The sequence below is a fragment of the Candidatus Nanosynbacter sp. HMT-352 genome (assembly GCF_021222645.1).
Lineage (GTDB): Bacteria > Patescibacteriota > Saccharimonadia > Saccharimonadales > Saccharimonadaceae > Nanosynbacter.
The window spans coordinates 518273-574302 of record NZ_CP089520.1 but is presented as its reverse complement, the minus strand read 5'-3'; the positions used below and the strand labels follow the sequence as shown (position 1 = coordinate 574302).

Here is a 56030-nt window from a genome sequence, read left to right as displayed (position 1 = left end):
TATGCGATTGCTATTAAGAAGGACAATAAAGACCTCCTAGAAAAGGTCAATAAAGAAATTGCCAAGATGAAAAAAGATGGTCGCTATGAAAAATTAATCCGCAAATATTTTGGCGAGGAGGCTAAATTGTGAATTTTTGGGAAGTGATTTTTGGCGGCGGTCGATGGCTATTTTTATGGCATGGATTAGAGGTGACGCTGGTTTTGACTGTGTTGTCGCTGATTTTAGGATCAGCAATTGGTGTACTTGTCGCCCTGATGCGCACGTCGAATTTACGACCATTTGGCAGGATGAAAACAAGCAGACTCGCGAACTTTAATCCGCTAGCTAGTTTGGGAAAAATTTATGTCGATATTATTCGCGGTACGCCACTTTTGGTTCAGCTATTGATTATGTATTACGTCGTTTTTGGATCGTACCAATTTATGCCGAAGATTTTTGTGGCGGCGGTAGCGTTTGGGATAAATAGCGGCGCGTACATCGCTGAGATTATTCGTGGCGGAATTCAGAGTATTGACAAGGGTCAAATGGAAGCAGCCAGGTCTTTGGGATTGAGTAATTGGCAGGCAATGCGGCTGGTTATTTTGCCGCAAGCAATGAGAAATTCGTTGCCGGCGTTGATTAGTGAATTTATCGCGCTATTAAAGGAAACCTCGGTTGTTGGTTGGATTGGCCTGAATGATATTATGCGAGGCGCGGACAATATTCGTTTTCAAACGGCGACAGCTTTTCAATCGCTATTTGCCGCTGCAGCGATGTACTTAATTTTGACGGCGATTTTTACGCGAGTAATGGCGCGAGTAGAAAGGAAATTGAAGCATGACGATGATCAGCGTTAAAAACTTGAAAAAAACGTTTGGCACAAATCGAGTTCTTCGCGATATTGACGTAGAAATTGAAGAGGGTGAGATTGTTGTTGTGGTTGGTTCTAGTGGTTCTGGCAAGTCGACATTCTTGCGTTGTCTGAACTTGCTGGAGGAGCCGACTTCAGGCGAGATTATTGTCGATGGAGTGAAAATTACTGATCCACACGTAAACTTGAACGCGTTGCGTCAGAATATTGGCATGGTTTTTCAGCAATTTAATCTGTTTCCAAATTTGAGCGTGATTGAAAATATTAAATTAGCTCCGAAAAAACTGCGTAAATTTTCAGATCAAAAAGCGACAAAATTGGCGCGAAGTTTATTGGACGATGTTGGGCTATTAGACAAAGCGGACGCTTCGCCGAATAGTTTGTCTGGCGGTCAAAAACAGCGAGTAGCAATTGCGCGGGCGCTAGCGATGGAGCCGAAAATCATGCTTTTTGACGAGCCTACTTCAGCGCTAGACCCAGAGATGATTGGCGAAGTTTTGGACGTGATTAGGAAAGTTGCCAAAAAGGGAATGACGATGGTAATCGTTACGCACGAGATGAAATTCGCCCGTGAAGTCGGGACTAGGATGATTTTCTTAGACAAGGGCGAAATAATCGAAAATGGGACGCCTGAACAAGTTATGGATCACCCGAAAACTGAACGCGCTAAAAAATTCTTCGCCAAATAGCCCGAGTGACCTCGCTATAATTCGCTTAGAACTGGGACTTCTGTCAATTTGTTAACCAGCTGGTCCAGGTCAACCTCTGTCAGATAACTCGGTAAAATTCGCGTCGTTTTCGGATCGATAAAGCCGCATTCCGCTACTTCCTCGACGCCGTGCGACGTTTGCCCCAGGTTGATGTGCTGGTAATCTTGCCAGTTGGTGATGAGGAAGAAAAACTCCAATTGTTCATTTGGGCCGTGCACTGATTGTTCGTCTGATTCGGCGAATTGCTGAATAAATAACAGCTTACCAATTTCTGGTTTGACGCCAGTTTCCTCAATCATTTCTCGACGCAAGCCGTCCAGCAAGCTTTCGCCCATTTCCAAACCGCCGCCCGGTGTACACCAAAAATCACGACCTTTGCCGGTGTTTGCGGTTAATTTTTGACAAAAAAGTTCGTCCTTGTTGTTGATGATAATTCCGCGTACGTTTACTCTTCGTCGCATAAAACCTCCTTTAATTGCTAATAGCCAGAGGTCCAATTAAATTGAACGTACGCTCAATAATTTTATGGTCGGGGTGACTGGATTTGAACCAGCGACCTCACCGTCCCGAACGGTGCGCGCTACCGAGCTGCGCCACACCCCGACGCTAAAAAACAGTATAAAACTAACAGATATTTTTGTCTAATTGTAATTGTTAAAGTGTAATCGACTAACTCCCAATGATATAATATAAGGTGGACTTAGAGCGTAAAGGACTATAAATGAAACATATTTTACGAATTTTTAGCGGCTACTGGCTAATGTTTATCATCTTGATTGGATTCACGTATGGCGTTGTGATGGCGAATTTGTGGCTGCCGGATAAAATGTCGGAAATTGTCAATAACGGCATTATTAAACAAGACATGTCGGCGATTTGGAATAATGGCTTGATGATGATTTTAGTGACGGCGGCTGGTGGGTTTTGTTCAATTGTCGTGGGTTTTTTGGCGGCGCGAATTGCTACGGGAATGGCGCAAAAATTGCGATTGAAATTGTTTGAACGAATAGAAAGTTTTTCTTTGGCGGACTTTAATAAGTTTTCTACGGCGTCGCTGATTACGCGCTCAACGAATGATATTCAGCAGATTCAAACAACGTCAATAATGCTACTGAGGTTGGCATTAATGGCACCGATTATGGCAATTGGTGGTCTGCAAAAAGCCATGAATAATGCGCCAGACCTGAGCTGGATTATCGCTTTGGCGGTGTTCGTTTTGTTTGTGGTGATCGCTACACTATTTACGATTGCCGTACCTAGGTTTAAGAAATTGCAGACTCTGGTGGATAAACTTAATTTGGTAGCGCGGGAAAATTTGGTTGGACTGAAAGTTATTCGTGCGTTCCATAACGAGAAGATTGAGCAGAAAAAATTCCAAGAAGCTAACGTGGAATTGAACAAGATGAACTTATTTGTGAATCGTTTGATGATGTTGCTTGATCCGATTATGACTTTAGTGATGAACTTTTCGAGTGTGGCAATTGTGTGGTTTGGCGCGCATTTGATAAGTAGTGGCAATTTGCAAATTGGTAATATGATGGCATTTTTGGAATACGCGATGCAGGTGATAATCTCGTTCTTGTTGCTGTCAATGGTGTTTATTATGGTGCCGCGAGCCGCCGTATCGGTGCGCCGAGTCGGAGAAGTTTTGGATACAATGCCGTCAATTATTGACCCGAAGTCGCCGAAAAAATTACCAAAAGATGCCAAGGGAAAAATTGAATTTAAGGACGTTACATTTACTTATCCTGACGCGGATTTGCCAGTACTTTCGGATATTAATTTTGTAGCTGAACCTGGTCAGACAACGGCGTTTATTGGCAGTACTGGTTCGGGAAAGTCGACGTTGATTAATTTGATTCCTCGTTTCTATGATGTTTCGGCGGGGCAGATTTTGCTTGATGACGTTGATATTAGAAGTCTGAAATTGGAAGATTTGTCTGGTCAAATTGGTTACGTGCCGCAAAAAGGTGTGCTGTTTAGTGGAACGGTTGCTAGCAATATCAAATATGGCAATGCTGAGGCTAGTGATAAGTTGGTTGAAAAAGCGGCCAAAATTGCCCAAGCGGAAGAATTTATTAGCGAGTTAAAAAATGGCTATAAAAGTGAAATCGCTCAGGGCGGTAGCAATGTTTCTGGCGGTCAGCGTCAGCGTTTGTCGATTGCGAGGGCTATTGCGGTTGAACCGAATGTTTATATTTTTGACGATTCGTTTTCAGCGTTGGATTTTAAAACTGACGCGAAGTTGCGGGCTGTGCTTGCAAAGGAAACTAAGAATAAAACCGTGTTAATTGTTGGTCAGCGAATAAATACAATTATGAATGCCGATAAAATAATCGTGATGGATGAGGGTAAGATTGTCGGTCAAGGAACTCATCAGGAATTGATGAGAAATTGTGAGGTCTATCAAGAAATTGCCGCTTCGCAACTCTCGGAAGATGATTTACAGAAAATGTCTATTGCTGCGAAAGGAGTGCTTTAATGTCTAGGCAAACCACGAAAAAACGTCAGCAAGTACGAATGGGCGGCCCGATGGGCGGAATGGGCACTGGCGAAAAGGCTAAAGATTTCAAGGGAACAGTCAAGAAGCTGATTAAATATTTGTCGGATTTTCGATGGCAAATGTTGATGGTGTTAGTTTTTGCAATTGGGAGTACGATTTTTGCGATTGCCAGCCCGAAGATTTTAGGCGGCGCGACGAATCAAATTGTTGATGATTATGTCAATATGAAAGCCTACGAGGCGATTACTAGCAAATTGCCAAAAGGTGTTTCTTTGCCAGCGGGAACTACTGGCGCGGACGTTTTGAACCGATTGCCGAATAAGTCGGAGATTGAAAAACAGATTCCGTCAAGTCAGCTTGAGGTGATTAAAAAGTTAGATGTCAGTCGACGTCCAGAATTTCATTTTGACGCTATTTGGCGAATTGTTATTTTGTTGATTGGGCTGTACGTACTGAGCGCGATTTTTCGTTATATTCAAACTTGGATAATGACTCAGGTAACGCAAACTGTGACTTTCAGAATGCGACAACAATTGTCTGAAAAAATAAATCGATTGCCGCTGAGTTATTTCGATAAGCAAACTTACGGTGAAGTTCTTAGTCGCATAACTAATGACGTCGATACGATTAGTCAAACGCTAAATCAGAGTTTGTCGCAAATTGTAACTTCAACGGTTACGGTACTGGGGATTTTGGTGATGATGTTTTCGATTAGTTGGCAAATGTCGCTAGTTGCGCTGCTGGTGCTTCCGCTGGCGGGCGGTGTGATTACGTTAATTGCTAAAAACTCACAAAAACAATTTTTACATCAGCAGACTCAGCTGGGCGAACTTAATGGCCACATTGAAGAAATGTATGGGGGTCATCAAGTAATGCGCGTTTTCAATGGTCGGAAGAAATCGATTGCTAAATTCTCTAAGATTAATAATCAGCTTCAGGAAAGCGCCTGGAAGGCTCAATTCTTTTCCGGATTGATTTATCCGATTATGAACTTTATTGGCAATATTGGCTATGTGGTGATGGCAATTCTGGGCGGATGGTTGGCAATTAACGGTCGGTTAAAAATCGGCGATATTCAGGCGTTTATTCAGTATGTCGATCAGTTCAATCAGCCGCTGGTTCAGGTTGCTAATATTGCTAATATTTTGCAATCGACAGCTGCTGCCGCCGAGCGAGTGTTTGAGTTTTTGGATGAGCCAGAAGAAGCGGTTGAATCGAATAACTTGGTAAAATTGTCTAACGTAAAAGGCGAAGTTGAATTCGACAACGTCGTCTTTGGTTATAAGCCAGACCAGACTATCATCAAAGGTTTGTCGGCGCACATTAAGCCAGGTCAGCGTGTGGCGATTGTCGGTCCAACTGGTGCTGGCAAAACGACGCTAGTTAACTTGCTGATGCGATTTTATGAGATTAATAGTGGTTCGATTAAAATTGACGGCGTGGATATTCGTAGAATGAAACGCAGCGATGTGCGTCAAATGTTTGGCATGGTGCTACAAGATACGTGGCTGTTTAATGGCACGATTCGTCAGAATTTGATGTATGGCAATCCAAAAGCTACCGAGGAAGAGATGATAAAAACCGCCAAAGAAGCGCATGTTGATCATTTTGTGCGGTCGCTGTCGGGTGGATATGATATGGTCTTGGGTGAGGAGGCTGCTAACATTTCCCAGGGAGAAAAGCAGCTGCTGACAATTGCTAGGGCGATGCTAGAAAAAGCGCCAATGCTGATTCTGGATGAAGCGACAAGCTCGGTTGATACACGCACCGAGGTCCTTATCCAAAAAGCCATGGATAAGTTGATGCAGGGAAAAACTAGTTTTGTTATCGCGCACCGTTTGAGTACCATTCGCGACGCCGATTTGATTTTGGTGGTTAAGGACGGAAATATTATTGAGCAGGGAAATCACGAAACTCTGCTGAAGCAAAATGGATTTTACGCCGATCTGTATAATAGCCAGTTTGCTGAGTAGTTGACTACTACTTTTTATATAGTGATATTTTTGTAGCTTTTGGCGTGTGCAAATCGAAATCAATATCAGTTTTCTGGACAATTTCATAATAAGGTGGAATTGATGGGTTTTTCGGAAGTTCAATTATTTTTCCGTCGTTAAATAATTGTCCTTGTCGGTAGACATTGTGAATAAACGGCACATTTGGCTTTATTTTCCTTAAGCGATATAGCGCTGATTTATGTTGCGTTTCGCCATTTTTAACGACTTCAGGTTGCGTGTGCCATTGCCCCATAATACATAATGTTAATAGGGAATCGTCAATTTTAAGGATATTTTTAGCTAGTTGTTCTTCTCGTTTCTGCGGGCTTGGTGATATGACGGCGTTCTCATCTAAATTGTCAAAAAATGTATCAATAAAAACGAGCTCTTTAAGTTGGTTTTGCTGTAGAAGAATTGCTATCGTTTTTATCATCTCAAGAGATAGAACGCTTAAGTCAAAAAGGTCTTCATCAACTAAGGAAAAATCGTAAGAGCCGGTCTTTACCGAATTGATGAAGTTGGATACGGCGGGGCTGGCCTCAATAGCTAATCGTTTTACGCCAAGTTTCTTAACTAGAGTATAGACGACGTTGGCATTTTCTTTTATACCGTGAATTTCGCCGTATACAATTATGTTTGATTTTCGCAATGTGGATTGAAACAGATTTAACCGTCTTATGTCTAGTTGTTTTGGTAAAAATGTTTTGATAATATCGTGGTTATTCATAGGTGCTAATTGATAGTTTACTTCATAAAACTGTAAATATATAGAGCCGCGTCGTTGATAATTTGTCGATATTTGGCGAACTATTTATAATTAAGTCATGAATATCGCAGACCAACTCCTCACTAAATACCCGATCATTTCCGACCAAGTCGATATAAAAGAGCTTGGTGCGCTTTTAAGAGAGTTGGAGAAAACTTTACGCCGTGGCGCCACTGGAAATATTGTGGAGTTTGGTTGTTATGTTGGCACGACTAGTTTGTTTATTCGCCGACTATTGGACGCTTATGATTTTACGGGCGAGTTTCATGTTTACGATTCATTTGCGGGATTGCCGGAAAAAACCCAGAAGGATAATAGCGCTGCGGGTGATCAATTTAAGGCTGGCGAGTTATTAGCGCCGCGTAAGACATTTGTCCAGAATTTTAAGAAAGCGGGGCTGAAGTCGCCGATTATTCACAAAGGCTGGTTTTCTGATTTTACTTCTGATGACGCGCCGGAAAATATTATGTTTGCGTTTTTTGATGGTGATTTTTATGAGTCAATTGTCGATTCTTTTCGGGTTTGTGAAAGTAAGTTTAACGAAGACGCGATAATTATTGTCGATGATTACGCAAATGAAGCTCTGCCGGGCGCTGCAAAAGCTACTGATGAATGGCTGAAAGTTAATCGACAATTCGCGGTCAGAACTGAAGCTAGTCTGGCAATCATCTCCTCTTGCCCAAAAACATAAACGTGTTACAATTAAAACATCACTAATATAAACAGGGGAGGGTTGTGATGGACGAACCAATTCACATCACGTCTGAAATAGGAAAACTTAAGACCGTTCTATTGCATCGGCCAGGTGAAGAGCTGGAAAATTTGACGCCAGATTATCTAACTGATCTTTTGTTTGACGATATTCCATATCTGAAGGTAGCGCAGGCTGAACACGATGCTTTTGCGGAAGTATTGAGAAGTCGTGGAATCGAAGTTCTGTATCTGGATCAATTGGTTGCCGAGGCAATTAACACAGATCAATTGCGCGAACAATTTGTCGATGAAATGTTGGCTGCTTCTAAGCAGGATTCACGCCGTGTTACTCAAACATTGCGTCAATTTTTGTTAGACTTGCCAACTCACGCTATGATCCGCAAGATTATGGCTGGTGTTCGTAAAGACGAAATTACTTTGCCTCCAGATCAGCATCAACAGCTTCACAATATGATCGAGAAGAACCATTATCCATTCTATCTTGATCCAATGCCAAATCTATACTTTACACGCGACCCAGCTGCCGCAATCGGTAACGGCTTGACAATTAACAAGATGCACTGGACGGCTCGTCGTCGTGAATCGCTATTTATGCGCTACATCATCGACCATCATCCACGCTTTGCTAACCGTGCGCCAGTTTGGTACAACCGCACAGAGAAATTCTCAATGGAAGGTGGTGACGAATTAATATTAAGCGATAAGGTTATGGCAATTGGTGTTTCAGAGCGAACAACTGCTGAGGCAATTGAAAAGATGGCAACCAAGCTGTTTGCTGGTTCAAAGTTTGAGAAGGTCATCGCTATGGAAATTCCAAAATCTCATGCCTTTATGCACCTTGATACAGTGTTTACGATGATTGATCGTGATAAGTTTACGATCCATCCAGAAATTCGTGATCATGGTGGTAAAATGAATTGTTTTATCTTGGAGAAGGTTGAAGGTCAGCCATTCCCACGAATTACACACGAAACAGATTTGGAGCACGTTCTAAGAGTCGCGTTAGGTTTGCCGACTGTTACATTGATTGAGTGTGGTGGTGGCGATCCAATCGCTGCCGCTCGCGAGCAGTGGAACGATGGCTCAAACACTTTGGCAATTGCGCCAGGTGTTGTAGTGACTTATGATCGCAACTACGTAACTAACCAGAAATTGCGCGAAAACGGTATCGAAGTTATTGAAATTAGTGGCGCTGAGCTTGGACGCGGTCGTGGTGGTCCACGCTGCATGAGTATGCCGCTAGTACGAGAGGATGTATTCTAATGGCTCAGAGTTTGAAAGGACGATCACTACTGACTTTAGGTGACTATACCGCTGAAGAGATTCGCTTGCTATTGGACACGGCTCGTGAATATCGTCGATTGAAATATGCCGGCATTCCGCACCGAATTCATGAGGGTAAAAATGTGGCTTTGTTGTTCGAAAAGACTTCAACGCGAACGCGCTGCGCATTTACGGTAGCTGCTAATGACCTTGGAATTGCACCGGAATACCTCGGTAAAGATGATATTCAATTGGGTAAGAAAGAGACGGTTGAAGATACTGCCAAGGTTTTGGGCCGAATGTTTGACGGGATTGAGTTTCGTGGTTTTGATCACGCAACCGTTGAGGAATTGTCACGTCACGCTGGCGTTCCAGTATGGAATGGGTTGACCGATAAGTTCCACCCAACACAGATTTTGGCTGACTTCATGACAATTGAAGAGCATGTTGGAAAATTGAAGGGAACTAAGCTGGTATTTGTTGGCGATGGTCGCAACAATATGGCAAACTCGCTGATGATCGGTTCAGCTATTATGGGACTTGATTTTCGTATTTTGGCACCTCGTGAATTGCATCCAGAACAAGCTTTGGTTGATAAGGCAAATCACTTTGCGAGGTCAAGCCATGCACGCATTACTATTACCGACAATTTTGAAGAAGCTTTGCGCGGTGCCGATGTAATTTACACGGACGTTTGGGTTTCAATGGGCGAAGAAGACAAGTTTGCTGAGCGCATTAACCAATTGCGACATTTCCAAGTTAATCGCCAGATGATTAACTTAACAGGAAATCCTGAGGTTAAGTTTATGCATTGCTTGCCGGCGTTTCATGATGCATTAACCATCACCGGTAAGAAAGTTCAAGAAGATTTTGGTTTAGACTCAATGGAAGTTACGGATGAAGTGTTCCGCTCGCCACATTCGATAGTTTTTGATCAAGCGGAAAATCGTATGCATACAATCAAAGCTGTGATGGCTTTGACATTGTAGTTGTTGTCGTAATAAGGAGGTTAAGGAGGCTCCGAGGCAATGGTAGAAAAAATTAAAAAAACAAAGCAGAAGCTTCGATCACCATCGGCGTTTACTATTTTGTTTGTCGTGATTATTATCATGGCGGCATTAACGTGGATAGTTCCTTCGGGTTTATATAAGACAAACGAGGACGGCGATCGTATAGCTAATTCGTATCACGTAGTCGACAAAGATCGAACCGTCACGGAAGAAAAAGACGGTAAAAAGGAAGAGGTCAAAAAACACGACCAGCAAGGTTTGTGGGACGTCTTCACTGCACCTATTAAAGGTATGTCAGACAAGCTTGATGTCATCGTCTTCGTGATGGTGCTTGGTGGATTCTTAGGCGTCACTATGAAAACTGGTGCGCTTGACGCTTCTCTTGGCGCACTGCTCCGAAAGATGAAGGGCAAGGAAAAGTGGCTCATCCCGATTCTGATGATTTTATTCGCTATCGGTGGTACTACTTACGGTATGCAAGAAGAAACTGTGGCGTTCTACGCGCTCGTCATACCGATGATGATTGCTGCTGGCTATAATGCCATGACTGGTGTGATGGTGATTGTACTGGGTGCTGGTACTGGTGTGCTCGGTTCAACGATCAACCCATTCTCTACTGGCGTTGCCGCAAAGACTGCAGGCGTAAAATTGGGTAGTGTTATTCCAATCATGTCGATCATCTTGGTTCTTTGTCTAATTGCCGCAATCATCTTTACTATGCGTTATGCCGCAAAAGTTAAGGCAGGAAAGTACAAAGAAGATGTTCGCTATAAGCCAGCTACGGCCGCTCTGGACATGACTAATGTACCAAAATTGACTGGTCCACGAAAAGTTGTTATGGCTGTGTTTGCTATTACATTTGTGCTAATGATTCTTTCCTTGATTCCATGGGGAAGTTGGAATATTACATTCTTCGCAGATATGTTTGACTGGGCTGTAGGTCTTCCAGTTATTGGTGCGGTACTTGGTGTAGTTCACAGTGCACCATTTGGCGACTGGTACTTCAATGAAATTACTGCACTATTCTTAATCTCAACAATCGCTATAACCGCGATTTACTACAAAGAGTTTAAGAAGGAGGGCGTCTTCCCGGTTGATACCTTCATTGACGGCGTGAAAGATATTTTGCCAGTTGCTTTGATTATCGCAGTAGCAACGGGTGTTTCTGTGGTAATGACTAACGGTGAGATTCAGGATACAGTTATTAGCTGGGGTGAATCTCTCCTGAAAGATGCTGGTGGCGGTGTTGTCGGTGTGTTGGCATATCTATTCTACTTGCCAATGTCATTCATCGTGCCATCATCATCAGGTTTGGCGGCAGCAACTATGCCAGTTATTGCGCCAATTGCCGACCTGGTTGGCTCAAGCAAAGAAGTTATGGTTGCCGCATTTGCGACAGCGTCTGGCTTGATCAACATGATGGCTCCAACTATCGCGTCATTGATGGGTGGATTGGCTTTGGCTGGCGTTTCATATCGCGACTGGCTAAAACGCTCAGCTCCAATTATGGCGATATTTGCTATTATCAGCATTACAGTTATTGCAATTTTCGGAGCACTGTAGCCTATGGATAAGAAGCGTACTATTGTAGTAGCGCTCGGTGGTAACGCCCTGCAACGGCAGGGCGAAGCCGCGTCTGAGCAGCAGCAACGAGTGGCTGATGAAACTGTTCGGCAACTTTTGCCGTTAATCCAAGCCGGTCACAACGTAGCAATCGTTCATGGTAATGGTCCTCAGGTTGGCAACATTGTGTTGCACGAAGAGGCGATTAACACGCCAGATGTGCCAAGTTTACCGCTGGAAGATTCTGGCGCTATGAGCCAGGGGTTGATTGGCTTTTGGCTGCAGCAGGCTTTTCATGACGCCTTTATGGTTAATCAAATGAATAATCGTGCTGTTAGCGTTATAACTCAAACGATTGTTAGCTTAAGCGATCCAGCATTCCAAAATCCAACCAAGCCAATTGGTCCGTTCTATTCGGAAGACGAGGCAAAAACCGTCGCTAGCGAACGCGGCTACACGGTGAAAGAAGACGCTGGTCGCGGCTGGCGACGTGTCGTTCCTTCGCCAAAACCTCAGACAATTGTCGAGGCTGATGTGATTAAGGCGCTGGTTCATGCTGGCGTGACGGTCGTTTCAACTGGCGGCGGCGGCATTCCTGTTTTGCAAGACGAAACTGGTCAATTAAAAGGCGTCGCTGCGGTCATTGATAAGGACTTCGGCGCGGCAAAATTGGCGGATCTTTTGGACGCTGACACTTTGCTGATTTTGACTTCGGTTGATGCTGCTAAAATTAATTTTGGCAAACCAGACGAGCAATCTCTCGGGGAAGTTTCAATAGAAGAACTTCAAAAGCATATTGATGATGGGCAATTTGCGGCAGGTTCGATGTTGCCAAAAACTCAGGCTGCCTTGTCGTTCCTGGATGGAAAGCCAGGGCGTACGGCGATTATTACTTCGCTGGATAAAACCGCTGAAGCCATTAGCGGCTCGGCAGGCACGATAGTTAAATCGTAATAAAAATCAAGAAGTTCCTGTAAACGGCGCAGGAACTTCTTGTGTTTATGTATGTTTTATTTTATAATATGAAATTATGTTGCAATATCTTCGTTCGACAAATAGCGATTCAATAATTAGTCCGCAAGAAAATTTGCAGTCTGGTTCGTGGGTGCGCTGCGAAAGACCGAGCGACGAAGAGGTTTCGCAATTGTTGACACTGGGCTTGGATGAGGATTTGATAAGTGACGCGCTTGATCCACACGAGGTGCCACGTATTGAGTTTGACGATGAGTGGACTTATTTGATTGCGCGATTGCCAGACACTGACGACGATTTTAACGATTTTACCACGCCGATTTTATTCTGCATCAATAAAGATCATATCGTAACATTGTCCAGAGATAGTTTGGGGCGATTGTGGCAGCCATTTATTGATAAAGTGCGAATTAGGACGGATCGACAAGTTGAGCTTTTGGTGGCGATGGTTGAGGCAATTTCAACGCAATATCAGCGGCGCGTGGCAACGATTAATCGCCAGATGCGAGCGGCTACGGACAGTATTCATACACTGAGAGTTAATGACATTGCCACACTGGCGGAGTATGAGCGCAAATTGAATGATTATCTTGACGCGTTAATTCCGATGAACTGGGCAATTGAGAGACTTTTGGCGACTCAGAAGCTGCGATTGAAGGCTGATGATAAGGAAGACGTTGAGGATATTTCGATTGATTTGGAGCAGGTGATTGCACGTTGTAAAAGTTTGTTGAGGACGATTACTAATGTGCGCGATAGCTATAGGGCGGTGATGGATACGCGTCTTAATGAGACGATTCGCCTGCTAACCGTAATTACCGTAGCCTTGACTATTCCGACGATGATCGCTGGTTTGTATGGTATGAACGTGCCGGTTCCAGGTGCTGATAATCCATTGATGTTTTGGGCGATTACCGCGATCAGTGTAGTGCTGGCATTCGTTGTGGGCTATTATTTCCTGCGCCGCCGATAAAGTTTAATTGCAATTCGACAGATTGCTAATATTGCTTGTGTATATTATAATTTTCTCATGATGGTGGGCTACTTTGAGCGTAGATCGTTGACTGAAAAGTTGACGCAAGCTCAACGAATGCATAAAAACGGTTGGATCAATTTGACCGGGAGTCTTGATGCTACTCGAGTTTCAAAGGCTCTGTCTCTGTCTGCTAATATTGTCCGTGACGTACTGGATATCCACGAATTGCCTCGAGCGGAGTTTTCTGATGGTGTTGAATATATTTTTACGCGCATACCGTTTGGTCAAACTGATTCTGGTAAAACAGCGCCGTTTTTGATTGCAATTAGCGGCGGTCATTATATTACAATATCGCCTCATGTTAAATTTTCACCTTTGGAGGTCAGCGATTATTTATTTAGCACAACCGAGCGTCCAGCGGGAGTTTTTGCTGCTAATTTGGCGTATATTATTTCTCAATATGAACAACGTGTACACTTGTTAACGGAGCAAATTAGCGATGCCCGTCGGCGACTAAGTCGTCATGAAGTTGAGAATTCGGATTTTATTAAATTTGTCGCAATTGAAGACACGCTCAATGAATATCGAAGCAGTTTGGAAGGGATGTCCCGCGTTATTACACAACTAATGGAAAACCGCCGTCACTTATTTAAGACTAGAGATCTGGAGGCCTTGGAGGACGTCGATCTACACATCAGGCAAGTTTTAGTGGCGATAAGTTCCAGCACACACACAATTTCCAGTATTCAAAACGCTTATTCGACGGTTGCTAATAATACACTAAACCAACGTATGAAGGCATTGACTGCTATAACAATTCTTCTGGCTATTCCAAATGTTTTTTACGGAATGTATGGAATGAATATAGCGTTGCCGTTTCAGGGCGAACCTTGGGCGTATCCGGCTATCACCAGTTTTACAGTGTTGTTGATTTTACTTGTTATGTTTGTTGCCAAGCGAATTCGCTTATTCTAATATATAAATAAGTAGGCATTTTAAAATGTTTTTGCTTGACGTACCAATAGACGTTTGGTACCATTGTTGATGTGTCTCGCGCCGAAGCATTAAATTGCTGATATTAAGTGATAAAGGTCGAAGCGCGTGGGGCTGCACATAATAATAAGGAGTGCAAAACACATGCCAATAGCAATCAAATTTGTGCCATCAAGGCGCAAAAAGATCGCGGTGGATGTGGTGCCTGCCGAATGGCAAACATACATAGCACAATAAAAAGTGCAGTCGCTCCAACGATAGAATAGGGACGACTATAAATAAATCCCGCTCCAAGGCACCGGAGCGGGATTTTGGTTTGTGCGAAAATGCGTTAATCTTTTACTTCAACGCCAGCTTTTTTCAAGGCTTCCTTAACTGATGATTCGATTGAGCCAGAGCTATCCATTTCTGTATTTTTTCCATTTACGTAGAAAGTTGGTGTTGCAGCAACGCCGTGCTTGCGGCCGAGAGCCATATCGAAGTCGATCTTATTTTTAACCTTGTTGCTGGCAATATCGGTTTTATATTGATCGATATTAAGCTTCAATTGCTCAGCATAAGATTTGAAAATATTATCGCGATCTGTGATATTGGCGTTTTTCCAGGCATCTTGATTTGTGTATAAAAGTTTATTCATTTCCCAGAACTTACCCTGTAAACCGGCGGCCTCAGCTACCGCGGCGGCGGCTCGTGCGTTAGGGTGTGAGCTGGCAATCGGGAAGTTGCGGAAAATTAGTCGAACGTGATCCTTGTATTTTTCAGCAAGGGCTTTGGCTTTTGGTGCGGCTGCACTACAGCCAGGGCATTGATAGTCTGCGTATTCGATAATTGTAACTTTAGGGCTTTTGCTGCCAATTTCGTGATCTGCAATATCGCCATTTCTGGACTCTGCGCCGATAATTGTATTTAGTTGATCATTATTGATATCGCTAACGTTTAGTCTATTTTGTGTTGATATGTAAATCATTCCACCGACAATTGCCACTACAATAATTGCAAAAATCATCCAGCTTTTCTTATTCATTTCACCTCCATTTACTCTAGTAAGTATAGCACGGAATGCTGTACAATAAAACTATGACGATTGTGCTAATTTTTGGATATTTGGCTACTTTGGCGGTCTTGCTGATAGTATTAGGAGTCCAGCCAAAAACATCTTCGCACAGCCAATTTGAGTTGCGGCGGAGAAGTGGATTGGGTGATGAAAAGGCTAAAATTCTTTTACAACAAAGGGAGCTTTTACGAGATATTATTTCGCTGCAGCGCGCCGTGGCTTCTTTATGTTTGGTGGTTTTAAGCATTATCAGTGTTAGTTTATTCAATTGGATGGTTGGGCTAGTTTTGTCAATTATAATAGCTCTAGAAATCGGAGCCGTTGCGCGAATTGGCTTGTGGCAGAAATACTCACAGCAACTTTATGAAAAATACGAACCGCTAATTTTAACGACAATTGAGCGACATCAAGTAATTTTGTCGCTAATCCGTTCGGTGTCGCCAGTGGTTGGTGATAGTCGGGTGATTGAATCGAAAGAGGAATTATTGGAAATGGTGGCTCAATCCACCGGAGCGATTTCATCTTCTGAGAAAAAGCTTATTACTAACGGGCTGAAGTTCAACGATATGAAGGTCGAGGAAATCATGACGCCACGAAGCATGATTGAATCGGTACCTATGAATGAACTTCTCGGGCCGCTAGTGCTTGATGATCTTCATAAAAAGGGGTATAGCAGATTTCCTGTCATTGACGGCGACATTGATCATGTTGTTGGAATGTTGAGGATTCAAGATTTGTTAACGATTGATCGCAAGGCAAAATCTCATCGTGCGGAAACAGTCATGAGTAAAGACGTCTATTATATTCGCGAAAATCAAACTCTACAGCACGCCTTGGCTGCATTTTTGAAAACGCAGCACCACTTGTTTATTGTTGTAAATGAGTTTCGAGAAACAGTTGGTCTACTAAGTTTAGAAGACGTAATTGAAGCGCTATTAGGTCAGAAAATCATTGACGAATATGATATTTATGGAGATATTCGTAAGGCCGCCACGGCTAATCCGCAGAAAAATAATTTGCCCACAAAAACTCGACGAGATGTTTAATTCTGGGAATTTGCCCAGATTATGCTATAATAACAGATATGAAAAATAGAATTTTGGCGGCAGAAACTTCTAAAAAAGTTGGTGAGAATATTACAGTTGCGGGCTGGGTTCATTCCAGGCGTGATCATGGCGGATTGATTTTTATTGATTTGCGCGATCATACAGGTTTGGTTCAGTTGGTTATTAATCCTGATAAAAAAGATGCTTTTTCTTTGGCGGAAAGCTTACGAGATGAGTTTGTGGTTCGTGCCTGTGGCATGGTTGCGGAGCGTGGTGAAGGTCTGAAAAATCCGAATATTGCCAGTGGCGATGTGGAAATTGTTGTGGACAATTTGGAGATTTTGAACCGATCTGAAACTTTGCCAATTCAGCCATTTGCCGAGGATAATCAAGCCGGCGAAGAACTAAGATTCAAATATCGTTATCTTGATTTGCGTCGTCCAAAAATGCAAAACATGCTTAAAAAACGCGCCGAAATGTATCGTCGAATCCATGAATATATGGACAATCGAGATTTTATTGAAATTCAAACGCCAATTTTAGCTAATTCAAGTCCTGAGGGTGCGCGCGATTTTCTGATTCCGAGTCGTTTGCAGGAAGGGAAGTTTTACGCTTTGCCACAAGCCCCACAGCAGTTTAAGCAGCTGCTGATGGTTGGCGGTGTGCCGCGTTATTATCAGTTGGCGGCTTGTTTCCGCGACGAAGATCCGCGAGCTGATCGCTTGTATGGTGAGTTTTATCAGCTTGATTTGGAGATGAGTTTTGCTGAAAATGGCGAAGAAGTTCGTTCTGAAGTCGAACCTTTAATGAAGCAACTGGCAACTGATTTTGCTGGTAAAAAATTGTTGGATTTGAGTGATTTGGCGGTTGGCGATGGCAGTTCAATTCCGCGAATTTCGTATCGCGACGCCATGGAAACTTACGGTTCTGACAAGCCGGATTTGCGATTTGGTATGGAATTGATAGAACTGACGGACGTGTTCTCGGAGACTGAGTTTGGCGTATTTAAAAATGCTGAATGTGTTAAGGCTATTTGCGTAAAAAATGGCGCAAGTTTGAGTCGTAAGCAAATTGACAATTTCACCAACATCGCTAAAAGCGAAGGCGCTGGCGGTTTGGCGTACATCACATATCAAGACGGCGAAGCAAAATCTCCAATTGCGAAATTCTTGAGTGAGAAGGAATTGGCTGATATCCAGCAGAAAACTGGTGCGATTGATGGCGATGCAGTGTTCTTTGGCGCTGATTCTCGCTCGGTTGTTAACACGGTATTGGGGCGCTTACGTAATGAATTTGCCTCGCACTTTAACCTTAAAGATCAATCTGTCGTGGCGTTTGCTTGGATTATTGATTTTCCATTTTATGAGTGGGATGACCGAAGTAAAAAACTTGATTTTGGTCATAATCCGTTCAGTATGCCAAAGGGTGGTTTGCAAGCTCTGGAGTCTGCTGAAACTGACGCCGAAAAATTATCCATTGTCGCTGATCAGTTTGATATGGTGATGAACGGATATGAGATTTGCTCTGGCGGTGTTCGAAATCATAATCCAGCAGTGCTATATAAAGTGTTCGGTTTGCTGGGCTTCAGCGAGTCTTATGTTGAAGAGAAGTTTGGTGCTATGTTAGGCGCTTTCAAATACGGCGCTCCGCCTCATGCAGGATGTGCTTTTGGCGTTGATCGTATTTTGATGGAATTGACCGATGAGCAAAACGTCCGTGAGACTCTGGCATTTCCAAAGAATGGCTCTGGCGTTGATGTGATGATGGACTCGCCATCAACGGTTGATCCAGCGCAGTTACGAGAATTAGGACTATAAGATACATCACGGCGGAACAAATTTGTCGTGATTATTCTATAGTGACAGGTAAATTATTTTTGCCGCTTTTTCTGGCTGATAAATTGTGCAATAAGACCAATAATAACAACCAGAATTGCAACGTAAAGTAATCCATTAATCAACCAGGCGGCAAGGCGAAAAACATTGCTCAATACCCAAGCGATGATGACCAGGACTGCGATACTGTAAATTAATTTAGTAAAAGACATATACACATTGTATCATTTACCATTGTTACTGTCTATTGAATCATCTACCGCTAGCTAAGCATATTGTCAAACCACCCCTTACTATAGCAGTCCCGAAAATTCCAAGCTCCAGGACTTTCGGTCTTGTAACTCCAGTATAACCAGGCATCAACGTTTGCTGGTACGGCAAGTTGCGATTGGCAGTGATAATATTCGGTACTATCGCTGGCAACACCTGGTGGCAGGGCAGCACTCCATTCGCCAATGATCAGCGGTTGCTGACGGGAGTAATTGCGGTATTCGCCAGACCGTTGGTCAAGCATCTGACGGTGGTGAGTTAGCGATGTCGCTTGATTGTCCGTATCGGAGAAGCACTGATAATGATGTATATCTAGCGTATTAGACCCGACGCGACCCGACCACCAAGCTGGCTGGTAGCAATCAGATGTCACGATGCGCACATGGGGCGGTAATTTACTACGCAATGTTCGACTAGTTTGACGTGTCCACCACCACAACTGCCATCGTTCACGTCGGGTGTTCACCAGCGGTTCATTGAGCAGTTCGACGCCCCATAGGGCTGGATGCTCGCCGTACTCATTGGTGATATCCAGTAGTATTTGCGTAGTTTTTTGTTGATTGGTGCGACGATACCATTGAACGTTACCGGTATTGCCGCTACCGCTGTGGTCACTGGTATTTTGGGCACCAGGCGCAGCGTGCAGGTCGAGTAGTACCTGTAAATCATACTGCCGAGCCATGTCCATCAACCAGTCAATCTGCGGCTTTGCCGATAGATACGGCGGCTGATCATCAAGCGCCCAGTAGCCAATCGGCAGTCTTAGTAGTCGTATACCAGCTTGCGCCAGCCACTTGATATCAGCTTCCTGGATGAATGTTTGTCGATGCTGCTGGATGCGCGCCTGGCCGTCTACGGTTTGAGACAGTTCATATTCGTTGGTCGCATCTGTTCCGGCAAATACGCTTGGCGTCATCCATCGTTCAAGCACCAGCCAACCGCCCAGATTGACACCGGGCATGGCAGGCGAGGAGGAGTGATGGCTCATATTTCTACTGTATCATGAATAATCTGGATTTTCTTCCAAAATAGATGGCTGGAGGGTTATAGTCGAACACCTAACCAAGACGCTAAAATATCACCAGCAAAGTAAGCCAAACCAGCTGCAATCGCCCCAAGGAGTAACGTGATGCCTGCAGACTGCCAAGGTGATTGTTTGCTGACTTTACCTTTGATGAAGCCAATTGCTAAGAACGTTGCCGCAGTTAGTGCCGAGCTAATGTAGAATAATACCGTGTTTGGTACTTTTAAGTTTGCAATTACGTCAATCAAATATGGCAATACTGGTACGCTGCCGACCATCACGAAAGCTAAGAATGTTACTGCGCCTATGATCTTTGGGGATGAGCGTTTTTGGGTGTCGCGTACAGATTCTCCGTGTTCTGCACTTGCTGCTAAATATGCGCTAGAGCCCATTGAGAATCCGTCGGCTATTAAATTAGCAATTCCTAATATAAGAATGACTGAACTGGATATTCCAGCTCCAGCTGAAGCTGCCACGACTGCAAATGTCGTTACTGTGCCGTCAACTGCGCCATAAACAAATTCCGGTATGTATCGTTTGAAAAAATCTCGCATAACCATACCAGTTTATCATATTATTAACGATTAGCGGACACCTCTATTGACAATTTAATAAGCTTATGCTATAGTGAAATAGTTAGATTATCTAATACAAACAATTTAACAAGCATGCTAAAATAAACATAGCAAATATAAACTTTTACAGAAAGGTAAAGCGTGGAGGATATCCAAACAGCCATCGTTTTATTATCAATCATCGTAGGATTGTTGTCGGTTATTATCGTAACGCTACTGGCAGTGGTCATCGCCTTGTTGGTAAGACTTAATACGGTCGTGAAAAGCGTTAGTAAAATTACAACTAACGTAGCTAGTGCAACCGAATGGTTGTCGCCAACAAAAGTTTTTAGTGAAATATCAGGTTTATTTCGTAAAAAATAATTAAAAAAGGAGTAAATATATGAAAAAAGTTTTAGCAATTATCGGAGCGGTAGCAGCAGGTTTTACAGCTGGAATTTTAACTGCACCAAAGAGCGGCAAGGAAACAAGGAAAGACTTGAAGGATAAGGCTGTAAAAATGAAAGCCGACACTGAAAAGGTAGCTTGCAAAGCGACTGCCGCAGCAAAAGATAGCTTAAGTTCGTTAAAAGCTGGTTCTCAGAAAGTTGGAGATGCTGTAGCAGAAACCGCAAAAGATGTTAAGGGTAATGTCGAAAAACGTTTCAAGTAATATTTGACTCTATTCAAGAAGACGTGAGATAATATAAGTGATGAAAAAAGTTACTTTCTATCTCGCGTCTTTTTTGATTGCTTCTAGTTTGTTAGTGATGCCACGGGCAGTTGAGGCTCAGTCTGTCGATGCTACGGCTGATTCTGAGATTATAAAAACGCTTGATCGAAACTGTAGTTCCGTAAGAGTTGCTATTAAAAACATCCATACCAATGACGCTCTAACTAGGGTAAATGTTGGACAGAGATATAATTCTATTTCTACCAAACTTATGGCCAGGCTGAACGGTCGATTGGCAATCAATAAGCTGGACAGTTCAAAGTTGGTGAACATTACTAATGAATTCGAGTCAACGAGACTTAAGTTTAATAGCAATTACAACGATTACGACACTGCTATGGCTGATCTTCAGCGTGCAAATTGCTCTAATAATGTGGCGGACTATTATCAAAAATTGACCGTCGCTCGCGAGGCTCGTAATAAACTTTCTGATGACGTCAAGGTTTTGGATGAACTATTAGTGAGATATAGAGAAGAGGTACAGGTTGTTAAAAATTCGCTATCTGGAGGGTCTAATGAATAAAGCAAAAGAATTGTTTTGTAGTTATAAGTTTGCTGCATTTATTGGGTTAACTATTGTAGTATCAGTTATTTTAGTGTCGATTGCGATGTTTAATTACTATAAAACCGATGCTTATCGATTAGATCTAAGTCGCCCAGAATATGCTTCTCGCCGTAATCAAATTAGCAAGGACGCGAATGAAAAAAGTCATGAATTTGATGCGCAAGGTTCAGTGAGTAAGGATACGTTGAAGGAATTTTTGGTAATCTATGATAAAGAAGTGGAGAGTGTGAATAAAATCAAAGCATTTTCCAATGATGTGTTAAGTGATAAAGAGCTGGGACTTACTAATAACTAGTAGTTTATTTTTTAATTATTGAAGTAGGTGTTGGTAGTGTTGCTAGAAGAACACCTTCGCGATCAAAGTTCTGTAGTAATCGATGTCGCATTTCGGAGGTTACAGACCATTGATCGGAGGGTTGAGTTTTTCCGGCAATAATTAATTCTGTCCCTCGCCCGGTAATATCACCAACTGAAACAAATTTAGGTGGATCGATAATTTTCTTTTGCCAAGCCTTTTCTTTAGCCAATTCTTGACCAGTAGTGTTAATGATGTCTGTAACTGCAGAAATGTCAGAACTTGGGTCGATATAAATACTGAAGCGCGACATACTATAGCCCATAGTCTTATTGATAACGTGCTGAATCGTGCCATTTGGAACATAGTGAACGTTACCCTCAGAATCGCGTATAACTGTGGTACGAGTGCCAATTCTTTCAACTGTACCAGCAGCACCCATAACGTCAACAACGTCGCCGACGCGATATTGATTTTCGGCAATGATGAATATGCCAGAGAGGAAGTCTTTAACAAGAGATTGAGCGCCAAATCCTAGTGCCACACCAACTATGCCGGCGCTAGCAAATAGAGGTGATAGATCAAATAAGAATAGTTTATTGGCGATGATTGCGGCGACATAAAAAATTATTATGATTCGCCAGAAACTACGGGTTAATTGAACGAGCGTATTTTCGCGTTTTTCTACATCTTTGCGGTGCCAAGCTCGGTGTTTGGCTGTTGAGCGAATAAAGTAATGGATAGTCCAAGATAATAGATATTTTCCAAGAAAATAAACAAAAACAGAGCCGATAATAATGCTGACTGTGTCGACAATACGCTCACTAATTAACCATCCAAGGTTATTGCCATGTAGCCATTGACCTAACGTAGAAGAATCTAAGAACTGTTTTATAAGCTTATCCATTATTGATTTAGTATAATAGAAAATATGAGTTTTGTCGATCCGAATCAATTTATTATCACCAGAAAACGTAAGAAGTATAAATTCGCTTTATTCCACAATTCACCTCTATGTTTTGAGCTTGACGAGTGGATAAAACGGGAAGTCGATTGTTTGGAAATCGGTGCTGGAACTGGACTATTCAACGTGGAGCTTGCATTGCGTCATCCTGAAAAGACGTTTTTAGCAATTGACGTGAAAGGTGATCGATTACAAAAGGGTGCGAAAATTGCCGAGGAAAAGGGGTTAGAAAATGTGTTTTTTGTTCGAGCACGGGCTGACCAAATAGACCAATTAGTAGAACAGAATTCTTTGGGGCAAATTTGGGTAACATTTCCTGATCCGTTCCCGAGGAAGCATAGCGCTGGGCGTCGCTTGACTCATCCTAATTTTTTGAAGAAGTATTCTTCATTGCTAAAATCGGACGGATCTCTATTAATTAAACACGACGATCACAATTTTTTCTGTTGGAGCTTGGAGCAATTGGTGGCAGAAAAATGGCAAATTAAAGAGTTGAGTTTTGATCTTCATGAATCCGCGCTAAATGACGAATATAAAATAATGACGACTTACGAGCAAAGGTGGATTGGTGAAGGAAAAACTATTAATTTCGTAAGAACTACCCGCTAATAAATGAAAGGAATATTATGCAATTTAACGACTACTCAACTAAAGCAATTTCTACTTTAACAGATAAAGATTCTCATAAATATGGTGATGTTGACGCGAGGTTGATGGCGCAGATATTGGGATTAAGTGGTGAGTCTGGCGAGATTATGGAGAAATTTAAGAAAATCTTACGTGATAAAAATGGAAAAATTTCAGAAGACGATAGGGACGCGATAATAAAAGAGCTCGGTGATGTTTTGTGGTATGTTAATTCTGTGGCTCATTTGCTTGACTGTAGTCTGGAAGAAGTGGCTCGCAGAAATAATGATAAACTGTTTAGCCGTCAGAGTCGGGGGAAGATTCACGGCAGCGGCGATGATCGCTAATTTTTAGATAATTGCTCGCGAATCCATCCGTCGATTGTGCCAGCGCCCATACATAGGACAAGCTTGCCAGAGTTCATTGCTGCGGTTATTTCTTGCCATAAACCATCGTCTAATTCGGCAAAATGAACTTTTTCTTTGTCAATATTTTTAGCAAGTTGTTGCGGCGTTAAAATTGGCAAATCTGGATTTTCTCTAGTTAAGTAAGTTGGCAGCCAGTAAATTTCGTTAGCATCATGAAAAATATTGTCAATGTATTGGTCTATTATTTCGTGCTGGCGAACATTTTGGTGTGGCTGATAAACTAGGACTACATCGTTTGACAGTTCTTTAGCCATCTGTAATGTTGCTTGAATTTCAACCGGGTGATGTCCGTAGTCAGAGTATAGATTTTCGGCGAGCTTTTCAAAACGTCGTCCTGAGCCGGGGAAGGAGTTTATTGCTTGATATATTTCTGACTCCTCCGCATCCACTCCGATATTCTTCAAAGCTTCGATCACCAAAGTAGCGTTCTTTCGGTTGTGCTCGCCGGGCAGAGTGATGTTTTTATTGGAATCGTACAAGATTGTTAGATTTTTCTCATCAAATATGGCGGAATTTTCTTGCCACGCGATAACTTTTTTAGATTTTTCACCGAATTCACAGAAGGCGTCTAAGTAAGATTCTTTTGTTGGATATGTGTCTGGGTGGTCGTAATCAACAGATGTGATAAGGCTGATTTCTGGAGAAAAATGCAAAAAGTTGCGGTCAAATTCATCACACTCGTATACGAAAAATTGGCTATTTTTATCAAACATTCCGCTCGGTCCAAAGCTTAAAGTCGAACCCACGGAATAACTGACAGGAATTTGCAATTGCTCCATTGTCCAAACTAGCAAGCTCGTTGTTGTGGTTTTTCCGTGGGTGCCAGCGACCGCGATAAGTTTCAGGTTTTTATCGGCGATTATTTGCGCTAATAATTCGTCGCGCTTGCTGGTTTTTATGCCTAATTTTCGCGCCAAGACTAATTCTGGGTGATTTTCTGGTAAAGCAGCGGTGTAAATAAACCAATCAAATGGTGATTTATCGTGCTCTGATTGCAAGAACGCGCCAGATTGATCAAAAGAAATAGGAATTCCGGCTGACTCTAATTCGTTTGTGATTAGACTTGGTGATTTGTCGGAGCCGCAAACATCATATCCAGCCTCTAAAGCAATTCTACTCAGTGGTCCAATACCAACGCCGCCAATTCCTGAAAAATAAATTCGCATACAAATATTATACCACCGCAGTGGTAACAATATTCACGTCATTGGGATAATTTGCTATACTAAAATCATAGATAAGGTGGTGGGATGGCTATAGACAAGAAGAAAACCAAGTTCAGAATTAAGCGACTCAGTCAGATTAAGACTTGGCAGTTGGTTATTTTATTGATTATGTCTGGTTTTATTTCGGCAACTTTTTTGAGGCTGAATAATGTTGGTATGGTCGAGCGACGAGAATCTGTAGAAAATGCAGATAAGGCTGGAGATATAGTCAATCTTCAGCAGCGACTATACGATTTGCAGCGTTATGTATCTACACATATGAACGCTGATCCAGGAAAGATTGCACTGGATCATACGTATAAACAAATGTATGACCGGAAGCTGAAAGAGTTCGAGGAGGAGATAAAAAATCAGTCTAACAATGATACTGTGTCGAAAGTTAGGGCTGTCTGTGATGCTAGGGCGCAGCAAGGCGGTTACGGCCGATTTACGACACAGGCGGATCCGAGGTATATCAGTTGTATTAATGAGGAGTGGGCAAAATATCCTGCCGCGAAAGCCGCTAACTTGCAGTTTGAAGCGCCTTCAACTGAGCCGTATTATCATACTTTCATCTCGCCGATATGGTCAGCTGATTATGCGGGGTGGTCTCTTTTGGTGACGATATTCATTGCCATGATTATTGTAATGAGGTTGGTTGTTCTGGGGATATTAAAGTTGATGCTTAGACGACAAAATAAGCTTTTTTAGCTTGACAGGGGTGATATAGAGATAGTAATCTATATAGGTATATCATTAATAGGAGGTATATAACCAAATGGCTTATAAACATACCAACTCAAAGGGCATCACATATTACTTGCATAAGACTGACGTAACTTTGCGCGGTGGCAAGACTCAAACTATTTACTTCTTCGCTAAGGTTGAGAAGAATGAAAAGGGTACACCATGTGATCTACCAGAAGATCGTATTGTGAAAGAAAACCCACGCAACGGCTTTTTGACAATTTCTAAGAAAAAATAGTCCTTTGCTTGCACCATAAGCGCGTTTGGTGATATAGTAGAACCAAACAAACAGGTGCCATAACTCCTCTGTAAAAAGCAGGGGAGTTTTTTTGCGGGGTTGATTATTTATGGATATTGTGGTATAATAGCTACTGTATGAAGTCGAAGACGGTTGAAGTGTTGGAGCTTGCTAGACCGAACAGAGCGGGCATTATTGATGTTGTTGATTCGGACGGTAATGTTGTGCCGCTGGATTATTCAGGTGAAGATTTTGCTCCTGATGTGAATAGTTATAGCGGTAAAGATTTTACGAAGAGAAATAGAATTATAGTTGAGATGTGTGATCTTTTCGGCAGGATTCGTCGTCGTGCTGGCTTTGCCGAATATCATAGAGGTCGTGGCAACTATGATCGAGCTCGTCGCATAGAAAGAAACAGGGGTAGTGATATTTCTGAAGTCGGCAGACTTGCTATAAATGCTTGTGAATCATGTCCACTTAAGCTTGATTGTGAACTGTATGGTAAATTAGGGGAGGCTGTTCTAAATGATGTTTTGGATTATAAAAAAGTTCGCACAGCCACATCTCTGACTAAAGCAGGCAAGAAACGTTCGGGTTGGAATAAGGGTTGCATAGATAATGATGCGTAAAGAAAAAGCCCCCTTCTGAATGAAGAGGGATTTTTCTTGGTGGCGGGGGTAGGATTTGAACCTACGACCTTTTGGTTATGAGCCAAACGAGCTACCAGGCTGCTCTACCCCGCGATACATAATTATGATATCAGCTTAACGTGATAATTGCAATACCTTAGCGTTTATGACTATTGCCGCCAAATAGAAAGTTCATCCATTGCTGAAAGTTGCTGTCGGTCTGTTTCGTGTTTGATGCGAATTTTTGTGCAGGCGTGGAGTTCTCAAATGACTGGGTGACGAGCTGTTTTTCGCCAGGTAAACCTTTCCCCGTGCGCTGTCTAATAGTCAATTCTTGATACTCTTCGCTTTGATAATATTTCGATTCGTATTCCAGTAGAGCGACTTGCAATTTTTCTATTTCCACTTGCTGGCGTTTGTCGTCAATAGAGCGTTGTAATTCGTAGTTTTTCTGCATTGACTCAATAGAGCCCCAGGCCCAACTCATAGCAATTAAAATCGCAGCAGCAATAACGACATTATTTAGAGTTAAATAGTCATGCTGTATTCTGTAGATTAATCGTTTGAGTTTTAATTTGTTCATTTTTGCAAATTTAATACCTACCACATAATATTGTAGCAGGAATGGTAAAAATATTCATCTTATGATTATCAAATTCAGACTGTGGTGGGGGCGGCTGGGATCGAACCAGCGACCAATCGGTTATGAGCCGACTGCTCTAACCCCTGAGCTACGCCCCCGTGAGACTTATTATAGCGCATCAGAGGTAATTATAGAAGTTTTCCAGCGGCAATTCGCACGGCTTCTGACCAAGAAGTAAAACAGTGCGGAGTGGACGCTAGTTCTTCGCTGGTAATTTTATGTCGAACGGCCAGGGCTAGCTCGGCTGCCATATCGCTAGCATGTGGTCCGACAATTGTTCCACCTACGACAACTCGCTTCTTATCAACGATCAATTTCACAAAACCTATTCGCTGGTCGGTAATGTTGCTGCGTACGGTAGTTGTGAGCGGAACAGTTGCTATTTTTGCGCTTATTCCTTTCATCTTACAATCGTATTCATTCATTCCAATTTGAGCTATTTCTGGCTGAGTAAATGCAACTTGTAGGCGTGGGGAATCATTGAATTTAATCTTATTGTTATGTAGCAAATTATGAGCCGCAATACGACTCTGCGCTAAAGCTGTGTGAGTTTGGATATTAGCGTCAGTTACATTTCCTGCGGCAAAAATATGTCGAGCGGAAGTTTGCAGGGAAGAATTAACCAAAATGCCATTCTCGGTATATTTTACGCCAGCGTTCTCTAAGCCTAAATCTGTTGCAGGCAATTGTTGGCCGGCAATTAGAATCTCATCAACGCGCACAGATTTTTCTATTCGCCCTTGCAGAAAGGTAACACGCTTTTGTATGGACGATTTCTGTATGGCGATAATCTTAGTGCGAGCTAAGATTGAAATATTGCGATTTTTTGCGTCATTCGCAACCAAAGTGCTGACTTCTGGGTCAAATGTTGATAATATTCTGGATGATTTCTCTGCTACGTAGACTTTTGTTCCTAGGGTAGAGAAGATGTGCGCCAATTCTAGTGCTGTAACTCCCGCACCAACAATGAACATGGTTTTTGGTGGGCGCTTCAAGCTAAAAATAGTTTTTGGAGTATGATGAGAAGCGGTATTTAATCCAGGTATTTCTGGAATTTGCCAATCAGATCCAGTTGCAATGAGAAATTTGCGAGCGGACAAATGTCTGCGATTGACGGCGATTTCATTCGGACTCAAGAAATGTGCATTGCCAGCAAAAACACTAATGCCTTGCTTTTCGTAATAATAGCGATTACCACCAGCTCCAGTTCTCTTTATAACTTTGTCTTTCCAGGAGAGTAGAGAAGGGTAATTATATCCAATCAATTTAGTGCGCAGCCCAAATTTAGCGGCATCTTTGGCTGTTTGATAAACATTAAGAGCATGAGTTAAAAATCCAGTTGGTACATCTCCCCAGTTTGGTGATTCCCCGCCGAATGTTGATTTTTCTACAACAGCAACTTTTTTTCCGGCACTTGCTAATATGTTGGCTGCAGGTGAACCGCCAGCACCACTACCAATTACGATATAGTCATAGTCAAAAGTCGGTTTTTGCGACATTAAATCTCCTAAATTATGGTTTTATAATTTTTATATAAATAGGCTGCGTCAGGATGTAGAGTTTTCATAATGCGTTGTGCTTGGCGGCGGATATCGGTAGAGGTTATTTCTGGGTGAGTTTCGCACCAATTCATAACACCCAAAGTGACGGTTTTTGCGATATCTTGAGCTTGACCTTCTGGTGTACGAACGCTTAGGCAAGTAGCAATTATGGAATTATGGAGCTTGTCTGGGCTAAACTCCTCCGGCGGTCGCTTTCCTTGTTTGATAACGTCAATTTGACCTGACTTTACCATAAATTGCCTCCGTAGCTGATAACGCCAATAACGCGGTCGACGAATAGGAACGCTGCCAAAATTAATAAGCTACCACCGCTGGCGAATTGCAAAAATCTCTTATGATCTTCTCTCCAACGTTGTAAATTAGAGATGCTGCGTCCGCTGCCGATCAGGATGATAACGACAAACAATGGTAGTGCAGATACAATGACGTAGATTGCTATACTGATGATTTGCAAGAAGGGGTTTGGTAGGGTGATAATAGCCAGACTGGCGGCTATAATTGGCGCGATAATAAATATGATTTCTGCAATAACACTAATTATTCCCAGGGCAAAGCTTTCTATGGAATTTTTGGTTTTTTTGGTGCGCTTGTTTAAATATTCTGCAAAATTGCGTGGAAGCCATAATGAAGTTCCTGGTTGTCTTCGAAAGTAGAATGCCCAAATTGCGATTCCTAATCCAAACATCATCCCTGAAGAGACGGCGGCAACGAGCTGCTCTGCGCTGGTAACGTGGTGGATGAATAGTGATAAGAAATAGGAAATTGAGCTGATAAGTAACAAGGTGATCATTGCGACTCCAAGTACAAAACTGTTGCTCATACGAAAAATTTTTCTCTGGGCAGTTTTTTTGCCAATTGAATGTCCGCTAAGTAACGTTAAAACACTGACGCTAAGCTGAAAACTGGCGTGAATAATCGCTGCAAAAATTATGGTGGCCAGTGACGAGATTGTTACGGGGGTCATTTTTGTGTATAAATCCTTCCCTACCAGTGTACCACAAGCGGAATGAAAAGGTAAATAATGACCGAAAAAGGTATTGCTTTTTTGTCAAATTTATGATAGTATAAAGACAGTTAAATAATTAACACAAAAAAGGAAAAATATGGAAATCAATACCAGTGAATTAGCTGAATTTTTAGAAGTAACCCGAAAAAAGGATTTAGCAACGTGGGAGCGTCAGCGTAATTCATGGGAATTGGATAGTTTTGTGTCGCGACGATTGGCAGCTTTGGATGGTGTCCAATCTGAGGAGGTTGAGCTAATTTAGTGTCTATAAAAATTCCCCGTCGTATCGACGAGGAAAGATAATTTCTGGTAGCACCGGGTGGACCCGAACCACCGACCTCAGGCTTATGAGTCCTGCGCTCTAACCAGCTGAGCTACGGTGCCACACTGCATTGATTGTAACAGATAGTATAAAATTTGCCAAATACGTTTTAGGTAAATTGTGAGATAATGGATATGTGAGATATATTATCGCAGTCAGTGGTGGGATTGATTCGGTAGTTTTGCTGGATTTGATGTCGCGAACGGAAAAAGATTTGGTGGTCGCTCATTTTGACCACGGAATTCGTGAGGAATCGGCGAGTGATGCTAGATTTGTCGAGGCTTTAGCTGATAGATATAAAATACAATTTGTTTGTCGACGCGAAAAGCTAGGGGCTGATGCCAGTGAAGAATTGGCACGCCAAAGGCGGTATGAATTTTTACGTGGCGTGGCGACGGATTTTGGTGGCGTGATAGTAACGGCGCATCATCGAGATGACATTGTTGAAACTGTAGCAATGAACCTTAAGCGCGGCTCCAGGTGGCGAGGCTTGGCGGGGATGAGTGATAGTCAAATAGTTAGACCGATGAATAGTTGGACGAAGCAGAGAATCTATGAATATGCAATTTGTCAGAAATTGGAATGGTGTGAAGATGAGACAAATCAAAGCGACTTGTATCAGAGGAATAAATTTAGGCGTAAGATAAATCGTGAGCTTGATGAATATCAGAAACTTGGAGTATATGAGGCGTGGCGAAAACAGAGAGAATTAAGAGGGGAAATTGAGCAGGAGATAGAGAAGTTTGATAGAGAAGTCCTGGGCCGGTATTTCTTGACGATGATAGATGATGATGTCGCACAAGAATTACTATATTATTACGTTTTACGACATTATAGTGTGTCGCTACTAGGCTCTCAATTGGAGCGTATGTTGATTGCTATAAAAACTGGAAGAGTTGGCTCTTGCTGGCAAGTTGGCGGCGGCATTGTGATGAAATTGACGCTAAGAAGTGTTATAATAAAGAGAGTTTGATTAGTATAGGCGAAAGGATTAGTTGAGAATGGCTGTTAAGATGCCTCAAAGAAATGGAAAGAATAGAATAAGTCAAATTTTACGATTTGGATTGTTTTGGGCAATTATAATTTTTGTAGCGTTAATTTTTTACGCAACACTCTTCCCCGCGTCAAATCTTAAAGATGTTGCATTATCTGATGTAGTGCGTCGAGCAAATGACGGTAAAATTGCTCAATTGGAGATTCAGGGAAATGATATTAAGATCACTCCAAAAGACCAATCAAAACCTACCGAGCATTCAGTTAAGGAATCTAGTAGCATTTATGAGCAGGGCTTGAACAAGGATGCTAAGGTTGAGGTGAAGGTTATTCCACCATCCACAACCGGCGAAACTATGTGGAATCTGGCTGTTATGGTTGTGCCTGTGTTGATTATCGTGATGTTCTTTATGTTTATGATGCGCCAAGCTCAGGGTCAAAATAATCAAGCTATGGGATTTGGCAAGAGTAAGGCTCGCCTGTACGGCCAAGACAAAGAAAAGGTTCTGTTTACGGATATCGCTGGAAATGATAACGCCAAGCAAGATCTACAGGAAGTTGTTGATTTCCTCAAGCATCCGAAGAAATATAAAGATTTGGGCGCAAAGATTCCAAAAGGCGTATTGTTAGTCGGTAATCCTGGTACGGGTAAGACAATGCTAGCCCGAGCTGTTGCTGGTGAGGCTGGCGTGCCATTCTTCTCAATTTCTGGTTCTGAATTTGTGGAAATGTTTGTTGGTGTTGGCGCTAGCCGAGTACGAGATCTATTTTCTAAGGCTAAGAAAAATGCTCCATGTATCATCTTCATTGATGAGATTGACGCCGTGGGACGTAAGCGTGGCTCTGGTATGGGTGGTGGTCATGATGAGCGTGAGCAAACTCTGAACCAGATTTTGGTAGAGATGGATGGTTTTGATGGCGAAACGAACGTTATTGTTTTGGCGGCAACCAACCGAGCGGATGTTTTGGACCCAGCTTTGCTTCGACCTGGACGATTTGACCGACGTGTGAATATTACATTACCAGAACGCAAAGATCGTGAGGCAATTCTGAAAGTTCACTTTAAGAAAAAGCCAACTGACGAAACTGTTGATCTTGATAAACTAGCGGCAAAAACTGCTGGCTCATCTGGTGCGGACTTGGCAAATATGGCCAATGAGGCTGCAATCATCGCTGCACGTCGCAACAAGAAGAAGATTACGAATGACGAATTAACCGAGGCGTTTGAGCGTGTGGCAATTGGTCCAGAGCGCAAGACTAAGATAATGAACGATCACGAGAAAGAGTTGACTGCTTATCACGAAGCTGGCCACGCAATTGTTGGTCACGTCTTGCCTGATTCCGACCCAGTCCACAAGGTTACGATTATTCCACGTGGCGGTACCGGTGGAGTAACATGGTTCTTGCCGCCAGAAGATAAGAGTTACACAAATGTTTACGAGTTTAAGGATATTTTGGCTCGGGCAATGGGTGGACGAATCGCTGAGCAATTGATTTATGGCGAAGACGGAATTACCACTGGCGCTGGTTCAGATTTGCGAAAGGCGACTGAAATTGCTCGCGATATGGTTATCGAGCAAGGAATGGGCGAGAGTCTTCGCGATCAAGTATTCCATGAAGATAATGGCGGCCTGATGTTTGATAAAATGACCAGAGAGCGTCCGTATTCTGATGAAACTGCCAAATTGATTGACCAAGAAGTTGCGCAGTTGATTACCGAAGCTAAGCAGCGCGCAATGCTAGTGTTGAAGGAAAATCGTTCATTCCTTGACAAGCTGGCTGAAGCCTTACTGAAGGATGAGACTTTGGAAGAATCTGAGGTCGATGAAATCCTTAAGGGCACAAAATTACCAAAAGAAGCTAAACTGCATTCGTAAAACACTATGGGGCGCGTTCGTAGTACGGTTACGAAAATAAATCAGCGGCTTAATGTGAAATTGGCTGCTACGATTCTGGCGGGCTCGACGTTGTTGTCGAGCTTGCTGGGGTTTTTTCGTGATCGTCTACTTAATTCCGCCTACATGCCAAGTGAAAACGGTGCGCTGGCGGGATATCCGGTTGGATTAGATGCCTACACTGCAGCTTTTATGGTGCCAGATTTTATGTTTGCAGTGCTGGTTTCTGGTGCGCTTAGCGTAACGTTTATCCCAGTATTTAATGAGCGGTGGGTTAAGGGTAATAAACAATCAGCTTGGCAAATTAGCTCAAGTATGATTAATTTTATGGCGCTAATCACCATGGCGGCGTCGGTGTTGATTATTATTTTCGCCGATCCGTTGATGAAGTATTTAATCGCACCTGGTCTGAGTGAGTCTGGTCATGCTTTGGCGGTTAGTATGATGCAAGTAATCGCAGTGAATCCGTTTATCTTTGCGGTTGCGGCGGTGATTGCTAGTATTCAGCAGGCAGTTGGACGATTTATGTTCTGTGCGCTGGCACCAATGCTGTATAACGTCGGTATTATTATTGGTACGGTGTGGTTTACCGGCGGCGTCAATTTATTCGGCTGGCAGATTTTTGATGGTGGCATTATGGGTGTGGCGTTAGGCGTGGTTTTGGGTTCGTTTCTGCAATTGATTGTTAGCGCAGTTGGTTTGGCTGGGCTTGGGTTTGATTACAATTTCAAAATTTATTGGCGGAATAAGGGATTTAGGAAAGTTTTATCTTTACTGCCGGCACGTTCTGTTGACCAAGGAATGGATTATGTAGTTAGCTTGGTTGAGGTAAATTTGGCTTCGCGCTTGGCCGATGGAACGGTTAGGGCGTACCAGCAGGCTTTAACTCTTCATATGATGCCGATCAATCTTATTGGCGTGGCGATTTCAAATGCCGCCTTTCCTCAATTGACTGAGCATTTGGGCGAAGGTCGAAATGACCTATTTCAAAAAGACCTACGTTCTCTGCTGAGAATTATTTTTTGGATGGCACTTCCGGTGTCGGTGGTGATTTTCTTTACCAGGGGATACGTCGTGCATTTTATCCGCAATGGTGGCAATCAACTAATCGCGGGAATTTTGGGCTGCCTAGTTGTGGCGATTTTATTCCGAACTATTTATCACATGGCCGCGCGAGCATTTTACGCCCGCCAAGACACGAAAACTCCGCTGTATATTTCAATTTTCTCGATTACTTTGAATATCATCTTAGCAATCGTCCTATCAATGGTCTTGAAAATGGGTGCATATGGATTGGCTTGGGCACAATCGACAGTGGCGGTTTTGGAGGTGGTTGTTCTTTTGGCGGTTATGAATCGTCAAATGCCAAAATTATTCGATATGACGTTTGTGCGAGCGATTTTTAAGATGATAATTGCCGGTACTATTACGGGAGTGGTTTGTTATATTGCCGTGCTAATTATGCCGTTTCGTTATCATGACGACAGTTTCTTTAGCGCTTTTCCGAAATTTGTTATCATTTCATTGGTCAGTTTTGGCGCGTATGCCGCGGCTTCAAAGTGGCTAAAATTGCCAGAAATTGACCCGATTCTTGCACGATTGAAAAAAGTATTATTTGGGCGATTGGAGTTTAAGGGCTAATGGAAAATATTCGGAATTTTTGTATTATTGCTCATATTGATCACGGCAAGTCTACGCTGGCTGATCGAATGATGGAGATGACTGGGACGGTAGAAAAGCGCGAGATGAAGTCGCAATTGCTGGATTCGATGGATTTGGAGCGAGAAAAAGGAATCACTATTAAACTGGCGCCGGTGCGAATGCGATATAAAAATGTCGATCTGAATTTGATTGATACTCCGGGGCATGTCGATTTTAGCTATGAAGTTTCGCGTAGCTTGCAGGCTTGCGAGGGCGCGATATTGGTGGTAGATGCTAGTCAGGGAATTCAGGCGCAAACATTGTCGAATGTTTACTTGGCGATGGAGCAGGATTTGACAATTATTCCGGTGTTAAATAAGGTTGATTTGCCGGCCGCCGATATACCGCGCGTATCCAGGCAAGTCATTAATTTGTTGGGCTGCGACGAGAGCGAGATTATTCATATTTCTGCTAAAACTGGTCAAAACGTAGATAAGGTTTTGGATGCGGTTGTTGAGCGAATCCCGGCGCCAGTTGGCGAGGTTGATGGTCCAACTAGGGCGCTGATTTTTGATAGCTATTATGACGATTATCGTGGCGTGATTTTATATGTGCGGGTGGTTGACGGGCGAATTAAAAAGGGCGAATCTATCCGAATGATGGCGACTGGCGCAGATGGACTAGCTCTGGAAGTCGGTCATCTTAACCCAGCCATGCAACCCGACCCTTCGCTTGAAACTGGCGAAATTGGCTATATTGTGACGAACCTGAAAACGACACGCGAGGCGCGGGTTGGCGATACGGTAACACTGGGGAGATATTTTAATTAAGATTAAAAAGGGAAACCACGAATCTACAAACAATAAGCTTAACTGAATTTTTTTGGCGTTGGTTCGTAGTATTGACGCGTATGATTGCTGAAATCAGTTTCCTTACCAGATTTGGCATAGCATTTATTCGACAAAACTCATTAAGTCTCTTAATAAAGAAATCAAACGTCAAACGAAATAGAAGGTTCTTTTTCCTAACGAGGAGGCTCTGGAACGTTACTTAGTTACTTTGTTTGAAGACTCTACTAGAGTGTTTACACAAAATTATTGACAGCATCTTTTCCTTTATAATATAATAAAACCTCATGAGATATTATATGTCTAAACAAAAAATTAATCGCTTTGTCGGATCTATTGGAGCTTTTATTGGGATCCTTGTCTTTATTGCATATATTCCACAAATTATCGCTAACCTACAAGGAGAAAAAGCTCAACCATTCCAACCACTATTCGCAGCAGTTTCTTGTTTAATTTGGGTAATCTATGGTTGGACAAAAGAACCTAAAAAAGACTGGATCCTCATCATTCCCAATGCAGCGGGAGTGATATTAGGCGGTTTAACTTTTATTACTTCTTTATAAAAGTTATATAAACAAAACCAGCAACTTCATAAAAAAGTTGCTGGTAGAGATTTTGGACTATCACAGGAAAAAATATTTAACCAAAGTGATATATTGTTTGATAAATCAGAGTATAATAGTAATTAAAAATAGGATTGGATAGCGAGCAGATTCTTGCTTCCTGCTATGTTTATATTCCATCAAGTGTAAGTTAATTAAGATTAAAGAAGGAAAAACCATGAATCCACAAACAATCAGCTTAACTGAATTACAAAAACACCTCGATCAAACATGTAAAGAGAAGGGGTGGGACAAAAATTCTGTCACTGAAGTATTCTTATTGTTTACTGAGGAAGTTGGCGAGCTAGCAAAAGCAGTTCGCAAAGAGACGGGATTTAAGGGCGAGAAAAAGCCTGACAATCACGACAATCTGCGCGAGGAGTTTGCGGACGTACTGAATTATTTGATGGAATTGGCAAATCGGTTTGACGTCAATTTGGCGGAAGTGTATTTTGAGAAGCACAAGATCAACCAGACGCGGCAGTGGAAATAGTGCATATTAGTATTGAAAAGCGTAGATTAGATAAGATAATAAAATGCGCGGGTTGGTGATACAGTAACGCTGGGGAAATATTTTAATTAAGATGAGCGACTTGCCGCCAATCAGATTTGCTAATGGAGCTTGCCTTGTTGCAAACGAAGTGACGGCTCCTTCTGGAGTGAAGAGAATAGTTTTTGGAGATGATCCAGAAAAACCCATGGCTCGTCTTGGCTATAGAGAAGTTGGCAGGAAGGCTTGTTTTGCGGGTATGCTATTTAAGAATGCCCCAGATGAATATAAGGCGGGTACGTCAATATTGTCATACTTTTTTGAAACAGCAATTCCTGAATTGGGACTTCACCCGGGGGAAACTTCAAAAATACATAAACCTGTTATTGCTTTACTTCTGGCTAGATATGGGTTGGAAGCTGACACAACTTCGGAATATTGGTCTCGTGCTGGGCTATTGGTGCAACGAGTAGGAATATCAAGGAAACATACTCAGCTACATTTCTGTGAAGGAAACGAAGAAGAATTCGAGAGCGAGCAATATCAAAGATTTTATGATATTGTGCCAAATAGAGAATTGCCGTTCTTATATCCTTTAAAATCTCCTTCAAAGCAGGTTGATATACATACTTCGTATACTCCATAGTCACAAAACCTTGCCAATACAACGGAAATGAGCGTTTAACACAACTGTCTAGTTGTAAAGAATGGTATAATTGTTAGTGAATGTCTAAGGCGATTGTCAAACCACTTCCAGGTTATAAAGAAGTTAAGCCGTTTGTTTATGCGGGGTTTTTCCCGGTGTCCAACGAAGACTACAATGACCTGAAAGAGGCAATTGAAAAGTTGAGTCTGAGCGATTCGGCGTTGCAGTTTGAGCCGGAAAATTCGCCAGTACTGGGCTACGGTGTGCGAATTGGATTTTTGGGTCTGCTTCATATGGACATTATTCGCGAACGACTAGAGCGTGAGTATAATTTGGATTTGATTGTTACGAATCCGAGTACTGATTATCAAGTTAGTCTGACGAATGGCGAGGAATTGGATATTAAATCCGCCAGCGAATTGCCCGACCCAGCGCAGATAAAAGAGATTCGCGAACCATGGATTGATGGCGAAATTGTCGTGCCACAGGATTACATAGGCGCGGTGATTCAGTTGATTGTGGGCAAGCGTGGTCGCCAGAAAAACCTGAGTTACATTGACGAGCGGGCGCTGATTTCATTTGCGGCGCCTCTTGCGAATTTATTAACGGATTTTTATGACCAATTGAAATCTATTACCAGTGGCTACGGTTCGTTTAATTATGAGTTGGCGGATTATCAAGTGGAAGATTTGGTGCGCGTCGATTTTTATGTGGCAGGCGAAATGGTTGATTCGTTGAGTGTAATGTGTCATCGGTCAGAATCTCAACATTTGGGGCGTGAGATTGTTAAGAAATTGAAAGAAGTTGTGCCGCGTCAGAGTTTTGAGGTTTCATTGCAAGCGGCAATTGGCGGTAAATTTATTGCCAGGGAAAATATCGGCGCTTATCGAAAAGACGTTACGGGCTATCTTTACGGCGGCGATGTCAGTCGTAAAAAGAAGCTTCTCGCCAAGCAGGCACGCGGTAAAAAACGAATGAAACGCTTTGGTAAAGTTGACATACCGAGTGAGGCATTTATGGTGATGCTAAAAAGGGACTAATTGTGAAAAGATCTATTGTTTATATTGATATGGATAGCGTTTTAGTGGACTTCAAATCTGCTTAATAAAAATATTGCCTGAGTCGATTGATGAGTTTACTGGTCGGCTTATTCGTTTTGGAAGTTCTGAATTTCCCAATTGGCAATCCGTACTTGATGAGTTATTATAGGTAAATATTATGCCAAGTATTGAAGATCTTATTGTAAATTATCAGCCAACTGAACCAACAATTGAGTTGGTTAAAAGTACGAAAATTGCGCTACTTGCGGGAATTTCTGGTGCGGGCAAAGACACAATAAAAAAACAATTGCTGAAGTCACCGGAGTTTCGTGATATTGTTTCTCATACTACGCGTGCGCCACGCACAAATAATGGATGTGCCGAGCAAGATGGAATTGATTATCACTTTATTGATTCGCAAACTGCCGAAAATATGCTACAAAATAATGAATTCATCGAGGCAAAGTTTGTTCACGGTACGGTTTATGGGACGTCAGTGGCTGAGTTAAAATTAGCGCACGATCAGAACCGCGTGGCAATTACCGACATTGACGTTCAGGGTGTGGAGGAATATGAGCGACTGGCGCCAGATAGTATTGCGATTTTCATTGTACCGCCAAATAGTCGAACTTGGATTGAGCGATTAAAAAAGCGTTACGCAACTGAAGAAGATTTTCAAGCAGAGTGGCCGAAGCGTCATGCCTCGGCGGTAAAAGAGTTGGCTTACGCGCTTGAAGTTCCGTATTATCACGTGATTATCAATGACGATTTGGAGCGAGCAATTCGAGTGACCGAGGAAATTATTTTACGCGGCGACGTGTTTAAGCGTCAAGATGACGAGGCGCGTTTAGTGGCTCGAAATCTCCTCAATGATATAATTAATCTATGAGTTCAGTAAAAACTCCAAAAAAAATAGCAGCCAGGCAAGATCGTTCCTCGAAGACCTTGGCTACATTGTTAGACCAATCCTTTTTTATCTTTGCAGGTTTGGCGTCGTTTTGGTTGGCGTGGTTGGTACTTAGAGAAGGTTGGGCGACGGGCGGCTGGTGGCTGGTTGGCTTATTCTTTGTTGTGTGGATAATTGTGGCGTATTTGGCGCTACCTAGGCTTCATCGAATTTTGAGCAATATGTATGTACCGAACTATTTTATCGGCAGGACACGAACAGCAGATGGAGTATTAAGTGATCCTGTAAATTTGAGCGTGCGCGGTTCGGAAGAAAAACTTCACAAAGCAATGACTGAGGCTGGCTGGGTTTTGGCGGATGATATAACTCCGAGATCGGCATGGAAAATGGCATTTACGGTGCTGAGTGGTCGTAGTTATCCGAATGCTCCGGTGTCGCCAGCATTTCTATTTGGTAGGCGACAAGACTTTGCTTATCAGCAAGAGGTTGACGGTAATCCAAGGCGTCGTCATCATGTTAGGTTTTGGCGATGCCCAAGTGGCTGGCTTCTTCCTGGTGGTCATCGGGTTGATTGGCTGGCGGCTGGTACATATGATAAGAGTGTTGGCTTTTCTTTGTTTACTTTTCAGTTCACACATAAAATTGATGAGAATATTGATATCGAACGGGATTATATTATTGAGTCTGTTAAGAGTAGTAATAAAAATATTAGAATAACGATATTAAAGGATTTTTCAACGGGTTATCATTCGCGCAACGGTTTCGGAGATTCCATTCGCACTGATGGTGATTTGCCAATTTTGGAAGTCGGTAGGATAAAGACTGACAGTAATGTCACGGCTTCAACGCGGCTCGGAGTGATTATGGATGGCACAATTTATGATCGTCATCCGCGGAATCACGAAACTTTATTGGAAGATCTTTGGAGTCGCCGACCACCGCAGATTTTAATTGGCAGTGGGCTGATGATTTTGGCGTCTCTATTTACAATTGGGCAAATGTTGGTGGACTTTTCTAGCTGGCCGACAACTTTAGTGCAGGTTGCAAATATTGACGGAATTGATATAAATGCCGCGAATACTATGTTGTCAATGATGGCTGGTTTTAATGTGTTGTTGGTCGTGGCGGAAATCGTGTTGGTTGGGATGTTACTTCGAGGAAGTAGTCGGGCGCGAATCTCACTACTTTCTGTGGCGACATTGGCTATTGTCACCGAATCTTTATCCGTGACAATTGGGCGAATTAATGCGTCGATTATGCTGCTTTTGACTTCAATTGGCGTACATATTATGATCATGATGTTATTCTCTTCAGATGCAGCGCGCTACTTTACGGAAAGACGATAAGGCTTGGCACTCTGCTTGTATGAGTGCTAGATTTGCGATATAATTGGATTATGACCGAACGTCAACAAGCAATCCTTGTCGCTATTATCGAGCAGTACGCTGAAATTGCGGCGCCAGTTGGTAGTGTAACGCTAGCCAAACTGTTTGGCGTGAGTAGCGCCACGATTCGCAGTGAAATGGCAAAACTTGAGGAGATGGGATTTATTGAGGCGCCCCACACGAGCGCAGGTCGAATTCCGACAGATAAGGGATATCGTTTTTATGTCAATGGAATCACGGCGGCGCAAATGACTGAATTACCGAGCGGTATTGATAACAGCACGAAGGCAATTGAGGCGCACGTCAATTCAAATGTTGATACTTCAGACAAAGCGATTCGTAGAGCAGTTGATGGTTTGGTGGAAATGACTGGCAATTTTGGTTTTGCGTCGTTTGGTTCGAGTTTATATATGAACGGGATGACTCAGTTGTTCAGTCAGCCAGAGTTTGGCGATGGCGATCACGTTCAGGCGGTTGCTAAATTGATTGACAATATCGAGCCGTGGCTTCGTGAAGCGGCGCCGGACGAGCCGTTAAATGTGTTTATTGGTAGCGAAAATCCAATTGGTAAAAGCAGTGGCGCTACGTTGATTATAAGTAAATTTAAGTCATCGTCTGGTGGCGATAACTACATCGGCGTAATTGGTCCGACGCGACAAAATTATCGTCGAACGATGGAGTTGGTGCGTCGTACGGGTGCGATGCTAGAGGAGGTATTATAATGGCTGAATGGATTGGTGGACTATTAAGTGGTTTGCCGGCGTGGCTGATTGTAATAATTTCAATAATAATATTTATTATTGGAGCGATTTGGATTTTAGCCTTTGATCCTGGTACGGTTGGCGGTGATCCTGTCTTGCCATTTAAAAGGAGGAAAAAATGACGAAGAATAAAAAAGCTGAAGATTTAGAGAAAGAAGTTGCTGAGCTGACGTCGGATTTGCAGCGAACTCGAGCGGATTTTGAGAATTATCGTAAGCGCGTGGAGGCGGAAAAACAATCAGCGCATGAGATGGGTCAAACTAAGTCGGTGATGAAATTGTTGCCAGTCATTGATACGATTGAGCGAGCTGTCGCCAACGTCCCAGAGGAACTTCAAGATAATGCGTGGGTTAAGGGTGTGGCTGGTCTGAGCAAGCAGCTTGACAAGCAATTGAAGGAGATTGGTTTGGAGAAAATTGACGCTAAACCCGGAACTCTGTTTAATCCGGAATTTCATCAGGCTGTTCAATTTGACGAATCGACGGATGGCGATAAGGAAGTTATTGCCGAGGAGCTTCGCGCCGGCTATACTTTGAACGGATCAGTTATTCGCGACGCAATGGTAAAAGTCACTCGTCAGTAATATGATTGCGAAAAAACAGCGATTAGCACTCTTGACATGAGAGTGCTAATTATTTATACTGAGATAGTTGGCACTCGCCACGAAAGAGTGCTAGAATGAATATAAGATATAGACCAGATGTGATCATAATAGAAAGGGGAATCATATGGGTAAAATTATTGGTATTGACCTCGGTACAACCAACAGCGCATTTGCGTATATGTTAGCTGGAAAACCAGAGGTAATTTCTAATGCCGAAGGTAATCGTACTACACCATCTGTAGTTGCGGTTAATAAAAAGGGCGAACGACTCGTCGGTCAAGTTGCTCAGCGTCAGCGTGTAACAAACCCAAAAAACACGATTTACGGCGTTAAGCGTTTGATTGGTCGTAAGTTTGATGACAAGGAAGTGCAAAAAGACTTGGATATCATGCCGTACAAGATTGTTAAAAAAGGTACTGGCGTGGCAGTCGAAATGGGCGATAAGGAATACACGCCAGAAGAAGTTTCAGCAATGATTCTTAGTAAGATCAAGGCTGACGCCGAAGCTTTCTTGGGTGAAAAGGTGACAGAGGCAGTGATTACGGTGCCAGCGTACTTTGACGATTCACAGCGCCAAGCAACTAAGGACGCTGGTAAAATTGCTGGATTGGAAGTTAAACGTATTATCAACGAACCAACAGCTGCAGCTTTGGCGTACGGTCTGGAAAAGGGTAAGAATGACGAAACTATCGTAGTATTCGACCTTGGTGGCGGTACGTTTGACGTGTCGGTGTTGGAACTAGGCGACGGCGTGTTTGAGGTTAAGGCAACCAATGGTGATACACACCTTGGTGGTGAAGATTTCGACAACGCTATTGTCAATTACTTCTTGGATGACTTCAAGTCGAAGGAGGGAATTGATCTTCGTAAAGATAATGCGGCGATGCAGCGCTTGAAGGATGAGGCTGAAAAGGCGAAGAAAGAATTGTCGACGGTTACTGAATATGAAGTCAACATTCCATTTATCACTGCTGATGCTGATGGTCCAAAGCACTTTGAGATGAGCTTGAGTCGCGCTAAGTTGGAAGATTTGGTTAAGGATCTATTGGATCGCTTGGATGGCCCAGTAGAAAAGGCTTTGAAGGATGCCAAACTTTCTAAGTCCGACATTAACAATGTAGTTATGGTTGGCGGAATGACTCGTATGCCAGCTGTGGTTGAGCGTGTGAAGAATTTCTTTGGAAAAGATCCGATGCAAGGCGTGAACCCAGATGAGGTTGTAGCTGTTGGTGCTGCAATTCAAGGTGGTGTCTTGGCTGGTGATGTTAAGGATGTGTTACTTCTGGATGTGACTCCGCTTTCTCTTGGAATTGAGACGATGGGCGGTGTATCGACTAAGTTGATTGATCGAAACACTACAATTCCAACAAGCAAGAGTGAAGTTTTCTCAACAGCTGCTGATAACCAGCCTCAGGTGGAAATTCACGTTCTTCAGGGTGAGCGTGAGTTTGCTAATGACAATAAGAGTTTGGGTCGTTTTGTGCTTGACGGTATTGCGCCAGCGCCACGCGGCGTGCCTCAAATTGAAGTGACCTTTAATATTGACGCCAACGGTATTCTTAACGTTACAGCCAAAGACAAGGGAACAGGCAAAGAGCAATCAATCACTATCCAAAACTCTGGCAATATGAGCAAGGAAGATATTGAGAAGGCGCAAAAAGAAGCCGAACTTCACGCGGACGAAGACAAGAAAAAACGCGAAACTGTCGATACGAAGAATCAGCTTGAAAACGCTATTTATCAGGCAAAGAAAATGCCAGACGAATTCAAAGATAAGATTTCTGACAATGATAAGCAAGCGATTGAAAAAGCTGTCGAAGAGGCTGAAAAGCACAAAGATTCTGAAGATAAGGATGAATTGGACGCTGCAATTAAAGCCTTGAATGACGCGATTATGCCAATTGGGGCTAAGATGTATCGACAATCAACTGATGATAAAAAAGCTGACGAAGCTGGCGACGAAAAGTCTGATAAAGACGAGCCAGTCGAAGGTGAAATTGTCGACGAGAAATAAACTTAACGTATTTACGAAGAAGGCTGCTCGATAAAAAGAGTGGCCTTTTTTTGGACTTAGCACTCTTGCACTGAGAGTGCTAAACGCGTATAATATATAAGGTATGAGCAAGCGTGATTATTATGAAATATTGGGCGTTCCAAAGACCGCTTCTGAAGATGAGATAAAAAAGGCTTTTCGTAAATTAGCAATTAAATATCATCCTGACAAACAGGGTGGCGACGAGGCTAAATTTAAGGAAATTAATGAAGCCTATGAGGTTCTGAAAGACAAACAGAAGCGACAGCGTTATGATCAATTTGGTCATGCTGGCGTTGGTGGCTCTTCTGGTGGCGGATTTTCTGGCAATCCGTTTGAAGGATTTGGTGGATTCGGCGGTCAAAACGTTCACTTTGATTTTGGTGACGGTGGACTAGGTGATATTTTTAGCCAATTCTTCGGTGGTGCAGCTGGCGGTTCTGGAAATGGTCGTTCGCGTGGGCGTGATGTTGAAACTAGTGTAACATTAAGTTTTGAGGACGCGGTATTTGGTGTAGAAAAGAAAATTAGTTTAATGTTGGATGTTGAATGTGAGCATTGTCATGGCGATGGTGCCGAGCCAGGGTTTGGTATGAAAACGTGCCCAACTTGTAAGGGAGCGGGTCAGCAAACTCGAACGATGAATTCGCTGTTTGGGCAAATTCAGCAAGCGGTTGTTTGTGAAACTTGTCACGGTAAGGGAAAAGTTCCTGAAAAAGAATGTTCAGTTTGTCGAGGAAAAGGCACGACCCGACAGAATCAGGATATCACTATTAAAATTCCGGCAGGGATTGATGATGGCGCGACAATTCGTCTGCGAGATCGTGGCGAAGCAGTTGCTGGTGGTAGTAGAGGTGATTTGTATGTCCACATTCGCGTTAAGGCGCATAAAAAATTCACTCGTGAAGGTAATATTATTCTTAGCGAAGAGCATATTTCTATGGTTGATGCAGCACTGGGAACGGAGATTGATGTGGAGACTGTGGATGGCGTGATAACGATGAAAATCCCAGCAGGCACTCAGAGTGGCACCGACTTCAAGTTGTCGGGTCATGGCGTGCCGCACTTACATAGTGAATCTCGTGGTCCGCATATTGTGGGTGTTATTGTTGATACGCCAACCAAATTGACCAAAAAGCAGAAGGAGCTTTTGGAGCAGTTTAGGGGCGCGAAAAAACGAGGACTGTTTTCGTAGGTAAGCATAGCTTAGATATTGATATATATCATAAATTATGCCATAATATTGACGTATGAAAGAGAAAACCGTTATTGGGTCAACTGAGTTTGTAGATTTTGGCGAGCGAGCACAAAAAGTTCCAGCTAAAATTGATACGGGGGCTGATTCAAGTGCAGTTTGGGCGAGTAATATTAGCATTGATAAAGATGGAGTGTTGAAATTTTCTCTGTTTGGCGAAGGTTCGCCGTATTATAACGGTAAGATATTTAAGAGAACTGATTATTCGGTGGCGAGGGTGCGTAGTTCGTCTGGGCATGAGCAGATTCGTTACCGGACACATTTTTGGGTAAAAATTAGTGGGCGAAAAATTAAAATGTTGATGAATTTGTCTGATCGGTCGAAGAATGAATTCCCTGTGTTAATCGGAAGACGGTCGATTTCTGGAAAATTCCTAGTGGACGTATCAAGAAAAAATGTTCGCAGGAAAAAACCGTCCGTAACTACTAGTCTTAATGAAGAAATAAAATTGAATCCATACGAATTTTATAAAAAATATCATCAGAAAGGTGAAGAAAAATAATGCGAATTGCAATCTTATCCAACGGCAACATTAATTATTCGACGCTTCGCCTGAAAGAAGAGGCTGAAAAACGCGGTCATCAAGTTAAAGTTATTAAGTATAAAAACTGTTACGTTTCAATTGACGAAAAGCACCCGACGGTCATTTACAAGGGTAAGGAGATTGGTGAATTTGACGTGGTGATTCCGCGAATCGCAAGCCATATGACAAAGTACGGAACAGCGGTTTTGCGTCAATTGGAGATGATGTACCCGAAGGCGTTTTTTATGAATCGCTCGATTGCAATTACTAGGGCGCGGGATAAATTGCGCTCAACACAGTTATTAGTTAAAGCGGGAGTGTCAATTCCGAAGACGGTCTTTTCCCGAAACGCAACTGACATTGATTCGCTCATTGAAGAGATTGGTGGTATGCCGGTGATTATTAAGTTGGCGCGTGGTACACACGGAAATGGCGTGGTTTTGGCGGAAACTAAAAAGGCTGCCAAGTCGGTTCTTCAGGCGTTCTATTTGACCAACTCGGACGGCACGAACGTGCTACTTCAGGAGTTTATTAGAGAGTCGGCTGGTGTCGATATTCGAGCTTTTGTGGTTGGTAGTCAAGTGGTAGCTAGTATGAAGCGGCAGAGTCTGGATGATGATTTTCGTAGTAATTTACACAAAGGTGGCGAAGGTGCTAGCGTTAAGTTAACGGACGCCGAGCGTAAAATGTGTGTGAAAGCTGCTAAGGCAATGGGATTGACAGTTGCTGGAGTCGACTTCATGAGATCAAGCCGTGGCGCTTTGGTGCTGGAAGTTAATGCTAGTCCAGGATTTGGAATTGAGAAAATTACTCGCCGAAATGTGGCTGGAAAGATAATTGAGTATATTGAGCGAAACGCCAAGCGTGGTAATAAAAAAGATAAAATCGGCGCTTAGGCATAAACTTGTTATAATAGGTTTATGGACGAGTCTCGTCGCTCGACAGTAACTCAGACTGTCATCAAATGGATATTTATCTGCGGTATGCTGACGGTTATTGGTGGGGCAATTTTTTATGCTTTTCGAACGGTTTCGCCAAAAACGGAAATGATATACTTGAATAAGACGATGCTTCGGGCGGAAATTGCTAATGACGAAGAATCACAGCGGAAAGGTTTGTCCGGGAGGCTGGGAATTGATGAGAATTATGCCATGCTGTTTGTATTTGACTATAACGATCATCATAAAATGTGGATGAAAGATATGAAGTTTTCAGTTGACATGATTTGGATTAATGATAAAAAGCGCGTCGTCTATGTAAAACATAGCGTCAAACCAGACGCTGAGCCGTATGAAAAATATGCTCCACCGGTTCCCGCAAAGTACGTACTGGAGGTGAAGGCAGGAGTTGCTAAACGTGCGAGCGCCACGGTTGGGTCACTGGTAAAATTTGATTTAGAGGAGGATAAATGAGTGTGATAATTCTATTTGGAGCAATTTTAGTAACTGTTTTTGCGGTTGCATTTGTTTCATCTCGAAGATTTGGTCCATTGGCGTTGGCATTGGCGACGGGGTTTTTACTATCAGAATGGTGGGGCAATTGGCTGGCGGGAGTGTTGGATAGTTTGAAATTGGAAGATGGTTTATTGCCAAATGGTGTAATTTCGGGATTAGTCTTAACGTTGGTTCCGTTAATTATGCTTCTTCTAAGTGGTCCGAGATATCAGAAAAAACATGAGAGAATTGTCTCGGCGGTGGGAATTGCGTTTTTGACAGCAGCGCTATTGGTGGCTCCTCTGGGAAAATATATATCACTAGACGGACAGGCGCTGGAGCTGTATAGGATTTTCGCGAATAATTGGCGGTATGTGGCTACGTTTGGTCTGGTGTGTGGTCTAATTGATATTTTTTCACTACATACTGGCGGACATAAACTTGCTAAGCATTGACCTTTGTGTTGGTTTGTGCTAGGATGAAGAAAGCGGATATTCCGAATGGGTCCATAGCTCAGCTGGTTAGAGCACCTGCCTTTTAAGCAGGGTGTCCCGGGTTCAAGCCCCGGTGGACCCTCCAAATTTGAAATCGACTCCCTTGGCGGAGTCTTTTTTATGGCTTTAGATCCAGATATACTTTAAGTATGAATAGTTGGCTATTTAATAAGTTGCATATTTCTTGGTTAGTGGCGGTGTGGTGCCTCGGTCTGACAATTGGCGTAATTTCCATCCATTACATACCGCGGTCGTTTACGGTGACCCCGTTATTTTTATTGGTCGGGCTGGTTATTTTTGTAATCGTGGCAATTTGGCGCTGGCGATTTTTTGCGATTTTAGCAATTATTTCTGGAGTTTTGATTGGTCTTTGGCGCGGTGAAATCGGCAGAAAAGGCGTGGAGGTTTATGATTCGCTAATCGGAAAAGTTGCAATTATCCAAGGTCAAGTTTTGGAGGATCCTGATCTCGATAAAAATAGTCAAACGGTTCTTAGATTGGGCAATTTGCAGATGAATAATGAAAAATTGCCGGGACAAATTTGGGTGACGACGCCAGATAAAAACTCAATTAAGCGCAGTGATATTGTGAGAGTTAAGGGTAAAATGACGGCGGGATTTGGGGCTTTTTCAGCAAGCGTATATCGGGCGAAAATTATTAGTGCCGAAAGACCAGTTCCGGGTGATGTGGCGGTGGGAGTTCGTGATTGGTTTGCAGGGCGAGTTCGCACTCACGTTCCAGAGTCTGAATCTGCGCTAGGGTTGGGATTTTTATTGGGATTGCGACGTGCTATGCCAGCTGAATTAAGTGACAATTTGAAAATTGCTGGACTAACGCATATCGTGGTAGCGAGCGGCTATAATTTAACAATTTTAGTTCGTTTAGCGCGACGATTATTCGCTAAGCGATCAAAATATTTAGCAATGCTCAGCGCGGCTGTTATGATAATTGGTTTTATGGCAGTGACCGGATTAAGTCCTAGTATGTCGAGGGCTGGCTTGGTGGCGGGACTGAGTCTGGCGGCGTGGTATTACGGCCGGACAATTCATCCACTGATTCTGCTTCCTGTGTCGGCAGCAATCACGCTATTGATAAATCCGCAATTCGGTTGGGGCGATTTGGGGTGGCAATTAAGTTTTGCTTCTTTCGCGGGTGTAATTATGTTGGCGCCGCTTTTGCATTCTTACTTTTTTGGCAATAAAGAGCCGGGCACGTTTCGACAAATTTTAATTGAAACTTTGTCAGCGCAAATTATGACATTGCCGCTACTTATGATGAGTTTTGGTGTTATTAGCAATGTGGCGTTAATTGCGAATATGCTGATTTTGCCGTTTGTGCCGCTAGCGATGCTGCTGACGTTTATGTCGGGTGTACTGGTTTTTGTGCCGATGATTGGCGTTTTGATTGCAATTCCGACAACGTGGCTACTTGGCTATATGATTCAAGTCACCAATTGGACGGCTGGATTTGAATGGGCTCAAATGGAGGTTAGTATCAATTTGTGGCAGTGTGCGGCTTTATATGTGGCGCTAATTTTGGCAATGATTTGGATGAAAAAGCAAACTAAATTGGACCTCGCTAAGATAAATATTGTGGAGTAGTGTATAATGGTAACAGATTGAAATAGCAAATAACTTTAGGAGAAATTATGTCAGGACACAGTAAATGGGCCACAACTCACCGACAAAAAGCGATTGTTGACGCTAAGCGCGGCGCGATTTTTACGAAATTGGGCAATCAAATTGCTATTGCAGCACGTGGCGGCACAGACCCAGCGCTGAACTCGAGTTTGGCGATGGCAATTGAAAAAGCTAAGGCTGCGAACATGCCTAGTGCAAACATTCAGCGAGCAATTGACCGAGTTGCAGATAAGAGTGCGGCGGCTTTGGAGGAAATTGCTTACGAAGGTTATGGTCCTGGCGGCGTGGGTGTTATTATTGAAACGGCGACAGATAATCGTAATCGAACATTGCCAGAAGTAAAAACTGCGCTGGTTAAAAATGGCGGGCGAATTGCTGATGCTGGTAGTGTGATGTTCCAATTTACGCGCAAAGGTGTCATTACTATCGAAGGCAGCGGGGAAGATTTGTTGCTGGCAGTTTTGGACGCTGGCGCCGAAGATGCTGTCGAGGAAGATGGCGAGATTATCGTGTATACGGAGTTGAAAGATTTGGCGAGCGTACGGAATAAATTGGCTGAACAAGGCTTGAAGGTTAAAGATGCGGAACTGCGATACATTGCCAACACGCCGATAGAAATTGCCGATATGGAAACTGCACAGAAATTGATGAAAATGATTGATGCGCTGGACGATTTGGATGATGTTGTGAATGTTCATACGAACGCGGATATCACAGCGGAATAAAATCATCGCTTTAAGTAATCGCTCCTTTTTTGGGGCGATTTTTAATTTGACAAAAAGTACGCTAAACTAAAGATGATTAACCATAAGCAAGGAGCGAGCATGAAGTATTTGCGCAACACACTACTTATGATACTAGCCGTGGCACTAATAATGCCGTCGCCGTTGGTTTTGGCGGAAGGCGCTTCAGGTGCTACTCAAGAGTCGAAAGTTGATGACGCTCAGACTGCTGATAATAGTCTTAAATCGACTGAGGAAGTGAAAAATCCAGTTGTTGATAAGGAACAGATCGATAGCAATTCATCTTCCCAATCAAGTGAAAATCCCGAGACTCCAACGGAGAATTCGTCTACAAATAGTCCGAGTGAAAATCTTGCCACCAATGAGTCTTTAAAATCCGAGCCAAACCCCGAATCTGATCCGCCAAAAATAGATAATCCAGATGGAAGAACAGAAGAAAATGCTCCGATATTAATTTCAAAGATTAGTCAGGATAAAAAATATGTTGAGATTTATAATCCGACGAATCAGAATGTTAATTTGGCTGGTTGGAAAATAGAGTATTACGCTGGATCTGGAACTAAAACCGTTGGAAAAATTTTCAAGGATGAAGTAATTTTGGCGAACGGATTTTTGGTGTTGTCGAATAATAAAGCGCTTGCTGACACTATAAAGTTTGATGCTAATCTACGTTTATCTCAGGGAGATGGATCTGTTGTGTTGTTTCGTTCGGACGGGTCAGTCGCAGATACTGTTGGCTGGGGGAATAATTCAAAGTCTGCAGGCTCGCCAATTAAAGGCGGTGTGAAAATTGTTTGGCGCTGTTTTATTGATGGAAATATTATTGATTCGAAAAATAATTCCACTGATTTTTTGTCGAGTAAAGGTTCTGATAGTCAGGAAATTGTGCCGTATTTATGACCAAATTGTAAGAGTCCAGAACCCAAACCTGAACCCTCAAAAGAGCTGAATAAATGTGAAGGTCTGAAGCTAAGTGAAATTGCGTCGAATGTTGACGAGCAGTTCATTGAGATTGTCAATTCTGGCGAAAAAACCGTCATTACGACAGGCTGTAAATTGACGGTTGGCGATTCTGGTGTTCGTGAAAATATTGGTGACATCGAATTAAATCCTGGTGAATTTTTAACGATCAAAATAAAAAATACGAAGCTGAAATTGCCAAAAACAAAAGGAAAAGTTTATTTACTAGACGAGGCTGGATCGCAAATTGATTCCGCTGGATATAACAATATGCCAAAAGGCGCCTCGTGGAGTTTGATTGATGATGAGTGGATGCAAACGTTTATGATAACTGAAAATTCTGAGAATATCTTTAAGGAATATCCAGACTGCCAGAACGGCTATGAGAGAAATATGTTGGGTAAGTGTGTAAAAATTGCCATTACACCTGTTGAGAGCTCTTGCCCTGTTGGTCAATATCGTCATCCGGAAACTCGCCGTTGTCGAAAAAATGAAGCGGCAAAAACTATTGCGCCTTGTAAAGATGGCTATTATCGTAGTGAAGAAACTGGCAGATGCCGATCTATCGCATCGGCTGCGGCAAAAACTTTGAAGCCTTGCCCAGAAGGTCAGTTTCGCAATTCATCTACGGGTCGATGTAAGAAGATTGCCTCCACTGATGATATAGCAAAAGAATGTCCAGAAGGATTTGAGCGTAATCCACAAACTAAGCGATGCAGAAAGATAAAATCGGCTAGTATGCCGACCGTTGGTTCGGCGGCTACTGAAGTTAAGCAGGTCGCTGGCGCTACTTGGGGTTGGTGGGTGTTTGGTGGCGTGAGTTTACTGGCTGTCGGTTACGGCGTGTGGCAATGGCGATGGGAAATTTCGCAATTTGTACGAAAAATTCGCGAAAGCATTAAATCCGCTAACGGCAAATAATTGCTATAATAAAGATATGAGAATTATCGGGATTGACCCGGGAACGGGGATTTTAGGGTTTGGTGTGATTGATTTTTCTCGTGGCAAGTTCAAGATGGTCACGGCGGGAGTTGTGACGACGCCGGCACATACGCCAATTGACGAAAGGCTTGAAGATATTTTTGATAGCCTAACAGAGATTATTGCCGAAACAAATCCTGATGTTATGTCGATTGAAAAGCTATTTTTTGCGCGCAATGTTACGACGGCGATTTCCGTGGCGGAAGCGCGCGGCGTGGCAATGTTGACTGGGCGAAAAGCTGGAATGCCGATTGCTGAATATACGCCGTTGCAAATAAAACAAACTTTGACCGGCTATGGAAAGGCCGATAAAAAGCAGGTCCAGGAAATGGTGCGCCTTAATTTGGGTCTGAAAGATGTTCCGAAGCCGGATGATTGTGCGGATGCTTTGGCTGCGGCAATTACACACGCGGCGATGAATCGGGTATAATTGGAATATGATTGCACATGTTTTTGGAAAAGTTGCTGAGAAGTTTAATGGCTCGCTGGTTATTGATGTTCATGGTGTTGGATATGAAGTTAGTGTGGCGACTAATGATTTTGATGCGGTGATATTAGATCAAGAAGTAAAATTTTACACTTATCATCACGTGCGCGAACAGTCGGAGGAATTGTTTGGGTTTTCTAGCCTGGCGGCGAAAAAACTGTTTGAAATGCTAATCACGGTTCAGGGGGTTGGTCCGAAGGCGGCGCTGGCTATCTTGAGCTTGGGTGATGCCGAGCAAGTGCGTAACGCTATTGCTAATGCTGACAGCGGATTTGTACAAAAGGCCACTGGCGTTGGCAAAAAAACTGCCGAGCGAGTAGTGGTAGATTTGAGCGATAAAGTTGGTTTACCGACTCGTTACGGACAAACGGAAACTCCGCTACAGACTGAATTAAACACTTCTGATGAGGCCTTGGAAGCGTTGATGGCTTTGGGTTATACGCTGGCAGATGCAACTAAGGCACTCGAAAATGTCGATGTCAATTTGCCGACATCTCAGCGAGTAACTGAGGCGCTGAAGAAATAGATCTTTGTGCTCCAATATTTAAATTGACCCTAAATTAAGTTATTGCTTGTAAATGTTATAATTAGTTTATGGCAATTGAAAGAATAGTTGATACAAGTTCGCATGATGATGATTCTGAAGAGCAGCGAATTGAGGTAAGTCTGCGTCCGCAGAGTTTTGCTGAGTATGTCGGCCAGGAAAGATTAAAACGTAATTTGCGCTTGGCGATTGATGCTGCTAAAAAGCGCGGCGAGCCGTTGGATCACGTATTATTATATGGTCCGCCTGGGCTTGGTAAAACAACTATGGCGACGGTGATTGCTAATGAAATGGGCACGAATCTGCGGATTACTAGTGGTCCAGCTATTGAAAAAGCAGGCGATTTGGCGTCGATTTTAACTAATTTGTCGGACGGTGATATTCTGTTTATCGATGAAATTCATCGGTTGGGTCGGTCTGTGGAAGAGATTTTATATTCCGCAATGGAAGATTTTAAGCTGGATATTGTGATTGGAAAAGGTCCGGCAGCACGATCAATTCGATTAGATTTGCCGCGATTTACGGTGATTGGCGCGACGACGCGAACCGGAAGTTTGGCAGCACCTTTGCGTGATAGGTTTGGGCATATTTACCGCTTGGAATTTTACACGCCAGAGGATATTGCGAAAATTGTGACGCGTAGTGCGAAGATTTTGGAATCGTCAATTCGAAGTGAAGCGGCGGATTTATTGTCGACGCGGGCGCGCTTGACGCCGCGTATTGCCAATAGGCTTCTTAAGCGAGTTCGTGACTACGCTGATGTTAATGGTGATGGAATAATTGATGTAAAAACTACAACCAACGCTTTGGAAATGCTGGAAGTGGACGAGTTGGGCTTGGATCCGGCTGATCGTAATTTATTACAATCGATTCTGGAAAATTATGGCGATAATCCTGTTGGTCTAACAACAATTGCGGCGCTGACTGGCGACGAAGCGACGACAATTGAGGATTTTTATGAACCATATTTGCTACAAATTGGTTTTATTGAGCGCACACCGCGTGGTCGTCGAGTGACGATTAAGGCAAAGCGACATTTGGGAAAATAGTTATCGTATTCTTCGGCTTTTTGTGCTTTAATAAAACCAGACAAACTTAACTAGGAGCCGCCATGGGCAAAAAACAAGCAACGACATCACCAGTTAAGAACTCTAAAGCTAGGCGCTGGCTACGACGATTTATAATTTTGATAGGAATTTTGGCTGGTTTGTGGCTGGTCAATTTTTTAACTTGGCTGCCGGCGTATGTGGAAGTGTGGAATATGGCACGAGATCCAATGGCCGAAAAGGGCGTTTTGGGCTTAAAGCTGAAATCGTCACGCGAAAGACATCGCATACCTACAGAGCGCGGATTTTTAAAAAAGAGCACATATCCGTCAGTCGATAGATATTATGAGATGCCTCAAAATGGGTCGGCGAGTGATTTGTTAAATAGACTGCAACGATACGCTGAAGATTCTGGCTGGAAGCTAGACAAAGAGAGGTCTGGGGTGGAATATTTTGTAGGATATAAAGATATAGAGGGTAGGGAATACTCTCTCTGGGTTAGCATTATACTAAACGATAAGTATAACAATGGTGTTCATATAAGTGTTGAGGGCTTGGGTGATTAATATGAAAATTAGAGTTATTATATTATCTTTCTTTGTAGCTATTATTTCTGGCTTTTTTATACAACAGTCGGCACAAGGCGAGGTTGTTCCTTATGATTACGCAGGCAAGAAACTTACGATTACATTACTAGGCGATTCTTATTCGGCTGGCAATGGTGCCGATGGGTATGAATATGGCCCTAATATCTGTCATCGTAACAGTAATAACTGGGCGGAAATGTATAAAAGATGGCTAAGTAATAACGGACTGTCAGTAACGCTTATAAATCGCGCTTGTTCTGGAGCTAAAATTAATGCCTTCTTGAAGGATAAGAATGCGGGTAGTGTTGTAAAAACGATTAGTGACGATCCAAGCAAGCTAGCGACGAATGAGCAGATTATTAAATATGCAGAAGACAGGGATATTTGCAATATTAAACCGAATAACGACTTAAAAGTTGCTTATAGGATTATAAGTAGTACGATTGGCTCTAAGCGCGGAAAAAATCAGAAAAGAGTCAATATAAGATGTAATTATACGATTAGACGACAACTTGATAGTGTGGATCGCAGCACAGATATGGTAATGATGACAATTGGTGGAAATGATTTGGATTTTGACGGCATTGTTAAATCTTGTTTTGCCGCTGTAATAAGATCTGCCTCAGATTGCAGAACAAAAATAAATGACGCAAGAAATAATATGGGAGATTTAGAGCTAAATCTTAGAGGTATTTTATCATCGCTTAATTCTCGTTTACGTCCAGATGCGAAAATAGTTCTCTTAGGATACCCGCTACTAGCACTTGATAATGGTGAGAAACTATCCGATTTTTTGGTTGCTAGTGAAGTGCGCAAGTTGGGGTTGGAAGGTAATTTACGCCAGAAAAAGGTGGTTGAGGAATATAATAAAAGCCTCGGTAAAGAGAAAGTGATTTTTGTTGATAGTTTGCCAAAGCGGTTTTCTGGACATGAGCCAGACGCCTCAATATTTAAGAAGAATCACGATCGTTGGATTCATGAATTCCTTGAGCCAAATGCATTCAATATGAGCTCGTGGTATCACCCAAACTTCTTTGGGCATAGCAATTATATGTCAGCACTTCGCGAAAAAGTACCACTACCCAATTTAGTGAAACCAATAACGAAAACGAATGGCGATATTGATGTAGTATTTGTTATTGACACGACTGGCTCGATGAATAGTTCAATTAGTGCTGTTAAAAATAACATTCGAAATATAGTTGAGTCGATCAGTTCGAAAACCAAAAGCACTAGATTTGCACTGGTTACTTATCAAGATCATCCGTGTTGTGGCGGAAGCTCGGATGACTATCCATCCAAAATTGAGACAGATTTTACGAGTAATGTCGAGGTGCTTAACAAGGCTGTCAATTTTATTCAACTCGGTAATGGTGGTGACTGGAAAGAATCTGTTTATTCTGGTATTAAGACGGGGCTGAATCTACAG

Annotated in this window: 63 protein-coding genes, 5 tRNA genes and 2 pseudogenes (2 of these 70 running past the window's edge); 54 read left to right on the top strand and 16 right to left on the bottom strand. The window is 42.7% G+C overall.

The genetic code is table 11. The features are described from left to right. The 3 genes in view from LR957_RS03110 to LR957_RS03100 are tightly spaced (each overlapping or abutting the next) and all read left to right on the top strand, a layout consistent with a single transcriptional unit that may run on beyond the window. On the top strand, positions 1–132 hold the 3' end of the coding sequence (locus LR957_RS03110; RefSeq protein ID WP_232272880.1) for a basic amino acid ABC transporter substrate-binding protein. 660 nt of this gene lie to the left of the window's left edge; only the last 132 of its 792 coding nucleotides appear in the window; its start codon lies off the left edge, out of view; its stop codon occupies positions 130–132. Next, positions 129–839 (top strand): amino acid ABC transporter permease, encoded by a 711-nt coding sequence (locus LR957_RS03105; RefSeq protein WP_232272879.1) that lies wholly within the window; start codon positions 129–131, stop codon positions 837–839. The genes LR957_RS03110 and LR957_RS03105 overlap by 4 nt, the downstream gene beginning before the upstream one ends. Then, entirely contained in the window at positions 826–1542 is a 717-nt protein-coding gene (locus LR957_RS03100; RefSeq protein WP_232273264.1) for an amino acid ABC transporter ATP-binding protein, read from the top strand. The genes LR957_RS03105 and LR957_RS03100 overlap by 14 nt, the downstream gene beginning before the upstream one ends. A gap of 14 nt (positions 1543–1556) precedes the next feature. On the opposite strand, the gene LR957_RS03095 is transcribed toward LR957_RS03100, so the two are convergent. Next, positions 1557–2024 carry an NUDIX domain-containing protein gene (locus tag LR957_RS03095; protein WP_232272878.1) on the bottom strand — a complete coding sequence of 156 codons (468 nt, stop codon included), beginning with the start codon at positions 2022–2024 and terminating at the stop codon, positions 1557–1559. 65 nt (positions 2025–2089) lie between these two features. After that, positions 2090–2166 (bottom strand) — tRNA-Pro (locus tag LR957_RS03090). Positions 2167–2284: 118 nt separating this feature from the next. Between LR957_RS03090 and LR957_RS03085 the strand changes: the two genes are divergently transcribed. Further along, positions 2285–4045 carry an ABC transporter ATP-binding protein gene (locus LR957_RS03085; RefSeq protein ID WP_232272877.1) on the top strand — a complete coding sequence of 587 codons (1761 nt, stop codon included), beginning with the start codon at positions 2285–2287 and terminating at the stop codon, positions 4043–4045. Beyond that, positions 4045–6039, top strand: a complete 1995-nt coding sequence (locus tag LR957_RS03080) for an ABC transporter ATP-binding protein (protein ID WP_232272876.1) — start codon at positions 4045–4047, stop codon at positions 6037–6039. The genes LR957_RS03085 and LR957_RS03080 overlap by 1 nt, the downstream gene beginning before the upstream one ends. Before the next feature lie 7 nt (positions 6040–6046). Here the strand turns inward: LR957_RS03080 and LR957_RS03075 are convergent, their stop codons facing one another. Further along, positions 6047–6787 carry a hypothetical protein gene (locus LR957_RS03075; protein WP_232272875.1) on the bottom strand — a complete coding sequence of 247 codons (741 nt, stop codon included), beginning with the start codon at positions 6785–6787 and terminating at the stop codon, positions 6047–6049. A 97-nt stretch (positions 6788–6884) separates the two neighbouring features. Between LR957_RS03075 and LR957_RS03070 the strand changes: the two genes are divergently transcribed. The 7 genes from LR957_RS03070 to LR957_RS03040 all read left to right on the top strand — a co-directional run bounded on the left by LR957_RS03070 (position 6885) and on the right by LR957_RS03040 (position 14299). Then, a complete protein-coding gene (locus tag LR957_RS03070) occupies positions 6885–7517 on the top strand; it encodes a TylF/MycF/NovP-related O-methyltransferase (RefSeq protein ID WP_232272874.1) in 633 nt (210 codons plus the stop codon). 47 nt (positions 7518–7564) lie between these two features. Beyond that, positions 7565–8803, top strand: coding sequence for an arginine deiminase (arcA, locus tag LR957_RS03065; RefSeq protein ID WP_232272873.1), 1239 nt, complete (start codon positions 7565–7567; stop codon positions 8801–8803). Beyond that, positions 8803–9792 carry an ornithine carbamoyltransferase gene (gene argF, locus LR957_RS03060; protein ID WP_146555134.1) on the top strand — a complete coding sequence of 330 codons (990 nt, stop codon included), beginning with the start codon at positions 8803–8805 and terminating at the stop codon, positions 9790–9792. The genes arcA and argF overlap by 1 nt, the downstream gene beginning before the upstream one ends. A gap of 39 nt (positions 9793–9831) precedes the next feature. After that, a complete protein-coding gene (locus LR957_RS03055; protein WP_232272872.1) occupies positions 9832–11376 on the top strand; it encodes a YfcC family protein in 1545 nt (514 codons plus the stop codon). 3 nt (positions 11377–11379) lie between these two features. Beyond that, positions 11380–12330 (top strand): carbamate kinase, encoded by a 951-nt coding sequence (gene arcC, locus LR957_RS03050; protein WP_232272871.1) that lies wholly within the window; start codon positions 11380–11382, stop codon positions 12328–12330. A 76-nt stretch (positions 12331–12406) separates the two neighbouring features. Beyond that, positions 12407–13321 (top strand): magnesium transporter CorA family protein, encoded by a 915-nt coding sequence (locus tag LR957_RS03045; protein WP_232272870.1) that lies wholly within the window; start codon positions 12407–12409, stop codon positions 13319–13321. Positions 13322–13378: 57 nt separating this feature from the next. Next, entirely contained in the window at positions 13379–14299 is a 921-nt protein-coding gene (locus LR957_RS03040) for a CorA family divalent cation transporter (protein ID WP_232272869.1), read from the top strand. A gap of 349 nt (positions 14300–14648) precedes the next feature. Here LR957_RS03040 and LR957_RS03035 read toward each other — a convergent pair whose 3' ends face one another. Further along, positions 14649–15341, bottom strand: a complete 693-nt coding sequence (locus LR957_RS03035) for a DsbA family protein (protein WP_232272868.1) — start codon at positions 15339–15341, stop codon at positions 14649–14651. A 53-nt stretch (positions 15342–15394) separates the two neighbouring features. Between LR957_RS03035 and LR957_RS03030 the strand changes: the two genes are divergently transcribed. Both LR957_RS03030 and aspS read left to right on the top strand, forming a co-directional pair. Continuing rightward, positions 15395–16417, top strand: coding sequence for a CBS domain-containing protein (locus LR957_RS03030; RefSeq protein ID WP_232272867.1), 1023 nt, complete (start codon positions 15395–15397; stop codon positions 16415–16417). Positions 16418–16455: 38 nt separating this feature from the next. Next, complete coding sequence (gene aspS, locus LR957_RS03025; RefSeq protein ID WP_232272866.1) at positions 16456–18234, top strand: aspartate--tRNA ligase; 1779 nt, start codon at positions 16456–16458, stop codon at positions 18232–18234. A 53-nt stretch (positions 18235–18287) separates the two neighbouring features. Here the strand turns inward: aspS and LR957_RS03020 are convergent, their stop codons facing one another. From LR957_RS03020 to LR957_RS03010, 3 genes are all read right to left on the bottom strand, one after another. After that, positions 18288–18464 (bottom strand): hypothetical protein, encoded by a 177-nt coding sequence (locus tag LR957_RS03020; RefSeq protein WP_232272865.1) that lies wholly within the window; start codon positions 18462–18464, stop codon positions 18288–18290. Positions 18465–18514: 50 nt separating this feature from the next. Continuing rightward, the gene (locus tag LR957_RS03015; protein WP_232272864.1) at positions 18515–19453 is read right to left on the bottom strand and encodes a cellulase family glycosylhydrolase; all 939 of its coding nucleotides are present in this window, start codon (positions 19451–19453) and stop codon (positions 18515–18517) included. A 113-nt stretch (positions 19454–19566) separates the two neighbouring features. Next, positions 19567–20106 (bottom strand): VIT1/CCC1 transporter family protein, encoded by a 540-nt coding sequence (locus LR957_RS03010; protein WP_232272863.1) that lies wholly within the window; start codon positions 20104–20106, stop codon positions 19567–19569. A 156-nt stretch (positions 20107–20262) separates the two neighbouring features. Here LR957_RS03010 and LR957_RS03005 point away from each other — a divergent pair, with 156 nt between their 5' ends. Genes LR957_RS03005 through LR957_RS02990 form a run of 4 tightly spaced genes read left to right on the top strand, consistent with a single transcriptional unit; the run spans position 20263 to position 21693 of the window. Beyond that, positions 20263–20484, top strand: a complete 222-nt coding sequence (locus tag LR957_RS03005) for a hypothetical protein (protein ID WP_232272862.1) — start codon at positions 20263–20265, stop codon at positions 20482–20484. Between the two features lie 19 nt (positions 20485–20503). Further along, entirely contained in the window at positions 20504–20773 is a 270-nt protein-coding gene (locus tag LR957_RS03000) for a YtxH domain-containing protein (protein WP_129631738.1), read from the top strand. Between the two features lie 40 nt (positions 20774–20813). Then, positions 20814–21356, top strand: coding sequence for a hypothetical protein (locus LR957_RS02995; protein ID WP_232272861.1), 543 nt, complete (start codon positions 20814–20816; stop codon positions 21354–21356). Beyond that, on the top strand, positions 21349–21693 hold the full coding sequence (locus LR957_RS02990; RefSeq protein ID WP_232272860.1) for a hypothetical protein: 345 nt from the start codon (positions 21349–21351) through the stop codon (positions 21691–21693). Before LR957_RS02995 ends, LR957_RS02990 begins: the two co-directional genes overlap by 8 nt. Positions 21694–21697: 4 nt before the next feature. Here the strand turns inward: LR957_RS02990 and LR957_RS02985 are convergent, their stop codons facing one another. Beyond that, positions 21698–22600 (bottom strand): mechanosensitive ion channel family protein, encoded by a 903-nt coding sequence (locus tag LR957_RS02985; RefSeq protein ID WP_232272859.1) that lies wholly within the window; start codon positions 22598–22600, stop codon positions 21698–21700. A 24-nt stretch (positions 22601–22624) separates the two neighbouring features. Here LR957_RS02985 and trmB point away from each other — a divergent pair, with 24 nt between their 5' ends. Both trmB and LR957_RS02975 read left to right on the top strand, forming a co-directional pair. Beyond that, positions 22625–23266, top strand: a complete 642-nt coding sequence (trmB, locus tag LR957_RS02980) for a tRNA (guanosine(46)-N7)-methyltransferase TrmB (RefSeq protein WP_232272858.1) — start codon at positions 22625–22627, stop codon at positions 23264–23266. Between the two features lie 17 nt (positions 23267–23283). Further along, complete coding sequence (locus LR957_RS02975; RefSeq protein WP_232272857.1) at positions 23284–23631, top strand: nucleoside triphosphate pyrophosphohydrolase family protein; 348 nt, start codon at positions 23284–23286, stop codon at positions 23629–23631. On the opposite strand, the gene LR957_RS02970 is transcribed toward LR957_RS02975, so the two are convergent. Continuing rightward, complete coding sequence (locus LR957_RS02970; protein WP_232272856.1) at positions 23628–24878, bottom strand: UDP-N-acetylmuramate--L-alanine ligase; 1251 nt, start codon at positions 24876–24878, stop codon at positions 23628–23630. The genes LR957_RS02975 and LR957_RS02970 overlap by 4 nt on opposite strands. 84 nt (positions 24879–24962) lie before the next feature. Here LR957_RS02970 and LR957_RS02965 point away from each other — a divergent pair, with 84 nt between their 5' ends. The 3 genes from LR957_RS02965 (at position 24963) to LR957_RS02955 (ending at position 26531) form a co-directional block, all read left to right on the top strand. Continuing rightward, a complete protein-coding gene (locus LR957_RS02965) occupies positions 24963–25628 on the top strand; it encodes a hypothetical protein (RefSeq protein ID WP_232272855.1) in 666 nt (221 codons plus the stop codon). A 67-nt stretch (positions 25629–25695) separates the two neighbouring features. Then, positions 25696–25902 (top strand): hypothetical protein, encoded by a 207-nt coding sequence (locus LR957_RS02960; protein WP_082001355.1) that lies wholly within the window; start codon positions 25696–25698, stop codon positions 25900–25902. 137 nt (positions 25903–26039) lie between these two features. After that, positions 26040–26531 carry a hypothetical protein gene (locus LR957_RS02955; protein WP_232272854.1) on the top strand — a complete coding sequence of 164 codons (492 nt, stop codon included), beginning with the start codon at positions 26040–26042 and terminating at the stop codon, positions 26529–26531. 37 nt (positions 26532–26568) lie between these two features. Here the strand turns inward: LR957_RS02955 and LR957_RS02950 are convergent. From LR957_RS02950 to LR957_RS02925, 6 genes are all read right to left on the bottom strand, one after another. Further along, positions 26569–26645 (bottom strand) — tRNA-Met (locus LR957_RS02950). 43 nt (positions 26646–26688) lie between these two features. Further along, positions 26689–27138 carry a hypothetical protein gene (locus LR957_RS02945; protein ID WP_232272853.1) on the bottom strand — a complete coding sequence of 150 codons (450 nt, stop codon included), beginning with the start codon at positions 27136–27138 and terminating at the stop codon, positions 26689–26691. A 58-nt stretch (positions 27139–27196) separates the two neighbouring features. After that, positions 27197–27272, bottom strand: a tRNA-Ile gene (locus tag LR957_RS02940). 30 nt (positions 27273–27302) lie between these two features. Continuing rightward, entirely contained in the window at positions 27303–28673 is a 1371-nt protein-coding gene (locus LR957_RS02935; RefSeq protein WP_232272852.1) for a dihydrolipoyl dehydrogenase family protein, read from the bottom strand. 8 nt (positions 28674–28681) lie between these two features. After that, on the bottom strand, positions 28682–28969 hold the full coding sequence (locus LR957_RS02930) for a hypothetical protein (RefSeq protein ID WP_232272851.1): 288 nt from the start codon (positions 28967–28969) through the stop codon (positions 28682–28684). Continuing rightward, entirely contained in the window at positions 28963–29700 is a 738-nt protein-coding gene (locus tag LR957_RS02925; RefSeq protein WP_232272850.1) for a hypothetical protein, read from the bottom strand. The genes LR957_RS02930 and LR957_RS02925 overlap by 7 nt, the downstream gene beginning before the upstream one ends. Positions 29701–29839: 139 nt before the next feature. Here LR957_RS02925 and LR957_RS02920 point away from each other — a divergent pair, with 139 nt between their 5' ends. Next, a complete protein-coding gene (locus LR957_RS02920; RefSeq protein ID WP_232272849.1) occupies positions 29840–30004 on the top strand; it encodes a hypothetical protein in 165 nt (54 codons plus the stop codon). Between the two features lie 45 nt (positions 30005–30049). On the opposite strand, the gene LR957_RS02915 is transcribed toward LR957_RS02920, so the two are convergent. Then, positions 30050–30126, bottom strand: a tRNA-Met gene (locus LR957_RS02915). Between the two features lie 74 nt (positions 30127–30200). Here LR957_RS02915 and tilS point away from each other — a divergent pair. The 30 genes and pseudogenes from tilS to LR957_RS02765 form a co-directional block, all read left to right on the top strand. After that, entirely contained in the window at positions 30201–31037 is an 837-nt protein-coding gene (gene tilS, locus LR957_RS02910; RefSeq protein WP_232272848.1) for a tRNA lysidine(34) synthetase TilS, read from the top strand. A gap of 28 nt (positions 31038–31065) precedes the next feature. After that, a complete protein-coding gene (ftsH, locus tag LR957_RS02905; protein ID WP_232272847.1) occupies positions 31066–32934 on the top strand; it encodes an ATP-dependent zinc metalloprotease FtsH in 1869 nt (622 codons plus the stop codon). A gap of 6 nt (positions 32935–32940) precedes the next feature. Continuing rightward, positions 32941–34593 carry a murein biosynthesis integral membrane protein MurJ gene (gene murJ, locus LR957_RS02900; protein WP_232272846.1) on the top strand — a complete coding sequence of 551 codons (1653 nt, stop codon included), beginning with the start codon at positions 32941–32943 and terminating at the stop codon, positions 34591–34593. Beyond that, a pseudogene (locus tag LR957_RS02895) lies at positions 34593–35405 on the top strand (GTP-binding protein); the annotation flags it as partial. The gene murJ and the pseudogene LR957_RS02895, both read left to right, overlap by 1 nt. Before the next feature lie 112 nt (positions 35406–35517). After that, positions 35518–35694, top strand: a pseudogene (locus LR957_RS02890) (transposase); the annotation flags it as partial. A 46-nt stretch (positions 35695–35740) separates the two neighbouring features. After that, positions 35741–36004, top strand: a complete 264-nt coding sequence (locus tag LR957_RS02885; RefSeq protein WP_061582780.1) for a SemiSWEET family transporter — start codon at positions 35741–35743, stop codon at positions 36002–36004. A 217-nt stretch (positions 36005–36221) separates the two neighbouring features. Continuing rightward, on the top strand, positions 36222–36536 hold the full coding sequence (locus LR957_RS02880) for a dUTP diphosphatase (protein WP_129744686.1): 315 nt from the start codon (positions 36222–36224) through the stop codon (positions 36534–36536). Positions 36537–36627: 91 nt separating this feature from the next. Further along, a complete protein-coding gene (locus LR957_RS02875; protein WP_232272844.1) occupies positions 36628–37179 on the top strand; it encodes a hypothetical protein in 552 nt (183 codons plus the stop codon). An 80-nt stretch (positions 37180–37259) separates the two neighbouring features. Beyond that, entirely contained in the window at positions 37260–38219 is a 960-nt protein-coding gene (locus tag LR957_RS02870; RefSeq protein WP_232272843.1) for an elongation factor 4 family protein, read from the top strand. A 178-nt stretch (positions 38220–38397) separates the two neighbouring features. After that, entirely contained in the window at positions 38398–39108 is a 711-nt protein-coding gene (locus tag LR957_RS02865; protein WP_232272842.1) for a guanylate kinase, read from the top strand. Beyond that, on the top strand, positions 39105–40472 hold the full coding sequence (locus LR957_RS02860; RefSeq protein ID WP_232272841.1) for an LssY C-terminal domain-containing protein: 1368 nt from the start codon (positions 39105–39107) through the stop codon (positions 40470–40472). Before LR957_RS02865 ends, LR957_RS02860 begins: the two co-directional genes overlap by 4 nt. A 50-nt stretch (positions 40473–40522) precedes the next feature. After that, positions 40523–41233, top strand: coding sequence for a hypothetical protein (locus LR957_RS02855; RefSeq protein ID WP_232272840.1), 711 nt, complete (start codon positions 40523–40525; stop codon positions 41231–41233). Then, positions 41233–41394 carry a hypothetical protein gene (locus LR957_RS02850; protein ID WP_232272839.1) on the top strand — a complete coding sequence of 54 codons (162 nt, stop codon included), beginning with the start codon at positions 41233–41235 and terminating at the stop codon, positions 41392–41394. The genes LR957_RS02855 and LR957_RS02850 overlap by 1 nt, the downstream gene beginning before the upstream one ends. Next, positions 41391–41855 carry a nucleotide exchange factor GrpE gene (locus LR957_RS02845; RefSeq protein ID WP_232272838.1) on the top strand — a complete coding sequence of 155 codons (465 nt, stop codon included), beginning with the start codon at positions 41391–41393 and terminating at the stop codon, positions 41853–41855. Before LR957_RS02850 ends, LR957_RS02845 begins: the two co-directional genes overlap by 4 nt. Before the next feature lie 145 nt (positions 41856–42000). Beyond that, positions 42001–43890, top strand: a complete 1890-nt coding sequence (dnaK, locus tag LR957_RS02840; protein WP_232272837.1) for a molecular chaperone DnaK — start codon at positions 42001–42003, stop codon at positions 43888–43890. Between the two features lie 103 nt (positions 43891–43993). Then, entirely contained in the window at positions 43994–45103 is a 1110-nt protein-coding gene (gene dnaJ, locus LR957_RS02835) for a molecular chaperone DnaJ (protein WP_232272836.1), read from the top strand. Positions 45104–45158: 55 nt separating this feature from the next. After that, entirely contained in the window at positions 45159–45665 is a 507-nt protein-coding gene (locus LR957_RS02830; protein ID WP_232272835.1) for an ATP-dependent zinc protease family protein, read from the top strand. After that, positions 45665–46582 carry a RimK family alpha-L-glutamate ligase gene (locus LR957_RS02825; protein WP_232272834.1) on the top strand — a complete coding sequence of 306 codons (918 nt, stop codon included), beginning with the start codon at positions 45665–45667 and terminating at the stop codon, positions 46580–46582. Before LR957_RS02830 ends, LR957_RS02825 begins: the two co-directional genes overlap by 1 nt. A gap of 24 nt (positions 46583–46606) precedes the next feature. Next, positions 46607–47098: a DUF192 domain-containing protein gene (locus LR957_RS02820; RefSeq protein WP_232272833.1), complete on the top strand. Its 492-nt coding sequence runs from the start codon at positions 46607–46609 to the stop codon at positions 47096–47098. Beyond that, a complete protein-coding gene (locus LR957_RS02815; protein ID WP_232272832.1) occupies positions 47095–47574 on the top strand; it encodes a hypothetical protein in 480 nt (159 codons plus the stop codon). Before LR957_RS02820 ends, LR957_RS02815 begins: the two co-directional genes overlap by 4 nt. 47 nt (positions 47575–47621) lie before the next feature. Beyond that, positions 47622–47698 (top strand) — tRNA-Lys (locus LR957_RS02810). A 64-nt stretch (positions 47699–47762) separates the two neighbouring features. After that, on the top strand, positions 47763–49214 hold the full coding sequence (locus LR957_RS02805; RefSeq protein WP_232272831.1) for a ComEC/Rec2 family competence protein: 1452 nt from the start codon (positions 47763–47765) through the stop codon (positions 49212–49214). A gap of 47 nt (positions 49215–49261) precedes the next feature. Beyond that, positions 49262–49978 (top strand): YebC/PmpR family DNA-binding transcriptional regulator, encoded by a 717-nt coding sequence (locus LR957_RS02800; RefSeq protein ID WP_232272830.1) that lies wholly within the window; start codon positions 49262–49264, stop codon positions 49976–49978. A gap of 99 nt (positions 49979–50077) precedes the next feature. After that, a complete protein-coding gene (locus tag LR957_RS02795) occupies positions 50078–50896 on the top strand; it encodes a lamin tail domain-containing protein (protein WP_232272829.1) in 819 nt (272 codons plus the stop codon). 156 nt (positions 50897–51052) lie between these two features. Next, on the top strand, positions 51053–51877 hold the full coding sequence (locus tag LR957_RS02790; protein ID WP_232272828.1) for a hypothetical protein: 825 nt from the start codon (positions 51053–51055) through the stop codon (positions 51875–51877). A gap of 16 nt (positions 51878–51893) precedes the next feature. Further along, entirely contained in the window at positions 51894–52367 is a 474-nt protein-coding gene (gene ruvC / locus LR957_RS02785; protein WP_129631598.1) for a crossover junction endodeoxyribonuclease RuvC, read from the top strand. 7 nt (positions 52368–52374) lie between these two features. After that, on the top strand, positions 52375–52950 hold the full coding sequence (gene ruvA, locus LR957_RS02780; protein ID WP_232272827.1) for a Holliday junction branch migration protein RuvA: 576 nt from the start codon (positions 52375–52377) through the stop codon (positions 52948–52950). A 68-nt stretch (positions 52951–53018) separates the two neighbouring features. After that, positions 53019–54017, top strand: coding sequence for a Holliday junction branch migration DNA helicase RuvB (ruvB, locus tag LR957_RS02775; RefSeq protein WP_129631586.1), 999 nt, complete (start codon positions 53019–53021; stop codon positions 54015–54017). 62 nt (positions 54018–54079) lie between these two features. Continuing rightward, positions 54080–54580 carry a hypothetical protein gene (locus tag LR957_RS02770; RefSeq protein WP_232272826.1) on the top strand — a complete coding sequence of 167 codons (501 nt, stop codon included), beginning with the start codon at positions 54080–54082 and terminating at the stop codon, positions 54578–54580. A gap of 1 nt (position 54581) precedes the next feature. Next, on the top strand, positions 54582–56030 hold the 5' portion of the coding sequence (locus LR957_RS02765) for a VWA domain-containing protein (RefSeq protein ID WP_232272825.1). Its footprint extends 1008 nt past the window's final position; the window shows 1449 of its 2457 coding nt (coding positions 1–1449); the start codon lies at positions 54582–54584; the stop codon falls past the right edge of the window.

Excerpts from the sequence above, each read along its gene's own strand:
- ftsH (WP_232272847.1), top strand. The coding sequence starts at position 31,066 with ATGGCTGTTAAGATGCCTCAAAGAAATGGAAAGAATAGAATAAGTCAA.
- ruvA (WP_232272827.1), top strand. The coding sequence starts at position 52,375 with ATGATTGCACATGTTTTTGGAAAAGTTGCTGAGAAGTTTAATGGCTCG.
- LR957_RS02985 (WP_232272859.1), bottom strand. The coding sequence starts at position 22,600 with ATGGATAAGCTTATAAAACAGTTCTTAGATTCTTCTACGTTAGGTCAA.
- LR957_RS03080 (WP_232272876.1), top strand. The coding sequence starts at position 4,045 with ATGTCTAGGCAAACCACGAAAAAACGTCAGCAAGTACGAATGGGCGGC.
- LR957_RS02830 (WP_232272835.1), top strand. The coding sequence starts at position 45,159 with ATGAAAGAGAAAACCGTTATTGGGTCAACTGAGTTTGTAGATTTTGGC.
- LR957_RS03100 (WP_232273264.1), top strand. The coding sequence starts at position 826 with ATGATCAGCGTTAAAAACTTGAAAAAAACGTTTGGCACAAATCGAGTT.
- LR957_RS02805 (WP_232272831.1), top strand. The coding sequence starts at position 47,763 with ATGAATAGTTGGCTATTTAATAAGTTGCATATTTCTTGGTTAGTGGCG.
- LR957_RS03095 (WP_232272878.1), bottom strand. The coding sequence starts at position 2,024 with ATGCGACGAAGAGTAAACGTACGCGGAATTATCATCAACAACAAGGAC.
- LR957_RS02990 (WP_232272860.1), top strand. The coding sequence starts at position 21,349 with ATGAATAAAGCAAAAGAATTGTTTTGTAGTTATAAGTTTGCTGCATTT.
- ruvC (WP_129631598.1), top strand. The coding sequence starts at position 51,894 with ATGAGAATTATCGGGATTGACCCGGGAACGGGGATTTTAGGGTTTGGT.
- LR957_RS02925 (WP_232272850.1), bottom strand. The coding sequence starts at position 29,700 with ATGACCCCCGTAACAATCTCGTCACTGGCCACCATAATTTTTGCAGCG.
- LR957_RS03030 (WP_232272867.1), top strand. The coding sequence starts at position 15,395 with ATGACGATTGTGCTAATTTTTGGATATTTGGCTACTTTGGCGGTCTTG.
- LR957_RS03035 (WP_232272868.1), bottom strand. The coding sequence starts at position 15,341 with ATGAATAAGAAAAGCTGGATGATTTTTGCAATTATTGTAGTGGCAATT.
- LR957_RS02825 (WP_232272834.1), top strand. The coding sequence starts at position 45,665 with ATGCGAATTGCAATCTTATCCAACGGCAACATTAATTATTCGACGCTT.
- LR957_RS03000 (WP_129631738.1), top strand. The coding sequence starts at position 20,504 with ATGAAAAAAGTTTTAGCAATTATCGGAGCGGTAGCAGCAGGTTTTACA.
- LR957_RS02815 (WP_232272832.1), top strand. The coding sequence starts at position 47,095 with ATGAGTGTGATAATTCTATTTGGAGCAATTTTAGTAACTGTTTTTGCG.
- LR957_RS03020 (WP_232272865.1), bottom strand. The coding sequence starts at position 18,464 with ATGTCTTTTACTAAATTAATTTACAGTATCGCAGTCCTGGTCATCATC.
- arcC (WP_232272871.1), top strand. The coding sequence starts at position 11,380 with ATGGATAAGAAGCGTACTATTGTAGTAGCGCTCGGTGGTAACGCCCTG.
- LR957_RS03070 (WP_232272874.1), top strand. The coding sequence starts at position 6,885 with ATGAATATCGCAGACCAACTCCTCACTAAATACCCGATCATTTCCGAC.
- LR957_RS02850 (WP_232272839.1), top strand. The coding sequence starts at position 41,233 with ATGGCTGAATGGATTGGTGGACTATTAAGTGGTTTGCCGGCGTGGCTG.
- LR957_RS02845 (WP_232272838.1), top strand. The coding sequence starts at position 41,391 with ATGACGAAGAATAAAAAAGCTGAAGATTTAGAGAAAGAAGTTGCTGAG.
- LR957_RS02965 (WP_232272855.1), top strand. The coding sequence starts at position 24,963 with ATGGCTATAGACAAGAAGAAAACCAAGTTCAGAATTAAGCGACTCAGT.
- LR957_RS02800 (WP_232272830.1), top strand. The coding sequence starts at position 49,262 with ATGTCAGGACACAGTAAATGGGCCACAACTCACCGACAAAAAGCGATT.
- LR957_RS02855 (WP_232272840.1), top strand. The coding sequence starts at position 40,523 with ATGACCGAACGTCAACAAGCAATCCTTGTCGCTATTATCGAGCAGTAC.
- LR957_RS02820 (WP_232272833.1), top strand. The coding sequence starts at position 46,607 with ATGGACGAGTCTCGTCGCTCGACAGTAACTCAGACTGTCATCAAATGG.
- dnaK (WP_232272837.1), top strand. The coding sequence starts at position 42,001 with ATGGGTAAAATTATTGGTATTGACCTCGGTACAACCAACAGCGCATTT.
- LR957_RS02865 (WP_232272842.1), top strand. The coding sequence starts at position 38,398 with ATGCCAAGTATTGAAGATCTTATTGTAAATTATCAGCCAACTGAACCA.
- aspS (WP_232272866.1), top strand. The coding sequence starts at position 16,456 with ATGAAAAATAGAATTTTGGCGGCAGAAACTTCTAAAAAAGTTGGTGAG.
- ruvB (WP_129631586.1), top strand. The coding sequence starts at position 53,019 with ATGGCAATTGAAAGAATAGTTGATACAAGTTCGCATGATGATGATTCT.
- LR957_RS02795 (WP_232272829.1), top strand. The coding sequence starts at position 50,078 with ATGAAGTATTTGCGCAACACACTACTTATGATACTAGCCGTGGCACTA.
- arcA (WP_232272873.1), top strand. The coding sequence starts at position 7,565 with ATGGACGAACCAATTCACATCACGTCTGAAATAGGAAAACTTAAGACC.
- dnaJ (WP_232272836.1), top strand. The coding sequence starts at position 43,994 with ATGAGCAAGCGTGATTATTATGAAATATTGGGCGTTCCAAAGACCGCT.
- LR957_RS03010 (WP_232272863.1), bottom strand. The coding sequence starts at position 20,106 with ATGGTTATGCGAGATTTTTTCAAACGATACATACCGGAATTTGTTTAT.
- LR957_RS03045 (WP_232272870.1), top strand. The coding sequence starts at position 12,407 with ATGTTGCAATATCTTCGTTCGACAAATAGCGATTCAATAATTAGTCCG.
- LR957_RS02885 (WP_061582780.1), top strand. The coding sequence starts at position 35,741 with ATGTCTAAACAAAAAATTAATCGCTTTGTCGGATCTATTGGAGCTTTT.
- LR957_RS02930 (WP_232272851.1), bottom strand. The coding sequence starts at position 28,969 with ATGGTAAAGTCAGGTCAAATTGACGTTATCAAACAAGGAAAGCGACCG.
- LR957_RS03085 (WP_232272877.1), top strand. The coding sequence starts at position 2,285 with ATGAAACATATTTTACGAATTTTTAGCGGCTACTGGCTAATGTTTATC.
- LR957_RS02880 (WP_129744686.1), top strand. The coding sequence starts at position 36,222 with ATGAATCCACAAACAATCAGCTTAACTGAATTACAAAAACACCTCGAT.
- LR957_RS02875 (WP_232272844.1), top strand. The coding sequence starts at position 36,628 with ATGAGCGACTTGCCGCCAATCAGATTTGCTAATGGAGCTTGCCTTGTT.
- LR957_RS02935 (WP_232272852.1), bottom strand. The coding sequence starts at position 28,673 with ATGTCGCAAAAACCGACTTTTGACTATGACTATATCGTAATTGGTAGT.
- LR957_RS02975 (WP_232272857.1), top strand. The coding sequence starts at position 23,284 with ATGCAATTTAACGACTACTCAACTAAAGCAATTTCTACTTTAACAGAT.
- LR957_RS02955 (WP_232272854.1), top strand. The coding sequence starts at position 26,040 with ATGAAGTCGAAGACGGTTGAAGTGTTGGAGCTTGCTAGACCGAACAGA.
- LR957_RS03075 (WP_232272875.1), bottom strand. The coding sequence starts at position 6,787 with ATGAATAACCACGATATTATCAAAACATTTTTACCAAAACAACTAGAC.
- trmB (WP_232272858.1), top strand. The coding sequence starts at position 22,625 with ATGAGTTTTGTCGATCCGAATCAATTTATTATCACCAGAAAACGTAAG.
- LR957_RS02770 (WP_232272826.1), top strand. The coding sequence starts at position 54,080 with ATGGGCAAAAAACAAGCAACGACATCACCAGTTAAGAACTCTAAAGCT.
- LR957_RS02960 (WP_082001355.1), top strand. The coding sequence starts at position 25,696 with ATGGCTTATAAACATACCAACTCAAAGGGCATCACATATTACTTGCAT.
- LR957_RS02920 (WP_232272849.1), top strand. The coding sequence starts at position 29,840 with ATGGAAATCAATACCAGTGAATTAGCTGAATTTTTAGAAGTAACCCGA.
- murJ (WP_232272846.1), top strand. The coding sequence starts at position 32,941 with ATGGGGCGCGTTCGTAGTACGGTTACGAAAATAAATCAGCGGCTTAAT.
- argF (WP_146555134.1), top strand. The coding sequence starts at position 8,803 with ATGGCTCAGAGTTTGAAAGGACGATCACTACTGACTTTAGGTGACTAT.
- LR957_RS03055 (WP_232272872.1), top strand. The coding sequence starts at position 9,832 with ATGGTAGAAAAAATTAAAAAAACAAAGCAGAAGCTTCGATCACCATCG.
- LR957_RS03040 (WP_232272869.1), top strand. The coding sequence starts at position 13,379 with ATGATGGTGGGCTACTTTGAGCGTAGATCGTTGACTGAAAAGTTGACG.
- LR957_RS02870 (WP_232272843.1), top strand. The coding sequence starts at position 37,260 with ATGTCTAAGGCGATTGTCAAACCACTTCCAGGTTATAAAGAAGTTAAG.
- LR957_RS02995 (WP_232272861.1), top strand. The coding sequence starts at position 20,814 with ATGAAAAAAGTTACTTTCTATCTCGCGTCTTTTTTGATTGCTTCTAGT.
- LR957_RS02860 (WP_232272841.1), top strand. The coding sequence starts at position 39,105 with ATGAGTTCAGTAAAAACTCCAAAAAAAATAGCAGCCAGGCAAGATCGT.
- LR957_RS02970 (WP_232272856.1), bottom strand. The coding sequence starts at position 24,878 with ATGCGAATTTATTTTTCAGGAATTGGCGGCGTTGGTATTGGACCACTG.